Raw genomic sequence first — 56,818 nt, forward strand, 5'->3', positions numbered from 1 at the left:
CGCAGTTCCCGGAAAAAAGCCGCCGCCAAAATTGCCGTTCCACTTGCTGCGATAGATGCCGGCACCATAGGTGGGCGTGCGCCGGAACCACGGTTCGTTGACACGGTAGACATTGGAACGGTTTTCAAAAAGAATTTCGACGTTTCCCGTTCCGTTATGTGCAAATGGTGAAACGTTAAAGGCAATCGTATAAAGTCCCGACATGGGAAAATTGTAGGTTCCCGTGAAACATTGCGTAAAACCAGCGGTGGTCGGATACTGCGCGTTGGGGTAGCTGGTCACGGCCGTGTTGCGCAACCAAATCTGTTGATTGGCATAGGTCGTCGGACCAAAACTGTTGTCGACATAGATCTGAATTCCCGTAAACGAAGCTGCAGCACCCATTTGCGCGGCCATAAAAAGGTTGGCACCCCAGCTTTGGGTATGGCCATCCGACGGATGGGTCGCAATCGGAAATTCAGGGGTGGTGTACAACGAACTGCACTGCGCTGACAGGGTTCCTGAGAATCCCAGCAACAAACAGAACACCAACAAGAGGCGAACGCTTTTCATCTTCAACAAAACTATTACCAAGTGGGAAGTTAGGCAGAATTCGAAGTTTGTCAAAGCTCCCTGTTCCTGCATTCTGGCTAGGTGAGCAATGTCATCCGATTTCGCCTACACCACTTAATTCCCAGAGCGCATCCGCCATTCCGACGATTTCGGTGTGCATTTTGAGTTTGATTCGCCAGTCTTCGGGGATACCGCTGTAGCCATAAAACGCGCCTGCCAATTGGCCGTAAATCGCAGCGGTGGTGTCGGCATCGTCGCCAAGATTCGCGGCCAGCAGGCAACCATCCCGGAAGTTGTCGGATTTGTAAAATGCCCACAAGGCAGCCTCCATGGACCGTACAACGTAACCCGTTCCCGCAATGTCCGGCGGATTGCGCTGCTTGAAGCTGCCTTGGGCCACACGGTCCACGGCATCGTCCAATTCGCCGACTTCCCAAACCTTGCCGAACGGTCGATAGCCCGTTGAGAGAATGGTCTCCTTGTCCAGCCCATGAAGTGCGGCAACAATCAATCCACCATAGTAGCGGTTGGAATCGAGACAGGCGACAGTGCCGTGTGTGGTGAGGCTGCTTTCGGCTGACATCAAGGTCGCTTGGTCGGGTTCCGCTGCATAAAACATCGGAACTGGCGCGAGGCGCATCAAGCAACCGTTGCCTGCAGTGTACGGCTCACGCGAGCCCGCGACGGGATTGTTGGTTTGCTCGAATTGGTGCAAAGCTGTGCAAACCGTATTCCCGATATCAAAACAAGTTCCCGTGCTGCTGAGGTAGCCATGCCGGTACCAATTGGCATAACGGCCCATCTGATCCCGCAAGTTCATCGATTTGTGGGTGATCAAACTATCCGCAAGGCAAAGCGCCATTGAAGTATCGTCTGTCCAATAGCCGGGTCGCAGGCCAAACGGTCCGCCGCCGACCATGTCGCTGATGGGCTCAAATGTGCCGGGCTTGCGGAATTCGAGGGTGGTGCCGACGGCGTCGCCGACTGCCAAGCCCACAAGGCATCCACGGAATCTGTCTTGGGTGGTGATCATGTTACAAATTAACGGGTGGAATGGTTGCTCGCAAATTCGAAGGAAAGAACATTTACCACACGGCCGTTTTTCAGCTTTCGTGTTTATACGGCTACAATTGCGTGGAGTGCATGGCTTCTCTTTGGAGGAAATTCGCATTTGATTTCATAACTTTCATGCTATGATTGCTACCGCATACACCTTTCGCATCTCGATCGACTGTCCGCATTGTCGTGCAGGCGTGCCTGTCAATGCTTTTACAAACGAGGTCCTTTGCAACAATTGTCTGAACGGAATTCCTTTGAGCCAAGAATGGTGGGAGTCCTGCTTGGACAATGATACCATTGAAGAGGCACTCACTTTCGAGCCGGGGAATGGCAACAGCTCGCAGCACCTGGGCGGGATGAACGAAAAAATCGAATCCGGCAATCGACCCCCGCGTTGTCAAAAATGCAAAACCGACTTTCCGGAGGAGCTGATGAGAAAATCCGTGGACCAGGGCCACTTTGCCTGTCCGGGATGTCAGCAACGCATTCGGGTGCGCAAGGCAACGCCGTTGGTGCTATCCTTGATTCCCGAAGCAGGATTGTTGGTGCATGAAGACGAAACAGGTACAGGACTGGGCAAGGACGGGCATACCGCGACCGAGCCGGTACTTTTTGCCTGTCTCGCTTGTGGCGCCGGCCTCAAGGTCGATGGCAGTAGCCGCACGCCGGTCTGCGCGCATTGCAACAGCTCCAATTATCTTCCTGATCCCCTTTGGTTGAGATTACATCCTGCCGCCGTAAGCCATGCATTTTTTGTCACGCGAGGTTCAGAAGCCAAGCCGCTCAAGGTCACGGTGGGTAGCCTGCCCAGCTCCATGGACAGTGAAAAGGCGCTACGCATGCTCAAAGATCATAGTTTGGAGCCCCAAGTCCTCGACAGAATCTATGAACTCTGTGACGACGATGACGATGTGCATGAGGCCTTGGCCAAACATCCGCGCACGGGGACGTTGCTTTTGCTAAAACTGGCCGATTCAGACAGGTATTATCAGGTGCGTGCTGCAGTTGCCCGCCGCCAACCCTTGCCACATGCTGTTTTTGCGGTCTTGGCAACGGATTCTGACAGTGACGTCAAAGAAGCCCTCGTCAAACGCAGCGACCTTTTCAGTTTTTCCCAATCGGCGCTGGAGGATCTGCTGCGTGGAATGGATCTGGATGACCTTGGCAGAACCATCGATTCTCCCGGCTTTCCGGAATGGAAACTTTTTGAGCTCTCCGACAATTGTACACCCGAAGATGCTAGGCGTATTTTGCGGGCGCCGAATGTGAGCCTGCGTGTGCTGAAACGCCTCGGATCCAATCCCGAAAGCCGTCCCCTGATCAAGGAACACAAACAATACAAGGAATTGGGCTGGTGGATGAAACTCTTTTTCTTCGCCGGGAGTTAAGCTTGTCGTAATGTGAATCCCTGAATGCTTTTGAATATGTTACGTCATATCCGTTTGGCTTCCTTGCTCGCTATTTTGCTGGCGAATGTACTTTTGGGCCGAATGCAAGCACAGAACTCACCGACAGCTTTGCACGTCGGCATCACGCAACAGCAAGCGCAGCCACGGCAGCTTGGAATCCCGACAAGGTTGTTTCCCCAGCATGTGATCCAAAATCCGCAGGGATTTTCTCCGCTTTGCCGGATGGAACTCCAAATCGAGCGCCAATCACCAGTCGGAGTTTGGTTTCGCATCGACGGGAACCGTTTGGGTTCCGTCGCAAATCCCGGCCTTGCCTCATTCAGACTCAAGTTTCCCATCGGTAGCCGCTAGCGGATGTTAAGCCAATGCGAATGAGTTGTTAAACTTCTACACCCGACCCAAAAGGGGTGGTATTTCCGGCTGAACGGGCTTAATTTCGCAAAAGAAAAGAAGGATGTGGGCTCCCCTCTCAACTCCCCACCTCCACAGAAGTTTGATGTCACTCCAAAAACGAAATGTAGACCTTGTTGTCTTGTCAGACGTTCACCTTGGCACTCACGGGAGCCGGGCAGATGAGCTTTTGAAATACTTGAGGAGCATTTCACCCAAGCGGGTGATCTTGAATGGCGATATGATCGACATTTGGCAGTTCCGCAAACATTTCTGGCCACAAAACCATACCGCCATCATCCGCCACTTCATGCAATGGCTGCGTGAGGGTGTGCAAATCGACTACATCTGCGGCAACCACGACGAATTGATGCGCCGCTACCTCGGCTTCGAATTGGGCAAGTTCAGCATCGTCAACAATGTTGTGCTGGAACAAAACGGCAAAAAAGTCTGGGTGTTTCACGGTGATGTCTTTGACAAATCCATGAACCACAAATGGGTAGCCAAATGGGGCGGTCGTTGGTATGACCGCAGCATTCGCCTGAACAAAATGCTCAACGCCTTGCTCGCCAAGTTTGGCGGACGTCCCCGGTACATTTCCAAGGCGCTCAAGGATTGGGTCAAGGGATTGGTGAAGAAAAAGCACAATTGGGAGGAAATTGCCGCCAATGCCGCGATCGCCAAAGGCTTTGACATGGTCATGGTCGGCCACATCCACAAACCTGAAATGCGGGAAATCACCACCGACAAAGGCAGCGTGCTGTACCTCAACAGTGGCGATTGGATGGAAAACCTCACGAGTCTGGAATACCACGACGGTCGTTGGACCCTGTTCAAATACCAAGAAGAGGCTTTTGCTGCTGTTCCGGAAGTCGCGCCTGCAATGGAGCCCGACCTCACCGACGAATTGACTTTTGCCTTGATGTTGCAGGAGTTTGGGATGCAGGCAGGCTGACCTCAAGAAATTTGGAAGGAAAAGGGGGAGAAAGAGGGAAGGAAGGAAAGGAAAGAGAGGGGGAAAAAGGGAAAATTTGGTTTAGGTTTGGGGGAAGGAAAAATGGGAGAGGGGAGGGAGAAAAGGAAAAAACGGGGAGGGGGGGGGGAGGAAATAAAAAGAAGGAAAGGGAAAAAAAAAAGGGAAAAAAAAATTTTTTTGGTTTGGAAAAAGGGGTGTGAGAAGGAAGGAGGAGGTTGGTGGGGAAAGGGTCCGGGGAAAAAAAGGGGAAATTGAAAAAGGGGGGGGGGGGGGGGAAAGAGGGGGAAAGAGAAAGAAAAAAAAAAAAGAAGGCGGAAAGAAAAAAGGGCGGGGGGAAAAAAAAAATACGGGGGAAATTTTGGGAAGGGTGGAATTTAAAAAAAAAAAACTTCACCCTTCACTCCTTCGCCTTCCGCGTTTTCCGCCAGTACCCGTCCTTGTAAAAGTCCCTTTCGATCAGGATGCCGTTTTCGTTGTAGATGTTTACCCAGCCTTCGCCGTTTTGGAATCCTCCGACGTCCAGTGGGTTGCCTTCCTTGCTTTGGGAGAATGAGACTTCGACTAATCGGCCATTGTCATACACCATTTCCGTCCATTGGCGGCCGTTGCGGTGGAATACCTTGGCGATGCCGTGTTGTTGATCTTCTTCGAACGGGACTATGCTCTCCAATTTGCCATTCTCGTAGAAGCTGCTGTCGACCCCGACCTTTTTGTCCCGTGACCAATGCGCGATCTTGTGTGGCTGATGGTTTGAATAAAAGGTGCGATAGGTTCCGTCAAGGCTGTCCATAAAATAGTAGCAAGCAAGTTCCAATGAACCATCGGGGAAATAGCTTTGGTAACTTCCATTCAAGCGTCCGTCCACGACAGAAGCACGAGCGCGAAACTTTCCGTCCCGGTAAAAATCCTCGGTTTTGCCTTGCATTTTCCCTTGGATGAATGTGCGCTTGCTCAACAATTGGCCGGTGTCAAAGTAGTAGCGGGCCGGACCATGGCTTACAAAGCCTTCCTTTTTGTCGATGTAACCAAACACGATTTCCGAAACAGTGCGATTGCTGTGATAGCGCAGTAAAATCCGCACATGGTCGCCGTAGAGTTCGCGGTTTTCAGAAATGCGGGTGCCTTTGGCGCGCCAGTCCTTTTGCATGTCCCATTCCAGAGATCCTACCCGGATGGTGTCGCCGTACAGCAGGATCGTGTCTTGGGCTAGGGCGAAATGAATCTGGAATAAGAAAGCTGTGAAAATTAGGCCACGAAGGCACGAAGACACAAAGGTGGTAATAGTGAAATTAGTTTCGCCACGAAGGCACGAAGACACAAAGGATAGGGTTGCTTGCTTGGTTTTGCCACCAAGGCACCAAGGCACCAAGACCAGTGTTCTTGACTTCGTGTCTTTGTGTCTTTGTGGCAAATGAAACAGCCCCATCATCAATCCACCTCAATCCCCAGATGCTCCTCGATGAATTCGCGGACGCAGCCTTGACCGCCGGGAAGGTTCAGAATGATGTCGACCGATTCGCGGTTTTTGGTGGCGGCGTCGGCTGGGCAGGCGGTGAGTCCGGCCTTGGCGATCACCCCGAGGTCATTGGCGTCGTCACCGATGTAGGCGACCTGAGCGTAGCTGAGTTTGGACGCGGCAAGCCATTCCTCCAAAATGATGGTTTTGGCGGTGCGCCCGACAAACCAACGTTTGATGCCAAGGCGCTCTGCGCGGGCCTCGACGGCGACCGAATGTTGACCTCCACTGAGGAAGGCGACTTCGATTCCGCATTTCTGGGCGGTCATAATGCCCCGCCCATCGCGGGCATGGAATTTTTTGATTTCGTCGCCCTTTTCCGTGAGGTAGATGCCGCCATCAGTCAGCACCCCGTCGACGTCCAATACCAGCAGCTTGATGTCTGCAGCCTTGGCGCGGTTGGTCAGGTCGCGCTTTAGGAATCGGTCCACGCTCACCTGAAACGTAGCAGCCAATGTGAGCAATTGCTGCAAATCCGGTTCGGCCGTGCCCTCCATCCATTGCTGCAATTCAGCTGGAGTGCAATTGAGCTTGGGTGCAATGACGTGGCGATCCAGGCCCTTTTGCGCAAACAGAAATTTGAGATTATCGACGAATGGCTGCATGGATCAGATCATTTGGCGACCTACCGCGGCCGCGATCGGATGCAAGCTTTGCATCAATGCCCGGAACTGCGGATGGTCAAGCTGCTGACTTGCATCGCTCTTTGCAACCTTGGGATTCGGATGGGATTCGATGAGCAACCCGTCCACGCCCATGGCGGTGCAGGCGCGTGCGAGGTCGGCCACACCGTAGGCATAGCCCATGGCATGACTTGGATCCAAGATCACGGGCAGATTGGTGTATTCCTTGAGGTAGGCCACCCCGCAAAGGTCGAGGGTGAACCTTGTCTTGGTCTCAAACGTGCGGATGCCGCGTTCGCAGAGCACGACGTTGCTGTTGCCACCGGAGAGCAGGAATTCGGCGGCTTGGACAAATTCTTGCAAGGTGGATCCAAAGCCGCGCTTGAGCAAGACTGGCTTGCCTGCCGTTGCGCAACGCCGCAGGATGCCTTGGTCATACATGGCCTTGGCGCCGATTTGGATCACGTCTGCGAATGCAATCACGTCTTCGACATGGGTCGCATCACGCACCTCGGTGATGACCTTCAGCCCGTATTTTTCGCGCATTTTGTCCAGCAGGCGCAAGCCCTCAATGCCCATTCCCTGGAAACTGTAGGGCGAAGTCCGTGGCTTGTAGGCACCCGCGCGCAGCATTTTCACGCCGAGTTCGACGCAAAGCTGGGCACAGACTTCGATTTGCTCCAAGGATTCAACGCTGCAGGGGCCGGTGATCATCATCGTATTGCCGGTTTTCCCGCCGATGGCGAGGTTGGAATCGATCTGAACCGTACGGGTTTCCGGCATGTATTTGCGGCTCGCAAGCTGGATGTCACTGTCCATGACCCAAGTGGATTCGATCAGGCGGTCATCGATTCCTTCCAATGAATTGTCTTTTGCACCCGTGACGAGCACAAAACGGTCGCCGTCACGAAAATAAAGCGCACGAATTTGTTCTGAAATCTGGGCTGCCTGCGTTTCTGTTGCAGCTGGCGTAAGGTGAACGATCATAATTCTCCGAGAATGAGGTTATTGAAATTGACGGCGCCGACCAATCGGTGATCAGCGGCGATAACCGGCATGAATTGCACGAGAAAAGGAAAGCTTTTGACCTTTTGCAGCATTTCGCTGATGGTGGCGTCGGCTTCGATGAATTTGGGTTGTCGATTTACAAGCGCGAATGGATCAAGGGGAAGGTTGTCACGCAGGTGGCGGATCATTCCCCGTCGCACGTCGGCATTGGTGACCAAGCCCGCGAGACGGCCATCGGCATCGGTGAGCAGGCAGTAGCCCATGGCATGGGTTTCGATGGTCTGCAAAACTTGAAGTGCATCGAGGCCGGCAATGGGCAGGATCGGCAATTCGTCGAGGCCGTGCATGACGTCGCGTACAAGCAGGTGATTGCGGTCTTTTTGGACGAGCAACTTCAAATAGGCGACGGCGACACTGTCGGCATTGACCAAGAAATGAGCCCGAAACGGAGCAGAAAACGCCAAGGTTCCGGAGGACAAACGAAATTTCGGCATTGACGCCGCCGTCGACGTGGATGCGCTTTCCCGGAAAGTCATGCCGGAACCGACGGATTTTCTGAAAATTGGCCGCATCAAATTTGCCCCCGCTTTGTCCAGGCGTGGTGGTCATGAAAAGAATGAAGGCGCATTGGGCGGCGAATACAGTGAATACCGAAGTTGGTGTCGGCGTCACGATGGCCAAGCCCCATTCGCAACCAAGATCGGGCAAATCGAGGACGCGGTCTGCGATCTGCTCAAATTGCAAGGTGACAAACTCGACCTTGTGACGGACGATCATGTCGTAAAATTTCTCGGGTTCGTTGCTGATGATGTGCAGGTCAATGGGCAACTTGCTGATCGCCCTCGTGCGGGCGATGGCATCCTCCACGCCGAGGTCGTCGTTGCAATCGACATGCACAAAGTCCACGCCAATGGCTTCCAACTCGGTCACCAAGGTCTCCAGGGACCTGTCTTTACTGGAATAAATCGATGCTGAAATCTTCATTCGCCGGCAAACTCACCCAAAAACCTGCCCAATTTAGGCATTTTTTTGGGGAAGGACTTAGATTCCAATACTTCGGCGAACAGATCAAATCCAGATTTGCCCGAAGTCAATCTCTACTTTGCATTCGTCGAGATCAAAGGTGAATTGTCCGTCTCGTTGCTCGGACAAAGTCTGATATTCGCCATCTTCCAAACCCATGATGCGGATCCATTCTTCTTCAGGATGCACGATCAGATAATACGGACCACCTTTGACAGCGTATTGGGCAGCTTTCACATGCAAATCCTTGGTGGGCCGACCAAAACCGGCGTTTTCTCAAGGATGGTGAAGTCCTTGGGGGCATCGCAAACTACCAGTAAGTCTGGTTGAAGAACGGTAGACTCATCTACCTTGAAATTCACAGGTAAGTAAGCCTTGCACATTTTGCATTTTTTCAAGCTATCCTTGAAAGCACGCAAAAGTTCAAAATTTAGCTCCTGATGCCTGCTATTGGGCGCCGGAGACATTGCCCAAGCCAATCCGTCGATGAGTTCCCACTGACCTTCCCATTGTTCCCAATCCCGAATCGTATAGCGGGGCAACAAATCTCGCGTTTGCGGTTTTTCAATTTCCATGGCCAAACCAATTCCATAAATATACCGAAATCAGCATTCATAGAAACGCGGAGTCTTCAATTCGGATTGCATCAAATAAAACGTTTCGGAACCCAAGCCATGCCATCTTACAATTCTTGTTTTTGAAACCGCCCTAAAAGGCCTATTTTTGCTAATCCAAATCAAAGGTTGCCTTGTGCAACGGCAAAGCTGGTTTTCATGAATCTGGAGGAAGCGCGGCACTACATTCTCAATTGGCTTGACCGAGGATTATCTGCGGACCTGACCTACCATTCGCCATCTCATACGCGCGATGTGGTCGCCGCGACGATGCGGATCGCACCATTGGAAGGAATTGGCGGCGAAGATTTGGTGCTTTTGGAAACGGCAGCCTTGTACCACGATGCAGGATTTCTTCAGCAATATCATTTGCATGAAGAACAAAGCTGCCTGATTGCACGGGAGGCATTGCCAAGTTTCGGATACTCCTCGGCAGCGATCGATCTGATATGTGAGACCATTATGGCCACCCGCATTCCGCAAAGTCCAAAAACACTTCTGGCAGAGGTGCTCTGTGACGCTGACCTAGACTACCTTGGAAGTGACGATTTCTACCGAATCGGGAACGGTCTATTTCAAGAATTCCTCCATCACGGCGTCATTGGCGACGAAATGGCTTGGAACAGAATGCAGGTGCGTTTTCTCGAAAGCCACGCTTACTTTACAAAAACAGCCCAAGCGGAACGAAATCCTGGCAAACTTGAGCGCCTGAAAGAAGTCAAGGCGTTCGTCGCCGGTTATGCCGATTAACGATTCTCTTGACGCAGCTGCCGAATGATTTCGTTTTGGCGTCGCAGGCGCTGCGCCAAAATCACCAAAATGCCCCTAGCCACTTCGGTTCGGTCTTCGATCAATTCGTAAAAATCGTCTTGGTCAATGCGCAGTAGCAAGCAGTCGGTCGCAGCAACAGCGTCTGCCGATCGCGGCTCGGTTTCCACCAATGCCAATTCGCCGAAGAAGTCATTTTTTCCCAAGGTCGCAAAGATGGTGGCTCCGTCACCGATCCTGATTTCCCCTTCGGCGATCAAATACATACAATCTCCCGTGTCTCCCTTCTGGAAGAGAACATCGCCTTCGGGGACCTGCTCGACGATGACAATCGCGGCGACCTCTGCCAGGGTGTTTTCCGGTGTTTCCGAAAAGAGGGCACTTGCTTTGAGCATCAGCACAATTTCCAATGGAGAGAAGCCATTACCTTCTCCAGTCGTTGCATTCATGTGGTCGGAGTTTAGAATTGACGGAAATTGGCGTGAAAGCCAATGGGAGTATTTGGCGAGAAACGGTGTGGATGCCGCCATGGCATTTTGAACGAGCTCCTTAGACGGTGCGCCGCCGTATTGAAGATAGTGGTCGGTTGCCAATGACAAAGTCCATGCGTCATGCACGCTTGAAGCCTTTTCCATCACCTGAATACAGCTTTGAAGCATTGTCTCGGTAGAGGTCTTGCCATCTGTATTGTCTGAGCGGCCCAGAAAAATCACTTCCAAAAGCGGCAAAACACGTGCTGCCTGGGCACGTGGAAGCAAATGGTCCAAAATTTCCAGGGCATCTGCACGCAGTTCGCGATTCTCAAATTGCAGCCCGTGGCGCACGCGCAACACCGTGCGTGTGTCATGTATAAACGTAAAGCTCATGAGCAACAAATCCGCAAGAGAACGCAATTCAACTTGAATCGCATTTGCAAGCTGCATTCCTTTTTCCGAGGCCAACAGCAATCCGTATTGTTTTAGCCCCGTTTGCAGGTGCCGCTGCAATTCGGCTATCAAATCGGCAACCTTTTTGTCTTTGGGTGCCTTGAAGCCCCTTTTCATCAAGGCATGGATCGCCTCTCGGCGGAGGTGCACATCTTGGCTATGCATCTGGGTCAGCAGGAATTCGGTGCTGACTGCGGATCCCGGCTGTCCCCCGATTTTGCACAACGCGCGCAAAACGGTATGATTTCCTTCGGCCAACTTTGAAATATCGTCGGCATCAAAATTTGCCAAGGCCAATATCGCTGCGGCGCGATGGGCAGGCTTTTTAGCCAGGGCGATCAGCGCTGGCAACAGTGCAGGGTGACCCAACTTTCCTGCTGTCTGGATCGCATCCTGCACGATGATATTCGAATCCGAGCCAAGCAAACTTCCTACGTCACCATGTCTTGCATCCTGCCGTGTTTCGCCGATGATCCAAAGCGCGAGTTTTGAATCCTCCTGCCTTGCTGTTCCGATCAACTGTTGCAACACATCCTCGCCACGATTGCGAATTTGTGAATCGCTGTTGAGAAGCAAGCCGGCAATCGCGCCACCGCGAACGGCGTCGTCTGAATGACGCGTAAACGAATCGATTTTGGACGCGTCCTTTATGGTACTGAGGAGCAACTTGGAGGCGAGTCGCTGCAGCGGCCGATTGCCTCCATCGGCCGCGAGACGTAAGAGCAATTCTTCCGGGATTGTTGCCTCGCGTTTGGCGAGACATTCCAAGACAAATTGTTGCAGTGCCGGCAAGGGCCGTCCAAGGGCCTGGATTAACAGTTGGTTGAAATCCACCAAAGGATTATCCTCCAACATCCTTAGGGCATAGATGGCTTCGGTTTCCTGTCCGCTTTCAAGTTTTGTGAGCAGCAAGGCTGTCATCGGTTTGCCAGCGATCGACACCGACTGACCATCCAAAAATCGCTTGCGCACGCTGTCGCGCAACATGTCCAACCACTCTTGGCTCAGTCGGTGCGCGGTGTACGTCCATAGGAGGCAGACCAAAGCCAAGGCAACAGCGAGAATTTTAAACATCGATTCTTCGGCATAGGTCTCCCCTGCAAAGATTGCTGCCCCGATACAAACCAATCCGAATGGATCGACCAAGCCTTTCATGATCGTATGCCCCCGAAGTCTGGAATGCGAGTTCAGCGGCTGAAACAATGCCAAGAACATCGGATCGACCAACGTGTACTTGCTCACATCGCGCACGAGGTACATCATGGAAAAAAACCACAACATCACCTTCTGATCCCCTGTCATTTCAATCGGCAACAGCAAGACCAAGCAGGGAAGCAACAGCAGAATCGGAAGAAAGAGCAAAATCTTCGAAACGCCGATGCGTTGCAAAAGCTTCCCCGTGAAGAGTAGCTTCAGGGAAAAAGTCACAACCATTGCACTCGTCATGAACAAGCCCAGGAAGGAGGCGAGCTCGTGGCTCGTATGGTACTGATGCTTGACCTTGCCATAAAATGAAAAGTCGACCAAGCCCATCGCGAAACTGCTGAGCAGGGCAAACGCTGCAAGCGCAAAAATGAATTCGCTGCCAAAAAATTTGCGCAGGAACCGATCGGGAGGCGGAGCTTGTTTGTGGTGATGGGAATGATGGGTGTGATGATGCAGTTGTGCAATAGCGGCAGGGTTGCGCAATACCCTTCGCAACATCAAAAACCCCAGCAAGAAGGCGACCACGCTGGCATAGAGCAAGTCTTCGGGGGCAACCGCTTTTGAAAGTAGCGACACTGCCAAGTACCCCAACATTTTGGCAGGAATATCCCCTGAACCGATCAGCCCAAAAAGCCGCTTGCTCTGCCGAATATCAAACACCAAGGAAGTAAGGCCCCAAAACTCGAGGTTGGCAAGCATGTAGACGATGCGATAAGCGATCAACATCGCAAATGCTACCACTGCGTGGTTGAGCATATAGCCGGAGAGTCGCACCATCAAAACAATCACAGGAAGTGCAAGGACAACAGCCGGTAGATATTTCTCAAGTGCGAGCTTGTGTTCAAAATGGGCATAAACACGCGCGACGAGCATCATTGCCACTCCCGCAACGACAAAAGCCAAGGCGAGCATCGCCCCTTCAAACTCATGGATGAAAATTGCACTCGAAGTTGTAAACAGAAATGCAATGCCGGCTCCGAGAAAAAAATTGTGGAGCAGCAACGGAAACACCAATGGTGCTTCGTCGCGTTCCACTCCTAGAAAACGCAGGATACTAGACTGTCTCTGATTGTTTTCTCCCAAAATCAACAGCTTCTTAGATCGAACAAGGGATGAAGTTAAGGCCTTGTCACAAAATACATATCGACTTCGCCTTTATTTTTTGCGCTTACCTTCCCGCGGTAAACAAACCGGAATTGGTCCTTCACCAAATCATGCGTGGACCCCGAAACATTGACTTTTCCCGGTTCCCCGCTAGATTCCATGCGACTTGCCGTGTTCACACAATCGCCCCAAATATCATAGGCAAACTTCTTGATACCCACCACCCCGGCCACCACGGGCCCGGAATTGACCCCGATGCGGACATTCCACCGCAAAAGAGGATCTTGAATGGCTGCATTAAATTCGGTGATGTAGTCGAGCATTTCAAGACCTGCATGGACAGCATTGGCTGCATGTTGTGCGTCGGTCTCCGGCAGGCCTGCCACACACATATAGGAATCCCCGATCGTCTTGATACGGCTCAACCCGTGCTTTTCGCAGATCAGGTCAAAGGCCAAAAAGACCTTGTCCAGCGTGGTGATCAGCGCTTCGGGACTCATGCGCTCGGAAATGCTGGTGAAACCCACAAAGTCCGTGAAAAGAACCGATACTGCATCATAATGCTTGGGCGTAAACACCCCTTTCTCCTTCAGCTCTGCCGCCACAGCGGCAGGAAGGATATTCAACAAAAGTGCCTCCGACTTCTCTCGCTCCGCCTCAATCACTTTCTGATTGAGTGTAATGATGAGGTTCTGCTTGGCTATTCGGCGATTTTTGGACCTCAACTGGAGGAGAATCACAAAAATGATCAACAAAACCATCCCCAATCCCGCCAAAAACAGGTACAAGTTGCGGCTTCGGGCCTTTTCTTGAGACAATTTGAGGCTTTCCTCTGACAATTTGAGCTTCTCGTTGTCAAGTTCCAGTTGCGAATTGGCCTTTTCAATTTCAAGTTGGGCATTTGCCTGGCGCACACTGTCAGCGCGCAATGTTTCGTAGTCCAAAAGCAATTTTTGCCGTTCCTTTTCCTGGTTGAGGTTGGTGATTTCTGTGTTTTGCTGCTCGAGCCGGCGTTGCCGGCGCACCAATTCGAGTTCTGTCTTGGCTTTGTTGGCGATCAGTTGCTGATTTTCCGACTCCTTGGCCAGTGTTTTACTCTTTTCTTCTGCTGCCTCCCGCTCGGCACGCAGCTTGGCATTCTCAGACTCCTTGATGTCTTCGTTGATGTAAAAGAGCTTCAATTCCTTTTCCATCCGCTCCAGGATAAACTGCTGTTGCAGGATGTCGTCGTTTTTGCGCCGTTCAATCGCCGACAAACTGTCTTCCAGCTTCAAATGCCGCTTGTAATCCGCCAAGGCGAGTTCGTATTCATGCAAGGATTCATAAATCGTAGACCGGGTATTGTAAGCGCTTTGCAAGACATCAGGATAACCTTTTCCCCGGGCAATCTCAATGGCTTTGTTGCTCATAACCAGCGCCTCGTAGGTCTGGTTGTTTTGGTAATGTACCAAAGCAAGGTAGTCGAGCACTTGCGCTTGCGCACTGTAGGATCCAGCTTTTTGGTATCTATCGGCGGACTTGTTGAGGAATTCGATTGCTGATTTGTAATCGTGTTGAATTTGACTCATGATGCCCATACTCTGGAGCAATTGGGCTTGGAGAAGGTCGTTTTTGAGTCGCTGTGCATCCCGCAAGGCCTCCGAAAAGAACTTCATCGCAGCGTCGTTGCGGCCTGCATACTTGGCCGAATGCCCTAAGTTATTCATCGCAGTCGTGCGATAACCCTCGTCGTGAATGCTGTCTGCGAGGTGGTAAATGGCCGAATCGATGGCAAATGCTTTGTCGTAGCGGTGGCTATCATGGGCAAGCAATGCCTGTTGCTGCATGATCCAAAGCAAATCCTTCCATTTGCCTTGTCGACGCGCAACGACCGCCGCCGATTGATAATGTTGATTGGCGATCTCTTCTATGCCCGCATTTTGCGCAGCGAAGGCGAGGTGTTTGTCGATTTCATATTGGTTTCCAAGCCTGTGGGCGGCGGCTAGCGTATCGGCTTCCAAAAATGTCGACATGGCCTTCACGAAAATCCGGTTTTGCAGGTAAAGTTGACCCAACTGCATCACGTTGTCCAACATCGCTGCGAAACGCCCTTTTTCGCGGAGGTAGTTGCCAAACTGCAAACGGGTGCGCAGCACCTGACCCGATTCTCCGCGTCGAAGGTATTCTGAAATCAGCCTTTCAAAACCAAGATCCGCCCCGCGGTCATAATTGATCAGCCGCGAAATGTAAACTGCTTGCTCGGCCATGTTGGTGGCCCGTTCGCCTTCGGTTTTGGAGGATTCCTGAAGTAGAAACAGCACGTCATTGGTGTCCCGACGACCTTCGAGCAGGTCGTACACCTTAGTGCTGGGTTGCGCGAATGCCTTCTCCCAAGGAAGAATCCCGCAAAGCACAAAAATCAAGATTCGCAGTGCTTTCATGGTAACTCAAAGGATGAAGTTGACGCCCAGAATGAAAAACCGCCTCTCCTGTGGAATGTAATGCAACTGCCGCGTGGAGATGAAGTTGGTGGAAATCCCTCTCGAAACGGAGTTCGTCAGGTTTTTTACCCGCAAATAAAGGTAGATGCGCTTGGCGAATGTGCGTCCCAATGCAGCATCGAGGTTGTAGAATCCGCCGACAGATTGGGAAACAACCCCGTCATTGAGTTTGGCAAAATAGTAGTTTTCGATGCGGCCTACATATCTCCCAAAAATCGACAGGCGAAACCATTTCTCCTTTTGAAAGTGAATGGCCGCATTGCCCTGAAATCCGGGCACCGAACGGTAGGCCTCCAAAGTGTCGATTCCCTCAATGGCTTCGCGACCGATATTCAGCTGCGCATAAAGATCTGCCTTGAGCCACCCGAAATCAAGGTAAGCTCCCATTTGTGCGGCCTGCAAGACAGCGCTCGATGCGGTATTGCGGTAACCAATCGACAGGTTGGGATTGGGGCCCTGACCTGTGCTGTCCGTCGGGAAATTTTGGTCAAAGAAAATGCTATTGGAGAGTCGATACATGAAATAGTCCATTTCCAACTGCAGCCATTTAGCTGGTTTGACGACCAATCCGGCCTCTCCGTTCAGAATCGTTTCGGAGACCAGATCAGCCTCTTCGCGCTTGTAGTTGGGCTGCAATTCCATGGGCGCAGCTCTATAGCGGTAATTGTTGAAGCGGTAAAAGGTGCCTGCAGCGCGGTATGCACGGGAGACAACCGCCCGGATGCGAATGCCCTCGGTCAATTTTCCGAATCCACCCAATCGCCAACTGAGCTGTGGCTGATTGGCCTGTTGCTTGTCGTAGCGAATGCCAGCCAAAAAATTCAACCGTTTGGTATGGAAATTCGCCTGCGAAAAGACGCCAAAATCGTTGTACACATATTGGTTGAACACCGATTTTGGCCCCAAGTTCGTCGTCGTTGAGGTTGCATTCTCGACAACATCTCCCCCTGCGATGCTGTCAAAAACCACGCTACCTTCGTCAAAAGGCCGGATGAGATAACTTTGAAAAGCATCGCCTTTGCGACGGGCATAGTTGCCCCCCACCAAAACACTCCAATTTTTGGCTTTGAAATTGGCAAGTTGTTCTGCAAGCAGATCCTGCGAGGCGGCGTAGATAAAATTGCGCCCATTGCTGATCGGATGATCCACACCCAAATAGGCCGAATTGTTGTCGATGCGGTAGTCGAGGTAGGAAATGTTGGTATGAACCCAAAATTTGCCGAGGGTCTTGTCAAACTGCAATTGCAGGTTGGAGACATTGTCGGCGATGCTGGTGTATGGATCAGAATAGGAAACCTCAAGCGGCTGCTGCGCGAGTGACGCATGGTCTTTGCGGTACATTTTGAACCCCATCAACCGGAATCCCCCAAACTGCAACGACGCCCCAAGCAGGCGGCTTTGATGGCCATAGTCAGTCAATCTCGGCAAATTCGAATTGGGATCAGGCGACCAATTGGTGTTGCCACGGACCAAACTGGTATCCACGCCCAACAAGGAATCGCCAAAGTTCAGGTTCCGGTCTTTCATCTGCCGACTTGATCCGAATATCTGATATTGCAAAACCCTGCGGCTGCTGCCGACCTTGCCACCGAGTAGCAGATGAAATTCGTCCATATTGGGTGAGCCCAGCCCGATGCTTGCACGCGCCTCGACGGGTCGCTCGACCTCGGCAATGACGATGTTGATGACCCCCGCCAAGGCGTCATTGCCATATACCGTTGTGGCTGGCCCGAGGACAATCTCGATGCGCTCGGCCTGCTTGATGGGCAAATTACCACCCAAAGGCTGGCCTGGAGCCGCAGAAGGAAGGATGGGGACGCCATTGATCAGGATTTTTGTGTAGAGATTGCCCATCATGCCGCGCATCAGGAAGGCCTCACCCAGCAAGGCATTGGCAGGCTCAGAAATCTGGAATCCGGGAACGGTACGGAGTACATCCAAAAGCGTGCTCCATCCATTTTGCTGAATCTGCTCTTTGGTAATGATATAGGTTTTGATCGCGATCTCATCCGAATTTTCCGCGATACGGTTGGCGCCCAAGACGATCTTCTCGTTGGTCGGCCGAAAGCTTGTGTCTAAATCCTTGGCATCCAAGGTAAACAGCCGCAACGGCTGGTCGGCATCAGGAATTTGGGCTTGGGCAACGCCTGCGGAAAATACAAGGCAAAGGAGCATCCTGCCCAATTTCCTGATGCCTGCAGGGACCTGCCAATACAACTTCGAGGGGTTCTTGGATCCTATCATGCAACGCGCGTTCAAAAGTTGACAACTGCAATTTATGCATTCGGAGAAGATAGAATGTCTGGTCGGTCAATGCATTGGATGACTTTTTATCCAAAAACTTGCTGCCAATTGTGTGATTTTGAATGGTATTTCGATCCAAATGGACAAACTTCCCCGATCCATCGAGGGCACCATTGCCCCAAATGGTTTGAAACAGCCTTGTCGAAACTGTTGGCAGCACACCTCCAACGAGATCAACAAGTCAATTTGGACATTTACTTGGCGGGCGTCAACGCCTCAAAGGGAATTTTAGGCCCAAGGGAACAGGACGATGACGCATTTGTCATCAAACCAAAAACAAAGCGACCGCCTCGCTAGCCGTTACAAAACCCGTAACAAAGCTTTCATATCCTCTACGCTCGTTCCAGGGAAATTGGAGATACGCATTTGGCGATCGGCGAATTTTCCATAGCCGGAGCCGAGGACAAATCCCTGTCTTTCGACGTCCTTCATCTTGGCCTTGACATCGGGATATTTTGTATCGACGACCGCCACGGTGTTGCTGCACACCCTTGCATCCTTCACGGCAAAGTCCAGCATGGGATGATGCGCGACGAAGTCAGACAGCAGGCGAAACTTCTCCTCATGTGCATGCAAAAGCGCATCCATCGCGGGCGCCATGTCTGCGCACACCTGCGCGAGCAGGTAAATTCCCAAGACATTGGGCGTCGCGGGGGTTTGCCTTTTGAGGCTCATCTCCTGCAACTTGCTCCAGCGGTGGTAGGTTCCGACGAATTGACCTTTGCGCTCGAGTTCCAAACCGCGCTCCAACATTCTTGGGCTCAAGATCAACACGCCGAGTCCGGCGGGGAGTCCGAATCCTTTTTGGACCGAAAAGTAAAGGCCGTCGAGCTGCGAAATATCGACCCGCCAAGTCGGCAGGGCAGAAACGGCATCCACCACCAAGAGCTTGTCCGGGTAGCGATGCCGTAGTTTGTAAAGGTCTTCGGGCGGCGTCATGACGCCGGTACTGCTTTCATTCGCGATGGCAGCGATCAATTCGGCGGAGTCTGGCACGACCACCTGATCCATGTCAAAGCCTTCGAAATCACCCACCTGATGAATACCAACCTGCTTTCCGCAACGTTTGGCGATCTCAGCAAAGCTTTGCGAGAAGTTGCCATTGACGAGGTGGAAGGATTCTCGCTCGACACAATTTAATGCCATGCGCTCCCAAATCTCGGTCGCGGATGAAAACAGAAAAATGTGATAGTCTTCCGGTACTTCCAAAACGGCTCTCAGCCCGGACTCCATCTTGGCGTAGATGTCGGTGAATTGTGATCCACGGTGGGAAATGGAGAGAATACCGTCCCTGACAGCATTTTGAAGGTGCTGCGGAACAGTGGGATAAATTTGGGAAGGCCCTGCGGTGAAGTAGATCATTGCAGGGCAAATATAGCTCCTTGGCGTGTCGATATTCAACCACGCAGCAAGATTAAAAGAGTCTGAAAGAGCCGAATCAGTCCCGGAGATAGAGGTTCATTGAGTCATCACCACCCACCAAAATGTACTTCACACTTGCATAAGGGTAAAATTTCTCTTTGTTGCCGGATTCACCTTTGATCAACAACGAAAAACCCGAATCCATTGCGGTGAGGGATACGATTGTGGCTTTTGCGTAGTTATTTTTGGTCCCGATAATTCGTTCGCTCGAAATCATCTGTGTGTTCCAAACGACGAGCTCCGTGCAATTACCAATTGGATTGCGGCTCAAAAACCCGGTAGCATCAGTCTTGGACATCTGCGAAAACCCGGCGATGGACAACAACATAAAACAGAAGAATACAATTTGCTTTTTCATTGTTTTTTGGATTGAGATTCGAAAGTACAAAAAACATTGATCAATACAAAACCCTGAATTTGATTGTGTTCTCGATTCCGCGCAGGGCTTTGATCACCTCGGTATCGTATTTTTTGTTGATGTCCGTGATCACATAGCCGATGGTCTCGTTGGTCTTGAGGTATTGGCCTTCGATATTGCAACCGTGGGCGGACAAAACCTGGTTGATTTGCGCCAATATGCCGGGAACGTTGCGGTGGATGTGCAACAGGCGATGCACATTGGCCATGAGCGGAAGTTGCAGGTGCGGGAAATTGACCGACATGAATGAATTGCCGGTGTTGATGTAGTTGATGAGCTTGTCGGGCACATAGGCCGCGATGTCCATCTGCGCTTCGGTGGTGCTGCCGCCCACGTGCGGCGTCAAAATCACATTCGGAATTCCTTGCAATTCGGTTTCGAAGGGGTCGTCGTTGCTTGCAGGTTCCTTGGGGAATACGTCCACGCCGGCTCCACGGAGCTTGCCTGATTTGAGGGCCTTGGCCAAGGCCTTGACATCGACAACAAAGCCGCGGCTCAGGTTGAGCAAAATGGCGCCATCTTTCATCATGGCAATTTCCTTTTCGCCAAAAAAGTCCCGGTTGCTCATATCGCCATCGACATGCAGCGACACGATATCGGCGGTTTTGAGCAAGGCACGCAGGTTGGTCATGCGCTGCGCGTTGCCAAGGGCAAGTTTGTCGACCTTGTCAAAAAAGATCACCTTCATGCCCAGACCTTCGGCGAGCACACTCAATTGCGATCCGATATTGCCATAGCCGACGATGCCGAGGGTTTTTCCGCGAATCTCATTGCTGTTGTTGGCGCTTTTGTCCCAGATGCCGCGGTGCGTGAGACGGTCTTTCTCGGGAATGCCGCGCATGAGCAGGATGATCTCGCCGATGACGAGTTCGACGACGCTGCGCGTATTGCTGTAAGGCGCATTGAAGACGGCGACACCGCGCTCCAAGCTCGCTTCCAAGTCGATTTGGTTGGTGCCGATGCAAAAGGCACCGATTGCGGCGAGCCGGTCGGCAGCGGCCAAGACCTTTTTGGTGACCCGGGTTTTGGACCGGATGCCCAAAATGCTCACGCCTTTGATCGCTTCGCAAAGCTCATCCTCGCTCAAGGCCTTGGTCAGGCGCTCGACTTGATAGCCTTCGCTGCGCATCGCCTCCTCTGCTTGCGCGTGGATGTTCTCGAGCAGCAGCACCCGGATGCGGTTTTTGGGATAGCTGATCTCCATCGGGAGATTGTTGTGGTAGAGGAATTCGTCGAGGCTCGGCGTGACATGATCGGCGTTGGAACTTGCACTTTCGCGGTCAATATTTTCCGTGAAGGCAAAAAACTTGACCTTCTCTCCACCAAACTTCATCTGATAGTCGGTGTAGCCATCTCCAACGACGAAAATTTCGCCTTTGAGGCCTAACGCTTCGAGTTGTTTAACCTTACCGCCGGATTGGGACAACACATTCGCCTTGTCAAAGCCGTTGATGTTGCCCTTTTTGTCAAAGGTGAATGTATTTCCGAAGACACGATCCGCCGGAATGCCAAAATCAGCCACGATCGGTACGATAAACTCTTTGAATCCGGCTGAAATCACGTAAATCTTGTCGCGATTGGCGGTAAAAAAGGTCTGATTCCGGGAAATGGACTTGGAAACCTTCTTTCTAAGTCTGCGAATGAGCTTTTCCAGATGCTCCGAATTGGCTTCGATGATCGACAGACGCTTGCGGAGGCCATCCGTGAAGGAAATTTTGCCCTCGATGCCCAAGTCCGTGATTTCGCGAATTTCTTGAATTGCCTTTTCGCGGTTTTTGCTACCCTTGAGGGAGATTTCCGCCAATTCTTCCAATGCCTCGACTTGCACAAAGGTGCTGTCAAAGTCGAATACATAATACTGCTGCTCTGCCATTGATCCCTTTCAAAAATTTAAGGGCGCAATTTAGCAAAAGGTCTGTCGGAATGGTCAACCAAGTCCGAGATTCAAGTGAGGCTATGAAATCCGAAAGAAAGCGTGGCTGTCAACCTCCAAAATCAGGATCGATCGGTGCAGGCTTGATCACCTTTTTGTAGACATGCAATTTCAGCCGCGGACCGATGTTATAGTGTTTTCTTGAGAATGCCCAAGCGATGATGCTGCCCAACAGCACCACCGGCCCGAAGATCACCACGGCCAACGCGCCCAAAGCAGCGAGCGTCCACTCCCACCAAGTCGAGAGCTTGCCGGTGAGCATTGCCCGACCAAACAGCCATCCCAAAATCCCTAGCCCGCAGGCTACCAAGAACAAAATAAATCCGGCAAAGAGCGTTTCCCCCTCAAGGCGGGTGTTGAGTTCGGTGACGGAGGAGATGGGGACCGCTGTTTCCCCGATGACCACCGTGGAATCTTGAATACTTTTGATTTTGCCGTGGACCATTTTTGACCCCTTTCCTTGTCGAATCGCGAGTTTGTCTCCGACGCCCACGGAAGTCATCGTTTTGTAATGCTCTCCTTGGGTCCGCACCTCAAGGTAGGTCGTGCTGCTCTCTGGCTGGGACTGACCTAAAAGCAAGGAAAATAGCGAAAGTGAAAAAATGAAGGTCAAGCCGACCAATTGAAGCCTTTTCATGAACATCTATTGAGAGTTGAAGGGATTGTCGATCATTTTAGCGCACCTGTTTATTTTGAAAAACGGGTTCCCAATTTCCATTGGTAACCGAGATGGTAAAATTTGGTACTCACCGCAAGCAACACAATTCCCACGATCAATCCCGTAGGCATTGCCAGCGTGGCTGGTATCGATACAAGGACCAATAAAAGTGCGGTGACAAAAAGCAGTGCCGGATTCATGTAAAATGCAAACACACATGCGAGCAAAAACCAAAACGCCAGAATCGCGGCTACGGAAGCAATCAACGTGATTTTGCCCGCCTTGTGGAGGTCCTTGCGTTGTACGCCGATGCGATCGATGTACTTGAGATCCACAAAATCACCCGAAATAATCAACGCACTGTCCATCACAACATCGAGCCTTTGATCGCGGTAAGTGCGCGGGTCATGCCGATAGTTGACGGTAAGCGCACTGCCGACGGGCACTTCGATGGTATCGCGCGCCGACTGCAAGAGCAATGTGCCTGTTGCAGATTCAGGTTCTGTTTGGGCAAACAATCCGTTGGCAGAGGTCCAAAACCAAGCCGCAAAGAAAACGAGCCGAATGAACAACCATCTTTTCATGGAAAATCCAGATACATTGATTCACAAAGGTAAACAGGAAATGAAAGGAGTGGTCCTCCCTTTTATTTGCACTATTTTTCTGCCTTGGGTGCAATCCGAAGTTTCCATGCTTTTCCTAAATCGTAGCGCTTGCTGCCAGTTGCCATTCGAATCAAACCGATCAGGATCAAAATGGGCAACAGAACAAATGTGACCAGGAGTAAAAGTACGAGTGCCACCCTGCCGCCACTTCCTGAGCCGCCACGCCATTCGCGCATCCCCAATAAGAATAGAACAAGAAAAATGGGGAGTGCGATCAAGCTTCGTACCGTCATTCCAACGCCTTGGGGTCTTTTTTTTCCTTTCTTGACCACCAAAACCTCCAAACTGTCCACGGGCAATTGCTGTCCGGCGATGGTAATCGAGCCCTCTTGCACGGATTCGAGTCTTCCTTTCTTTTGGACTTCGCCGCCCTTGAGTTGGTAATCCAAGCGCTGCCCGACCTTTATTTCGCGCTGATCGTCACCTTGTTGCGTCTCGATGAATAGCGCAGAACTCTCTGGCTCTGTTTGTCCAACGGCATTCAAATGCCAAACCAAAAGGCAAAAAATGCCGACAATCTTTGGGGAGATCCTTTTCATGGGCTGAAAATGCGCATTTTTTCATCAATTGAGTGATAACTTCATACCCAAAATCATGAAATTACCATGCGTGCCGTCATCCAACGAGTGAAACATGCCAACGTCAAGGTTGCAGGGACTACCATCGGCGAAATTGGCCATGGTTTGCTGGTTTTGTTGGGCATTACCCATGACGATGGCTTCAGTGACAACGATTGGATGCTCAAAAAGCTGCTTCAGTTGCGGATTTTCAACGATGCGGATGGAAAAATGAACCTTTCGGTGACGGATGTTGCGGGGAGCATCCTTGTTGTCTCGCAGTTTACGTTGTACGCCGATGCCAAGAAGGGCAACCGTCCGAGTTATATCCGCTCGGCACCGCCTGCCATTTCGATTCCATTGTATGACAATTTCGTCGCCGACCTCCAAGCACGGTTTACCGGCAAGGTAGCTACAGGAGAATTTGGCGCCATGATGGATGTCGAATTGCTCAATGACGGCCCGGTGACGATCATCCTGGACTCACGCCAACAAGATTTTTAGGCATATATGTTTCGCCGACGCACCATATTGAGCCATTTACTTGACCAAGAATATTCTTGGCTCAGGATCATGTTGCTTGCCTTGGGATTACGGCTTACTCTGCTGGGGCTCCTTGCCGACGACCCCTTGGTGGGAGACAGCCTGCAATACCAGCTTGTCGCAGAGAGGCTCGTTCACCAGGGGGAAATTGACACCTATTGGCCGCCCGGCATGCCCTTGTATCTGTCAGGGATCATGAAAGTTTTTGGCGAATCAACGATTTGGCTTCGTTTGGCCATGTTGCCTTGGTTTATTTGGCTCTGCCATCGGTTCTACGCATTGGCCTACCGCCTGCACAGTCGACCTGCTGCAAATCTTGGTTTGCTTCTGCTTGCTGTCTTCCCTGCCATGATCCACCAATCGGTTGAGCCGCTCAGTTATCTTCCCGCAGCAGCCTTGTTGTTGGCACTTTTTGACTTGATGCAACGTTACTTGGATCAGCGACGCCGAGGGCAACTCCTGCGAATGGGCATCTGTTTGGGACTGCTGATCCTTTTCCGACCATCTGCCATGCTTTTCCTTTTCGGTTTGCCCGCCTTGATTTTGATTCGACGGAAAAAATTCCTTCCGGGGCTTACCTTGACTGTTGTGACCTTGCTGGTTGTCGGCAGTTGGGTTTTTGTTGCGAGCCGCGACGCTGGTCGTTGGATACCTGTCAATGAGGCCAATGCACGGAATCTCTACCTTGGCAACAATGCATGGACGCCAGAATACAAAACTTGGTACTATGGTAGTCATTGGACGGGAGATCCGGCCCTGCCGTTGGGGTTCAGGCAACAATTGGACACACTGGATCATCTTCCCGCAAAGGAGCGCGGCAGGGCTTTTACCCGAATGGCGATCCAGGAGATGAAGCAAAATCCAGCCAGATTCTTCTGGCGAACGGGATCGCGCATCCGCACCTTGCTGGCGTTTGACAGCTTTGCGGGAACACGGTTGATCAAGGCAGGAAATGAATCGCCCTACTTGGGCTATGCCGTTTTGGCGATGGACGGCCTGATCTACACCACGATTCTGCTCTGCAGCCTGGCCTTTTTGTTTTCCGCTGCCCGCCGGGAAATGCCGGGTCGCGACATTGCCTTGGTCTCCGGATTCCTGTTCATTTATGCATTGCCCTACTTGTTTTCTTTTTCCCATCCGACCTACCACCTCCCTATGGTGCCGCTGATGCTGCTTTTTGGCAGTATTTGGGGGCAAGTTTTTTTGCATGGCGGCCTCAAAATTCCGGCATTGCGACGTACTTGGCTCACTTGGCTGATCCTCCTTCTGGCATTGGGGATACAGATCGAATGGGTCATTCGGATGGTTTGAACCGATTCCCTTCACCCAAAATCAATAAAAATGACATTGCACGAAGCACAGGAAACCGTGGACCTTTGGATCAAAGAATACGGCGTGCGCTATTTCTCGGAACTCACCAACATGGCGATGTTGACAGAGGAGGTCGGCGAAGTCGCACGCATCATCGCCCGACAATACGGCGACCAAAGCTTCAAGCCCAGCGACCGCGACAAGCAGCTCGACGACGAACTTGCAGACGTGCTATTCGTCTTGATTTGCCTCGCCAACCAAACCGGCATTGATTTGGAGGCAGCATTTCGACGGAACCTTGAGAAAAAAACGGCGCGTGACAGCCATCGACACAAGGACAACGAAAAGCTGCACTAGCCACGTTGCTTTCAACTGTGGTGGAAAAATCCCTGGATTGACCAACATTCGTGGAAAATCCGGACTCCTGTTTCTGTATTTTTGCCGCTTCAAAAGTTCACTCTTTCAAAAAACAACATAAGAAAATGACAATCTTCAACATCTACAGCGGTCAATTGGGCGAGCAACAATTTGCGGTCATTGCCCAGAGCATCGGTTCTACCAAGGATCAGGCTGTCATCGGTTCCAGTTTGATCGTGCCCATCTTGGTGAGCGCCATGGCGCGCAATACGCGTAGCGAAGCCGGTGCAAATGCCCTTGCCAATGAGCTGGACCGCGACCACGACGGCAGCATCCTCACGAAGATCGCGGCACTTTATGCCAATCCCGCGATTGGCCATGGCGATGTGCAGCTTGCTTCAATCTTGGGCAACCACCGCGCCGAGGCAGAACAATTGGTCAGCAAAGAAAGCGGATTGAGTGCCTCTGCGACCACCAAGCTTTTCCTGATCACGACCCCCTTGGTTTTGGGGATGATCGGTATGAAGAAACGTCAAGACAAAATCAATGCTGCGCTTCTTTCCAAAATGCTGAATGACTACGCAGCCATTCACGAGCGTGAGGAAAGCGGCGAAGAAGAGCCACAGGCTGAAGCTTCAGGCATGGGTGGCTTCCTCAACAATATCCCGGGCTTGTCGGGCATTACAAGCAAGCTCGGACCGGTTACCGGCTTGCTCAAAAGCGGAAACTTCTCTGGCATCGGCAAGATGATCACCGGTCTTTTGGACAAGAACCAGGACGGTAGCGTCATGGATGACATCCAGGGCATGGCCGGCGGATTTTTGAGCGGAAAAAAATAGTCTGCTTTCTTGGGCAGCGATGAAGTACGCACCGCAAGGAATTCCATTCTTGCGGTGCGTTTTTTGATCTCCGCATATTGCTTTGTATCCTACATTTGCAACTTCAACCCATTTCGAAGCTATGATCGAAATCCAACCGATTGGCGAATTTTACGAAGTCGATGCAGCCGGCAACCTGATCAATCCATGCTCCATGGACAATATCCCTTTGCCGCAACGCGCCTTGATCAGGGAGTTGGGTATCCAATACAGGATGCATCTGGGCAACAGCTTGCTCGGCCTCTACCTTCGGGGATCGGTTCCGGCGGGCAAGGCCATTCCAGGGGTTTCGGACCTGGATGTTTTGGGGCTGCTGAAATGGCATCCACATCAGCCATTCATTCGCTGGGAAAGGCCAAGTTTTGCGGACGAAGCTGACGATGCATTGCGCAATCATTACCAAAATCTCACCAACATCGACCATGCCATTGCTCACCACGATCCGACCTTCCCTGGCAGAAATCTCAGCGTAAAAATGGTGCTCAAAACCCAATCACTGTGTGTTTGGGGGCAAGATGTCATTCCCGGCATTCCAGACTTCAAAGTTGGCAAAGACCTCTGCATGAATCAAAAATGGGTCGCTCCCATCCTGGATACCTGGAATGACTTGGAAAACGAATGGCCTTCACAGGCCTCCAAAATCGATTTCATCCGCACCTGTTGCAAAACATTGATTCGTTCCGGGTTTGAGTTGATCATGATGGCTGAGGGTAAGTACACCCAAGATCTCTACCCTTGCTACAAGGCATTTTCCAAACATTTTCCAGCCAAGGCGGAATTCATGCGACAGGTTTTGCTCCTGTTCTTGAATCCTGTGGCCATGCAGCACCAAGCCGACAGGATTTTCAATGCCATCGGTCCATGGTTGCGCAACGAAATTGACGTCAAGTCCTAGAATTCCCTTCTGTTCAAGCATTTAGTCGTTGACTTTTGGGCATTCGACGAAATTTTGAATGACTTTTCTCCTTTCCATCCGAATGTTGCATCAGGATTGAAGCTACGCACCTGCTGATCAAGCAGTGGTCTTGCCAAGGTCACTGTAGGTAGATGCTCATACATAGTTGGATTGTTGGATAGATGACCGGATCCCGTTTGGATCCGGTTTTTTTGTGGCCTTTCCTGGGCATGGCAGCATGGATACTTTCCACTCCGCTGCGGTAATCCCCACATTTCCACAATTTTGTCTAAATTGCATTCAGTATCGGTAATCCAAATACTTCAAGCTTCACTTGAAAACGGCAGGTATCTCAAGCTTCATTTTTGCTGCATTCGCAATGTCGGTCTGTCTTTCCGGCTGCGGATCGGATGCCTTGTCGGGCAACAGCAGTGGGGACCAAACCACAAATGGCGCAAATAACCTGCAAGCGGAGACCAAAATGCACGGTTGTCAATTGCCCATTGGTCAAGCCAACCTCGTCATTGATGGCATACCGGTAGATGTTTGGACGCCGTCGGAAAAATATGCCGGGGACGTGCTGGTGTTACATCCCTGGAATGTTTCGAGAAAGGAATGGTGTGTCAAGGCCATGTTGTGCACCAAGGCTGCCGACCGCGGTTTCAGATTGATCATGCCTGAGATGGGTAAGTCCATCTATTCACAAGCTGTCTATCCTGAGACGCGAGAAGACTGGAAAGAATTTCCGACGATGACTTGGGTCAAAGAAACTTTGATTCCAGAATTGCGTGAGCAGCACTGCCTGTTGAAAACCGATGGACAGAACTTTGTCCTTGGCGCATCTGCAGGTGCAAGGGGGGCACTTTTGCTTGCCGAAGAACTACCGTCTTTGTTTGTTGCAGTTGCAGGACTTTCGGGAGATTATAACCCATCCGAACTAAAGGGTGACAACGTTTACCGCGGCTTTTTGGGTGATTTTGAGCAATTTCCGCAGCGCTGGGAGCTCGCAGAAAATGTTGTCGAAGGCTGCGGAGACATCCGCGCATCGGTCTATTTGGGACATGGAAAAGCTGATGACATGGTTTCCTACCAACAAACGCTGCATCTCTATGATCAGTTGAAAGCCAGCAATCCTGAATTGAACATCCGGCTCAATCTTCCGGCCGAGGCGGGCGGGGATTTTGTGTTTTGGGGATCGGAAGTGGGTCATGTCTTCGATTTTTTTGAAAGCATGCAAGCCACGGGTCCTGAAGGTTCCCTTCAATAAGTCGACCTTCAAAAGCCACTTTAGCCTGTACATACAAACATCCTCTTTGCCAATTCTTGTTACGTTTGAGCACATCCCCATTTTCCACGAGCGAATGGGTAAATGCCTTGTTTGCAAATGTCTGGCAGCTGCAAGGCGCTCCGATCTGGAAGATTTCCTTAATTTGGTCCTCAGCTTGCAGGCAAAATCTGCCCTGCGCTTTTGAAATATGTATTCCAATTCATCTCCGTTCCGCATGTTTCGTTTTACTGCCCTCGTTTTGTTGATGTTTTCCGGTTGGTTGTCAGCCCAAGGTGTGAGTGAGCAGTTGCCCACGCCATTCGAGAAAAATGGTCCCAATACATCAGCGACCTACGCCGAAATGATGACCTTTTACAAGGATTTGGCCGCAAAATCCCCGATGGTCAAAATATTTGATGTCGAAAACGGGACCGACGTGGGTCGGCCGCTGCAATTGGTCGTGATCTCGGCAAGCAAGATTTTCAATCCAGTGCCGTTGCGTCAAGCCGACACACGCATCGTCATGATCATGAACGGCATCCACCCTGGCGAGCCGGACGGCATCGACGCGAGCATGATCCTCGCCCGCGACCTTGTTTTGGACAAAATCTATGCGCCCTTGTTGGAGCACATCGTCATCTGCATCATCCCCGCCTACAACATCGACGGCATGATGGTGCGCAACAGCGTGAGCCGCACCAACCAAAACGGCCCGGAGGCCTACGGTTTTCGTGGAAATGGTCAAAACCTTGACCTCAACCGCGATTGTATCAAACAGGATTCAAAAAATGCCCGTGCATTTGCCAAGCTTTATACCGAATGGCGACCCGATGTCTTCATCGACACCCATACCAGCAACGGGGCCGATTATCAGTACATCATGACCTATATCGCTACCATGAAAGACAAGCTCGATCCGGGTTTGGCTGCCTACATGGAAACAACGCTCAATCCTGAGATGACGGCAAAAATGAAGGATGCCAACTACGAAATGTGTCCTTATGTGCAGACGAAGGATTGGGAAGTGCTGCCTGACTCGGGCATCAGCGCCTTCAACGATGCGCCGCGGTACACGACAGGCTACGCCTCGCTGTTTGGCGCGATCGCCTATACCACCGAGGCGCACATGCTCAAGAAATTCGAGGATCGGGTTTACGGCACCTATCAGTTCATCATGCAACTGCTCAAAATCGTGAACCGCGACCGCAAAATCATCGGCCGCCTGCGCAAGGAAGCGATCGAAGCCATCAAGAAGCAATCCGAATACACCCTTCGCTGGAAATTGGATCCCAAAACCAGTCAGAAGCTGAGCTTCAAGGGTTTTACGGCCACCATTTCGCCCAGCACCGTCACCGGATTTCCGCGCATTGCCTATGACGAGACCTTGCCCTTCACCAAAGACATCCCCTTCTACAATAAATACGTCCCCGAAATCACCGTCACGAAACCTATTGCCTACATCATTCCGCAGGCGTGGGATGCCGTGATCGAACGGCTCAAACTCAGCGGTGTGGTGATGCAGCGCCTCAGCGAAGACGTCACGGTGGAGGCGGCCATGTACAAAATCAGCAAGTACAAGTCTGCCGAAAGTCCCTACGAAGGGCATTTCCCCTTGAGCGGGATCGAAGTGAAAAAGGAAACCCAACAAGTGCAGTATTGGGCAGGTGACTATGTCGCCTTCACGGATCAGGAAGCCAACCGCTTTTTGGTCGAAACGTTGGAGCCACAAGGCGTGGACAGCTACCTCTCCTGGAATTTCTTTGATCCGATCCTTTCCCGCAAGGAGTACTTCAGCCCCTATGTGTTTGATTCGGAAGCGCAGCGCCTGCTCGATGCCGAACCCAAACTCAAACTGGAACTTCAGGAGAAAATCAAGTCAGACACCGCTTTCGCCAAGAGCGACTGGGCGCAGATGGATTTTGTCTATCAGCATTCGAAGCACATGGAGCCCGGTTACCTGCGGTATCCGGTGGCAAGGATTGAGAAGAGCACGAAGCTGCCTTTGCCGGGGCACCGTGGGTTGCGGATGCTGTTCGGCCGAGAATTTGCAGAATCGAGGCAGGTGGGCTGATCAAGCAGCCAGAACTCGTTGCGGTCGATTTTTTCGATTTCTTGGACGATGAAGTCGATCAATTCGCGGATATAGGGCTCGGAGAAGTCGAATCGGATGCCTGCGGCGGCATAGACTTCAGGAATTGGCCTTGTATATCCCAACGAAAGCGCATGCATGTAGTCATCCAATCCCTTTTTGGGATCCTTGCGGTAGTTGCGCCATACTGCAATTGCGCCGAGCTGGGCGAGACCGTATTCGATGTAGTAAAAGGGCACATCGTAAACATGGCCCTGCTTCTGCCACAGCGATTGAAGGATGTTTTCGTCGCCAGCCCAGGAAATATAGTCGCCGTGGAAGCGGAGGAAAATATCGGTCCAAGCTTTGTCGCGCTCTGCGACGGTGTGGCCGGGATGGTCATAGACCCAAAATTGAAAGGCATCGATGGCAGCGATCCAAGGAAGCAGCGTCAAGGGCCGCATCAATTGCTCCCTGCGCGCGCGGCGCAACGATTCGGAGTCGGAATAAAACTCACCCAGGAAATCGAGTGTGATCAACTCCATGCTCATCGAGGCCAATTCGGCGAGCTCGGAAGGCATGTGTTTGAACTCGGCGATGTTGATGTGTTGCGTTGCGAATGAATGCTGCGCATGGCCGGCCTCATGCAACATCGTCGTGAGGTCGCTTTGCGTACCGACGGCATTCATGAAAATAAACGGCACGCCGGTCTCGGGCAGCGAATAGTTGTAACCTCCGGGGGCTTTGCCCAATCGTGACTCGAGGTCGAGGTGGCCCATGCTTTGCATCACCCGCAGGTTGTCGGCCATCTGCGGACGCAGGCGGTCGAGAATCCGAATCGACCCTTCGATCAATTCCGATGCGTTTTGGAAGGGATGCAGCGCGTCCTTTCCGAATTCATCGACGTTCAAGTCCCAATGGCGCAAGTCGGGCAGGCCCAAATTTTGTTGGCGCACCCGGCTGCGGGCCACCAATTGGGGTTTGACAACCTTCTCGATGGAATCGTGGAATGCGTAGCAGTCCTTGCGGGTGTAGTCAAACCGACCCAAGGCCTCAAACTTGAAGTCGGCAAACGAATCAAAGCCCGCATTTTTGGCGACCTGCGTCCGCAATTCGAGCAAGTCGCTGAAGAGGTTGTTGAGGCGGTCGCGTTCGGCAATCCTTGCGCCGGTGATTTTGCGCCAGATTTCTTCCCGTCGACTGCGATCCCTTACCTCGAGCAATGCGGCAGCCTTTTGCAGGGTGAGCTTCTGTCCGTCCTCTTCGATGAAAAAGCTGCTGGCGATTTCGTCGAATTCGCGGCTGCGTTTCCTGATTTCTGTGCTGAGCGGGACGTTGGCCTCGCGGAAGAGCTCGATGCGCTTGATCACGCTGCGCGTGAGCACGAGGTATTTTTGCGGATCGAGTTGATGAAACGCTGGCGAATCGTAGAGTTTCTTTAGCAATTCATTCGCCTGAATCGACAATTGCGGCAAAATCTCGGAACTGAACTGATCGTAAAGCTTGCGGATGGGTTCGCTCGTCGTGTCGCAAGTCATGTGAATAAACCGCCACGCCTTGTCCTCATCGACGACAAAACCGAGTTCGGATGACATTTCCAGCCATCGCTCCACATCGGCCACGGTGTCGAGCGGCATTTCGGCCAATTGCTGGAAATAGGGTGCGAGGTGCTCCCAATCGGTGACTTTGAAATCGACCGCAACAAAGCTGCGGGTTTTCTTCTGAGGGGGTTGAACAGTGATTGCCATTGCGCTTGTAACAATCGGGCAAAAGTACTTAAATTGAGCCAGATTCACAATCAACGCCAACCTGCTTGCCAATTCCCATGACGATCATGGTCAATGACATAGCAGCGGCGTCCAACAGGAGTCTCAAACCAGAATGGATCGCTTAAAATCACTGTATTTCTGCTTGTCCCCTTCCGAGAAGAAGGCGATTCGCAATTACCTCGAAGCCTTTCACCAAAAGGGAGAAAACAAGTCCCTGGAATTCCTCAAGCTGCTCGACCATCAGCCCGACATCAACCATGAATCCGCCTCTCAAAAGCTGTATGCCGATCCGCGTTCCAAGGCATTCATCATGATGAAAACCCGGCTCTCCGATCGTTTGACGGAGTTCCTCACCTTGTCATTCAATCCTGAGGCCGGCAAACGGGACCGCAATGCCTCCTACCATCAAGACCTGATCGAATACCGCAAATGCATGCTTTATGCCGCCTCTTTGCAGGAGCGGCAACTTTACGCCATTGCCTTGGAGTGGCTCGAAAAAGCCCGCGAGTTGGCCGTCAAGTGCAATACGCCCGAATTGGAGGTAGATACCTTGATTCGCATGCGCGGATTGGACCGCAGTGGAAACGACAAATTCGAGGAATTGAGCATTCAAATTCAGCGGGCGCTCAAGCAGCAAGAATGTGACATCAATGCCACGGGTTTGATGCGCAAATTCATGACACTCAACGGTGGTCAAATCGGGGGAGACGAAGCCAGAATTGCCTTTCTCGAAGCCCACCTTCCCGCACTCGAGGAATCCCTGCGTCAAGTTTACAGCGTGCGGGCCGACTATTTCGTGCAAATGATGAGAGTCCATCTCTGTTATCTCACGCGGCGGCTCGATGAGGGTCGGGATTTCGCGAAGAAGGGATTGGAAATTCTCACGCACCACGAAGGGATCCGCAGTCCGTTGCGCATGGCAGACAGTTTGTTCCAGCTTGGCAGACTGGAATTACAGGGTCAGGCCTTTGCCGATGCGTGGACGTCATTTGAGAAGGCGCGTGCGTTCCAGACCGAAGAATCTCGTGCCTATCTGAGCACTTCCATTTTCATGCTTTATTGTTTGATCCATTTGCAGGATCTGCCCAAGGCGAATCAACTGATCGCCGATATCCAAACGGGACCCGCTTTGAAGGCCGCTGGCAAAAATGCATTGATACAAGGCTTGTTTACCTATCTCCGTGCCTGTGTCAAATTCGGGCAGGGTGCGTTGAAGGATGCTTGGATGCTTGTTCAGGATTGTCAGGAGTTTGGGTTGGACAAGGAAGCTTGGCTGACGGCGATTCGGCTCTTTGAAATCATGATCTTGGTGGATAAAAACGAGCCCGACATTGCCTCACAGAAGCTGGAAAGCCTCCGCAAGCACATGAGCAGGTACACGCCCGATGCACGCATGAAGGCTTGTTTCAAAATGTTGATGGCCCAAGAGCGTACAGGTTTTGCCTTTGGTCAGATTCAAGATGAAGCCAATCAACTGGAAAATTTGCGAACCAATCTTTATTGGGATCCGATCGGGCAAGAGGTCATTCGCTTCGACGAATGGTACCGCGCTCGGCGCGCCCGCAAATCTAAGTAAACCTTCAAACGCCCAAACGCGTCCGGATTTCTGCTTCCAATTCAGCAAGGTCGGCGACCTGCGGCACGCGATGGTGCTGACAAACAATGTCCACATTCCCTTTGCGCCAGAATCCTTCCGGGCAGCAGACAATCAACTTCCCTGATCGCGCATGCAAGCCCAACTCCAGCAGGGAAACCGGACTTTTGGTTGCCGGATCCAAATACATCACAATCAATTCGGCGCGCTCCATGCCCTGCAGTTCCCAAAGTACTTGTTCACGGAATGCGGGTTCATCGGCGGCTTGCCGCCAATTGCTGTCCCAATCCAATCGGCGCGGATTGAGCAAGATCAATTCGGTGTTTTGGAGATTTTCAGAAAGGGCGTCTTGCCAGGGCGCGGCAAGTCCCATTTCGATGCTGCCGGCCAAAAAGACAGCGATGCCTTCGCTGGGAACGGCTTCCGGTGGTCGGATAATTCTCATTGTGTAAATTTAACACAATTGGCGAATTCTCCTTCATTTCCTTTGGATTCCGATTCGGCAGCGAAGGTCATTCTCCCTCACCCAAAATGCGGTAGCTCAACGCCAAGCCCTTGACCACGCTTTCAAAATCATCGCCTGAACGCAGTTTCTCAGCGCCGAATCTGGCCGCAAGCCTTTCACGAACGGGACGCACAAGCGAGGTTCCACCCGTCAAAAAGACGACATCCACCTGATCGGCCACGACGCCTTGCTTCTCTAAAAATGCCCCCAAATACCCGTCAATGCGGTCGAGGTCCTCTTGGATGATCTCCTCGGAAAATGCTTGCAGGCTGATCTTCTCCTTGAACCGAATGCCCTCCATGTTCACCTGAAACACCGCCGAATTTTGCGTCGAAAGCGCAATTTTGGTCGCTTCGATCTGCTGGAAAACTTGGTAGGTGAGGTTTTTTTCGACCAAGGTCTTCAGGTTTTGCAGTTCGGGGCGCTTGCCTGTGAAGTGGTAGTAGTCGTCGATGTCGTTGCGAATCTTGACCGAGTCAAAGAAGTTCATCTTGTCCCAGTAGCAGATGTTGTGGAAGAATGTGATCGGCAACGGCAGCCATTTGCCGGGTTGGCTTTGGAAATTGAGCCCGCGGCCAAAGTGCGGCGTGCCCCGCTCCCACATGATCGCCGAGTCAAAAGAATCCCCGCCGATGTAAATGCCGCCTTTCGCGCGCATATCTGCCGAACGGTCACGCAGGAGCGCACGCGCCGGGTTCAGGCGCATGAGGCTGAAGTCGGATGTGCCCCCGCCAAAGTCGGCGACGAGCACTTGTGTCTCCCCGGCCAAGCTGCCTTCGTAGGTAAACGCCGCTCCGATCGGCTCAAACTGAAAGAAATATTTTTCGAAGCCCGCGATTTGGACGGCTTTGGCGAGCCTTGCCTGTGCGAGGGCGTCGCGCTCAGGGTCTTCGTCAAAGATCACCGGCCTCCCGATGACAGCGGTCGTTACCGATTCACCGACCCAAGCATCAGCCTCGGCTTTGAGTGCGGTGAGCAGCAGGGCGACCAAATCCTCGGCGGTATAACGTTTCGAGCCGATTTTAGTGTCACGGAAGCGGTTGTTGGGCAGGATGCGCTTGACCGACTTCATGAACCGCCCCCGCATTTCGCTGGCAATATACCCCTCGATCGCGGCGCGGCCGACAAGGGATTCGCCGCCGGACTCAGGAAAAAACAGGACCGAAGGAATGCTCAGAACCTTGACAATCTCATGCCGCTCCACATCCAGAACGGCCAACGCCGAGTTGCTCGTGCCAAAGTCGATGCCGTAGATGTAGCGGGCCATGGGCGAATTTTGGGTCAAAAGGACGGCAAAGATAGGGTTGTTTGGAGGGGAAACAAGATTCGGATTCAGATGTGGCCAAGGCAACCAAGCGAGAACACCTATTCCTCACATTCCTCCACAGGCTCCTCGTAGCAATTTTGCCAGACCTCGTAGGTGCATTTGCGGCAAAATTGGACTTGGCCGGTCTCGGTGTTGCGTTCCTTGAGGAATTCATAGACTTCGATGTCTTGCAATTGCTCCTTGACGATGGCTTTGGCGAGCAATTGACCGGGGAGAACGAGGGCGATCCAGAGGAGCGTCGCCGTGGCCAAGTGCATTTTGGGGGCCGGTTTGGTCTGGAGAATCGTTTCCACGCGGTGGCGCAGGCGGCTGCCCTTGAAAAATTGGAGCGGCGCAAAGGCTTCGCCCGTCTTCATGCGCAGGAGCAGGCCCGCATAATGCTTGCGCCCACCCGTATGTGCGACCGCGTAGGCATCGGCGGCATATTCGCTGAGGAGCTCGAGTTCCTTGGAGATGAAATAAAACACGGGATTGACCCACCAAATCAGCTGCAACACGGCAAGGAAGATCTTTTCCCAGGAATTTGCCTGACGGATGTGGCTGTATTCATGGAGCAAAACGGCTTGCTGATCCAAGGCGGGCATTTGATCGAGGGATTCGCTCCAGAAAATGTATTTGCCGCCCAATCGAAGGGAGGCTGCCGACAAGCCGGGCATGTCGCGCACGATGCGCACTTGTTTGCCGTCGATGTCAAGCCATTCCGCTGCGTGGCGGCGCGTTTGCACCATCAACCGGCCGAGCTGCACGAAAATGCGCAAGGTGAGCAGGAAGCCGAATCCGGTGAGCAGGGCAAGCAGCACCATTTGGTGGCGCAGCAGGAAGTCGTAGACCAAACTTGTTTGGTAGAGGATCACGTCGCCGGCATGCGGCTTGGCGCAATGGCAAAAATCCTGCACGCTTGTCGCACCGACCGGCACCGGACTGATGAAGGTCTTGCCTTCGGAGGCCTTGGCATCTTGCTGAACGGTGATGTGGCGGTAATTGGTCTGGGTAAATGGCGGCGTCAGTGGCAAGACCAGACTCACGGTGAGCACGAGCCAAAGGACGATGCGGCGGGACAAAAACGAAGGCCGGAATTGACGCAGGAGCAAATAGGCACCGATGCCCATCCAAGAGAGCAAAATCGTAGAGAAGATATAGCTCAACAAGCTCATTCGGCCTCGTCGATCATTTTGCGGATGGCATCCAATTCCTTGCTGGAAATGTCCTCGTTGTCCACCAAGGTCGAAACCATGGAGGTGACATTGCCCGAGAACACATTTTGCAGCACGGATTTCATGAGATTTTTCTGGTATTCCTCGCGCTTGACCAATGGAAAATACTGGTGAGAGCGGCCAAACGCCTCGTGGGATACGAAACCTTTCTCCTCAAGGATGCGCACCACCGTCGAAATCGTATTGTAGGCGGGTTTGGGTTCGTGGGGCCATTCATCGACCACGGCCTTGACAAACGCCTTTTCGCGGTCCCAAAGCTGGTTCATCACCTGCAATTCCAACCCTGTCAATAGCTTCTTGCTCATGTGTTTCCGTCGTGAACTACAAATATAGTTTGTTTGGGGATGGTTGGCAAGGGGGAGGTGGTCAGCACATTTGATTTCTAGGACAATTGCCGTCCAATCCATTATTAACCAGCAGTTTGTTCGTCCTTTACTCCCCGTTCCCGCTTGTTTTTGGCCTTTTGCTGTTTGAAGTATTCTGAAAGTTGTTTTTCATCATCCGCCGTCAACCGATGGGTTTGGCTGCCGATAAATTCGACTTCAAGTTCAAGTACTTTCTTTTTCATTTTCATTCCTCTTTAAAATATTTACCAATCAAAAATTTACAAATTATTCCCATTCGCTGCGTGATTTCGTCCGACGACGTGTTTGATTGACATTTCCCTCCGAAAACGCTTCCTGACCCCACGGTTGAATTCGGTACAGCCATTCTCTCGCGTCAACATTGCGTCCTTTGCTAACCTTGGCGTTCTTTGCGTTTTCCTCGATTGCTCTTAAACGCAAAGCTCGCAAAGGGTTCGCAAAGAACGCCGAGCATTGGTTCAAACCGATTAAATTCACCAACCAACTTTTAGAAAATGAAAAACGGAGTCTGCATCAAGTGTAAAAGTACGAAAGTCAACAAGGTGAAAACCCAAGACCGTGGGCAGGAAAGCTTTTTCGGTTCCTCGGAGTTACATGTCGTCCATGAGGTGTATGATCCAACTAGAATTTTCTTTTCAGACCGGTCTGTCCACTATGTTTTGGAGGCTTGGGCTTGCTTCGAATGCGGATATGTAGAATCCTATATGCGGCTGCCCTAATCGCCTTTCTTAGCTTGAAACGGGAATAGACGACTGCAAAAGTCGCCTAACCCCAATTTTGCTGGACAGAACTTACTCCACCACTTCACCTTCAAATGCCAGGATGACATTCTTGGGATCCGTGTTGGCGGTAATGGTGACCGTTTTGCTGAACGTTCCAACGGTCTTTGCGCCATATTCGGCTTCGATATAGCCGGATTCACCCGGCTTGACGGGGTCTTTGGTGTAATCCGTGGCCGTACAGCTGCAGGCAGGTTTGACGGTTTCCAAAATAAGATCTGCAGTTCCGGTGTTGGTGAAGGTGAACCGGTGCCTGACAGGCACATCCTTTTGGACTTGGCCAAATTTGAAGGAGGTTTCGGCGAAGGCGATCGAGGTCACAGCGGGAGCAGCCTCATCCGAGACGGTGGTCACGGGAATTGGGTCAGTGATTTTTGCGCCAGCCGTTTCCTGTTGGCAGGATGCGAGCAAAGCGGCGGGAAGGAGCAAGGCAAGAAGAAACTGTTTCATTTTCATAAGACGAAGTGTTTTTTAACCTGCAACAAATCTAAAACTAAATTCATAGTTGTGCAACTATTGTTTTAGTTTATTAACAATTGCCTTGGCCCATTCGCAACAAAACATCCCCCGGCTGGTTTTTCAGTTTCTATCTTTGCTCTCATGAAAACCAGGACGGAAAATACTCCCGCTGAAAAACTCGCACGCCTCATCATCGTGGGTGACCGCGTGCTGATCAAACCGAAAGCCGAAACCGAACGCACGAAAACTGGATTGTTTTTGCCGCCGGGAGTCGAAGAAAAAGAGGAAATTGGCTGGGGATGGATCATGAAAATCGGTCCGGGCTACCCGATACCAGTGCCGACCGACGATAGCCTCGAGCCCTGGAAAGAGGCAGACGAACGGATCAAATATGTGCCGCTGCAAACCAAGGTTGGGGATTTGGCCATCTTCTTAAAGCGCGCTGCCTTTGAAGTCATCTACGAAGACGAAAAATATTTCATCGTGCCACAGGGTTCGATCTTGATGCTCGAACGCGACGAGGATTTGATCAATTAACCATCCCATGAAAACAACAATTCATATTGCCACGAGTCTCGACGGTTTTGTCGCCGACGCTGCCAACAGCGTACATTGGCTGGAAAGCCTTTCCTCCGATATTGGTGTTTTTGAACGCATTTTGCCGTTTATGCAGGCTGTCGATGGCGTCGTCTTGGGCCGCAAAACCTACGAAGCCGCATTGGAATACGGGGAATGGCCCTACCGCAAAAAACAATGTTTGGTCGTGACGAGTTCGACGGCGCAACCTACCACGCCGGACACGTATTTCATTCGCCCGGAAGAAGTGATGGACAAGGCGAATGCATTGGGCATCCAACACCTGTGGGTGGTCGGCGGCGGGCAATTGAATGGCTACATGGTCGAGCAAGGCTGGATTGACGAATTGATCGTCACCGTTTCGCCGATCGTCTTGGGCAATGGTCAACCGTTGATGGCTTCGCTGGGAAAACATACGCTCTTGCAATTGTTTGATCTCTATCCGCTGCCGGATGGTTTCATCGAGCTGAGTTATAGACTTCAACGCACCTAAGGCGCATTCCTCCAACAATACTTGGAATGGAATCTCCCCTTTGCATTCGTTTTGCAAGAAAAACCATTCCTCGCTAACTTTCCGCTCATTCTCAAGGCGATGCCCAAAAATTGATGCGCAAAATCTTACTGACACTCTTGTTATGCCTGCCCTTCGCCACAGCTTGGACACAGGTTCCGGAATATGACTATTTCCCAGCAAGCCATTGCCAGGCGCTTGGCATCCGCACAGTAACGGTCTATCAGTCCAATGTGGACTCTGCAAGTGCGCGTTCCACAACTGGAAAGTCCATTCGCTTGGCAAAAAACATCGATCGTCAAATCACCTTTGATGCTGAGGGAAGACGGGTCAAGCTCGTGAAGTTCATTCGCGGAGGTGCGATGGTCCAGCAAGAAATCAATTTCCAATACGCTGCGTACGGGCTGCTCGAATCTGAAACGCTACGCCTGTATCATACCAACAACGCAGATTCGACAAAGCTCATCCAAAGCCGTGAAAAGGTGTACTACCATGACAATTTCGGCATACTGAACGCAACGGCAAACTATCTCCTATCAGGAACGAAGCGCACTCTGGTCGACAGCACAACGATTGAATTGGATTCCGAGGCGCGCATTTCCAAGGAATCCGTTTTTGTTCCCGAATCCAAACAAAAGCCGCAACTGGTAAAGTCCTACGCCTACCAAGACAACAAGATCGTCGTCACGACACTGATCGAAGGTCAAGTCAGCAACCGTGATGAACATCTGCTTCGGGACCAGTGGTTTTCCGTTCAGGAGTTAAACTTTGCCGCAAATGAACCTACGCCACGTTTGGAGACACAAAACAAATATGACGCAAACAACCGATTGGTTGAGATTCGCTACCTCCCGGATTGGAAACACTTTGTTCCTGCAGAAACCGTGGTCCTGCGCAAAAACACCTTTGACAAACAGGGGCGGCTCACCGAGGCACGACTCGAATACGCAGACGGAAAAGCGACCTTGGAGCTGTATGATTACAGCAACGAAACCGATGAATGAGCCTGTCAACGGCAAAATCACCAGCGAAAGGCATTGATTTTAGCTTATTTTCTTAACTTGGTGCAATGCGAAACTTCATTTGCTTGATCATCCTGCTTGCCGGTCTGGACCTGCAAGCGCAAGTATTTCTGCCTGGCAAGCTCATCACATCCGATGGCGACACCCTTGTTGGGCTTGTTGCTGAACAAGGAGGCATCACTTGGTCGTACAAAGAATCCAAAAATGCCGCGGTACATATCTATACGCGTCGTCAAATTGTGGGCTTTCAACGCAAGGATGAGGTCTATGAGGAGCACGTGATCGAGGTGCTGCGCGGGAAGTTTCCTGAGCGCGTCAAGGACTTTGTCCTCGTCGTCGAGGAAGGGCAAGTGCGTTTGCTGCGGTATGACGGTGTCGGCATTTTCGGAAGCGACCACACCTGCTACTTTCTTCACGAAAAAGAAATGGCAAGCCCTTTGCGGGTAAATGTGGACGCTGCCAACTTCCGCGTACAAATGCGGCAATACTTTGGCGACTATGCCGAGTTGGCCGAGAAAATCAAATCCAAGGAGCTCGGCTACGACAAGATCCAGGAAATCGTGCAGATTTACAATGCTTGGTACAAGCTGCAGCCGCATGATGACGAATTCAAGCCCACTGAAAAGGAGCCTGCTGCCGAAAAGCCCGTCAAGGAAAAGAAACCCAAGAAGGAAAAAGAAGACAAGGAAGACGCCTCTTCCGAGGACTGATCGGCACTTCGCATTCTGACCAATTCTTGAATCACCTTGGCTTCCCCACCGAAAAAGCCCTCGCGCGTCCGTAGACTGCTTGCCCGCTCCCTTTACATTTTGGGCGTACTTTTGGTGCTCGGCATCGCTGGCGAATTGACAGCGCGCTTCATGGGTTTCCGTCCATGGACGGAAACCATCCAAACCATCTCCATCCAACCGGCAGGCAGCTTTTACCAAGCAGATTCTACATTGGGTTACCGTGGGAAACCTGGAAAATTCGACCTTTCGATCAACAACAAACTTCCCTTTTCCGTCACGCATGACTCCACTGGATGGCGCATTAGCAGCCCACACTCGATGCCCGACAGCCTTCCCGAAATCTGGATTCTCGGCTGCAGCTTCACGCATGGGTACGGAGTGAATGACATGGAAACCTATCCCGCGCAACTGCAAGAATTGATGCCCGGCTACCGCGTGCGCAATTTCGGAATGGATGGCTATGGTACATTTCAAAACTGGATGACCCTGAGACACGAGCTTGCCAAGGGACAAAAACCCGCATTGGTCGTTCTCGCCTACGGCGCGTTCCATGATCAGCGCAACACCGCCAACCGTTACTGGCGCAAAGCGCTCCACGGTCAGCAAATCGCAGAAGGTCTGCGCTACCCCTACATCCGCCTCGACGAAAACGATTCGCTCCATGTACACTACGCACAACTCCAATACCATCCGCTACCGTTACAACGCCATCTCGCCCTTCCTTCCTTGATCGAGGAACGCTGGAACCGCAACGAAGACAAGGGCTTGCGCAGCAAGTACGTCACCGAAATTCTCATCCGGCGCATTGCGGAGGCAAGTCATCAGGCAGGTGCACATTTTGTGCTTGCAGGCATCTACCGCCATGAAGAAACCACCAGCATGCTGCGCATCTTTCACCTTGATCGCCTTCACACGGTCGATATCAGTGAAAATTTGGAAAGGCCCCTCCTTCGGATCTCGCTCGACAATGGTCATCCCAACCCGATCGCCCATCAGCTGATGGCCGTTTCACTGAAGAAATATCTGGAACAGAAGGTACTTAAGTAAGCGCTGCGGCGGATTCATTTTGCTTGGAAAGGCTTGAAGCCTTGTATGTGCGGGTCAATGCATCTATTTTCGCCTTTCTAGAAAATTCAATGCTCCCATCATGGCCCTTAACTTGAGAGATGCCAGTCTTTACTTCAACCGCGAACTAAGCTGGCTCAAATTCAACGAACGCGTTCTCGAAGAGGCCGCAGACCTAAACCACCCTTTGTTGGAGCGCCTGAAGTTCCTTTCCATCTTCAGCTCCAACCTCGATGAATTTTTCATGATTCGTGTGGCCGGGCTCAAAGAGCAATTGGCTGCAGGCATACATGAGCTGCCAGAAGACGGGCTCGCTCCCCGCGAAACCCTAACGCAAATCTCCAACAAAGTCCATGAAGACGTCGCCAAGCATGGCTTATTGCTTAACGAGGATGTCATGCCACTCCTTCGCAAAAAGGGGATTCGCATTCGGTACTACAATACGCTTACGAATGAACAAAAGGCAGACCTCGAGGTTTACTTCAAGGAAAAGGTATTTCCCGTCCTGACACCGCTTGCCGTCGACCCCTCTCACCCGTTTCCACAATTGCGCAACCTCGGCCTGAATCTGTTGGTCGAATTGCGTGACCCTGCGATGAAAAAGGAACGGAAAATTGCGGTTTTGCCCTGCCGAGCCTTCTGAACAGGTTTATTCCACTGGCTGGGAAAAACAAGGCGGATTGTTTGCTCCTCGAAGATTTAGTGGCGCCACACCTCGACATGTTGTTTCCCAACATGCTCATTCTGAGTGCCAATTGCTTCCGAATCACCCGCAACGCCGACATGGACCTCTCGGAGGCTGAGGCCGATGACCTGCTCAAGCTCATCGAAAGGGAGTTGCGCAAAAGAAGAATGGGAACGTTGATCCGGCTTGAGGTATCGGATAAAATGCCCGTTGAAAACCGGAAATTTTTGCAGGAAATGACCGGGCTCCAAGAAAGGGCCATCTATGATATCACCGGTCCATTGGACATCGCCTCCTTCATCCACTTTTTGGATTTGCCGTTTCCCGATCTCAAGGATCCAGCCTTTACACCGAGCCTGCATCCGAGGATCACAAAATCAGCCTCCATCTTTGACGCGATCCGCAAGCAAGACGTGTTGCTCCAACACCCTTATGACAGTTTCAACCATGTGATCGACCTTGCACAGGAGGCTGCGCGCGACCCACAGGTACTCGCGATCAAGGTCACGCTCTACCGCACGAGCGGGAAAAGTGCCATCGTACAGGCACTCAAGGAAGCCACGGCCAAAGGCAAGCAGGTCACTGCCCTCATCGAACTCAAGGCCCGATTCGACGAGGAAACCAATATCGTCTGGGCCAAGGAACTCGAGCACGTCGGCGTCAACGTCATCTACGGACTTCTCGGCCTCAAAACGCACTGCAAACTTCTGATGATCGTGCGGCAGGAAGAGGGGCAGATTCGCCGTTACGTACACATGAGTACCGGCAATTACAACGCCCGGACTTCCCGCATCTACACCGACATCGGCCTGATGACCGCCGATGAGTCCATCGGAAAGGACGTCTCTGAATTGTTCAATCTGTTAACGGGTTACAGCGGTCAGCGGGAATGGCGGAAATTGTTTGTGGCGCCGATCAACCTGCGCGACAACTTGGTCAAGCTCATACAGCTCTGCATTACCAACCATTCTCCTGAGCATCCGAGCCATATTCAGATGGTCATGAATCAACTTGTGGATCCGCAGATGATTCAGACCTTGTACCGTGCATCCATCAAAGGTGTGAAGGTCGATTTGGTCGTGCGCGGGGTTTGCTGTTTACGACCAGGGGTACCCGGAATTTCAGAAAACATCACGGTACGCAGCATCGTCGGCAGATTTTTGGAGCATTGCCGCATCTTCCACTTCAAGTACAACGGCGAACAGAAAATCTACATGGGTAGCGCCGACTTGATGCAACGCAACCTCAACCGCCGTGTCGAGATCACGTTCCCACTCGAGGATCCGGAACAAAAGGAGCGTGTGCTGGAAATCCTCGAGGTGATGTTCAAGGACAATGTAAAGGCCCGGCTTTTGCAGCAGGATGGCAGCTTCATCCGCGCGCAGCCGCGCCGCAATGAGAAGTTGATGAACTCCCAGGCATATTTCTTACAGCAAGCTGCTGACCGTCAGCGGCAAATCGACACGATCAATAAGCAGGACTAATATTCTGTCTGCACAGCTTGTGCGAGTATCCGCTTACAATTTCTTCTTGAAATACGATTTAAGTCGCGCCAAGCTGAGCGGCAGCCAAGGTCCTGGTTCGGAAAGTGAACCCTTCCAGGCTTTCCCTCGCCGTAAGTAAAACTTGGCGAAGGTTCCTTGGGTGATTCCCCATTTTTCCAGGAACTGCCTTGGGCCGTCATTTTTTTTGACCTTGCCCGTGCTTTTGGTCTGGAAATGGTAAACACGGCTTTGGGCCACACCCTTGAAATACCGCACACCCGCCTGCCAGAGTTTCATGGAAAAATCAGGATCGGACGACATCCCGGGACTGAATTCGACGGAGTAGCCACCGACCTCGTCCCAAAGGGCCTTCGGCACCACATTGGGCGGCCACGTGGCACCTGACCAATCTTGTTTTTGCCAGCTTGAGAAGGATGCCAGCAAATCCGCTTCGCGGTAGTCGGCAGTCGTGCGCCCGAAATCAAATGGCGCCAAGGCGCAGGGGTTATGGGTATCGGTCGGCTCGATCATCGTACCGGAAACAAACCAACGGTCATGGCCGATCGATTCGATTTCTTGGACGAGCGCAGCATCCCAACCTGGCAAAACGGCCATGTCGTCGTTGAGGAAGCAGATGTAGGGCGTGTACGCAAGCTTGGCGGCAGCATTGAGCGCATGGCAGACGCCCACGTTTTCCGTGGAATAGGTATGGTCGAGCCCTTGGGCGCGCACCCATGCGAGGGTTCCGTCACTGCCTTCGTTCACATGGACGATCAACTGATGGGCGTAGGTGGAATGCCGCCGGATGGAATCCACACATAGCTGCAAGTAGGCGAGATTGTTCCACGTGGGAATCAAAATGCTGAACTTGGCATCGCCTTGGAGCGTCACGCTATGGGATTCGATTTTCATCAGCCTGCAATTTAGGCGGCGACCTTTGATGTTGCAATCTTTCTGCACCACGTCCAAAAGCGAAATGCCTTTCTTAACTTCCCGCTGAAATGTCGGCATCGCCCTCCATCCCCAAGATTGCCATCGTGGTCGCGCAGCGTCACCCGCGTGTGATGTATGCGCTGGAAACGATTTTTGGAGCGTTTTTGGGGATGGAATACAGGATTTTGCTTCTGGATGAGGTGGCTGAGGACTCTTCGAATGGGTTTTTCATTTGTTCCTATCTTCCGAATGCAACGCCGGGAATTCCGGCGTTTCCTTGCAACGGGTTGTTGTACGAAGATCATATTCGGCCGCTGAACGAAATCATCCCTTGGGAAGTACCGTCCTCCGGAAAATTGCTCAAGGAGGACCTGATTGCCCGCATTTTCTTTGTGCTGAGCCAATATGCACTCCTGCAGCCCGGCAAACCCCTCGAATTGGATTCCCACGGCCGCTATCCGGATTCCACCGGCCAACTGACCGTCCACCAATGGCTGGACGAAATCAGTGAGGCGCTTCAACCGTTGCTTTCGACGCCCCTTCCAAAGCCTGTTTTTGACTTCGAAATCACCATTGACATCGATCAGCCCTGGAAATACCTGCACAAACCAAGGTTAGTGCAGTGGGGTGGCTTATTGAAGGACCTTGCAAAGGGCGGAAATACCACCGAACGCTGGGCTGTACTCACGGGTAAGCAAGCGGATCCGTTTTCTGTACTGGAATTGGTAAAAGACATTTGCCCGATCGCAAAAACCAAGGTCTTTTTCCTCTCCGGCGGTCAGCATCCCAACGACAGCCGCTACGACTTCGGGATGGATCCCTACCAAACCCTCATCCGCGAATGGAAATCGGCAGGCTTTGAAATTGGTATTCACCCCAGTTACATGAGCTCGGTCGACCCGGAAAAAATGCGTTCGGAGAAGGAAAATCTGGAAAAGATCGTGGGGCCGGTTTCCATTTCCCGCCAACATTACCTGCGCTACAAAACTCCGGAGACCTTTCGGCAACTGCTCGAATTGGGCATACAGCGCGATTACAGTCTGTGCCAAAGCACGCGATCAGGCGCACCGACGGGTGTGGCGTTGCCCTATCGCTGGTTTGACCTCGAACACAACACCGCCACCTCACTTGTCCTTGTTCCGGCCATGGTGATGGACAGGAGCCTGCTGCAATACCAAGGGTTGCAACCGTCGCAGGCCCAAACGGCCATTGCCGAGGCGATCAGCCAAATCAAAGCCGTAGGCGGAAAATTTGTGATTATCTTGCACAATGAAACGTTTAGCGAGTCCGGCGAATGGAAAGGCTGGCTTTCTGTGATTCGCAAGACAGTTGAATTGCTCCAACAATGAAGGCCATCCTGAAACAGCACAACGAGGTCGACCGCAAACAGTGGATCGAATTCCTGTTGCTGTCACCACAAGGAGCGGTCTATGCGCATCCAGCCTATATGGATGTCGTCGCGCCGGGTTGGCAGGCCATTGAAGTTTGGCAAGACCATACACTTGTCGCCATCATGCCTTTGCTGGTCAAGTCCAAGGCGGGAATGACTTACGCGCTGCAACCCGCCTTCTGCCAATATTGGGGGATATTTTTCGGTCCGGACAAGGATTCGGGCAACTACAAACATTTCAGCACCCGCAAAAAGATTGTCAAGGCTGCTTTGGAAGCGATACCTTCCAGCATTCGTTGGTTTCTGAATGGATTCGCCCCCGAATTTGATTATCCGCATCCTTTTCATTGGGCTGGTTATTCGCTCAAAACGCGGTACACTTACCGGCTAAACTTGGGCATCGGTGCCGCGGCTTTGGAAAAGGCCTATGATGGCGATACACGCTACGACATCCGGAAGGCGGCATCCAATGGGTTGGATGTGAAGACGTGTGACGATGGCGCAGAACTTCTCAGGCTGATCGAGGCCAATCATACATCCGGGAAATTCTTGCTCAAGCCCGATGAGATCACCAAGCTCAAAGCACTGATTCCTGTTTTATTCAAAGAAAAACTGGGCTTCCTGCTGGAAGTGCATAACGCGCAAGGTCAAGTGATTGCCTCCGGGTTGTTTGGCAACTTTGCCGGCAAAACTGCCTATCTCATGTCTGCGCAATCGCCCGAAGGGACTTCACAGGGTGCCATGACACTGCTCCTCGATTTCGCCATCAAAAAGTCTGCAACCTCTTCCCGGGTTTTTGACTTCGAAGGCAGTATGATCGAGGGCATAGAAGGCTTTTTCAGGGGTTTTGGCGGTGCGCCGGTCCCCTATCTGACGATTGAGAAAAATCAACTACCTTTGTTTGTAAGATGGATAAGAAAGTTACGATAGTCGGCCAAGACAATTCCATTTTCAACCAGTTTCTGTATGAGTTGCGGGAGCAATCGATTCAGGGTGACCGTATGCGGTTTCGGAAGAATCTCTTGCGTTGCTCACAGATTCTTGCTTACGAACTGAGCAAGCACATGACCTTCGAGAAGAAGGCGGTCACGACGCCTTTGGGCGAATTGGAAATGCAATTGCCTTCAGATCAGCCGATTCTCATTTCCATTTTGCGGGCTGGCGTGCCAATGCACCAAGGCTTCCTCGATTATTTTGACAATGCCGACAACGGTTTCATCAGCGCGTTCCGTCAGAAAACCAAGGGCAATGACTTTGTGATCAAGGTCGAATATGCGGCTTTGCCCAATGTGGATGAGCGAACCGTTATTTTGATCGATCCGATGATCGCGAGTGGGCGCAGCATCGTGTTGTGCGCGCAGGCGATCACGCCCGCACACGGTGTGCCCGACAAGCTGTTTCTTGCGGGTTTGATCGCAAGTGAAGAGGGTCTCGACTATGTGCGTCGTCACCTTCCCAATGCGCATATCTTCGTGGGCGCAGTGGACAATGAGTTGACTGCCAAGGCTTACATCGTTCCTGGTCTCGGAGATGCCGGAGACTTGGCCTACGGTTCCAAAACAAGCGGCTGATTTCTGATGCAAATCATCAAACAAGCGACGCTTCTAAGTGTTGTATTGTCTTATTGACCTAAAAATCCCTGATGGCAGAGTTTCTTCAATGGCTGAGTGTGATCGGAATGTCTACCCTCAAGGTGATTCCGGCGTTGGTGATGGCGATGGCCTACGGAATGAAGCACTGGGAAATTTTCGTCGGGCTGTTTTCGGGAAGCATGATCGGAGTGGGCTTCTTCACCTTTTTCGGTCTGCGCATCATCAAGTGGCGCAAGGAAAGGCGTCGTCGTCTCGGCATCGTCAAACCGCTCAATTACCGCAAAGCCCGGAAATACAAGCGGATGTGGATTCGATTTGGCCTTCCGGGGATCGCCTTGCTGACCCCGATCTTCTTCGGTCCGGCGATCGGAGCGGTGATCGCGATCATCTTTGAACGGAGCCAAATGCGCATCTTCCTGTATATGGGCGTGAGCATCGCCGTTTGGAGTGCCATTTTTGCTTTGTTGGGACACCAAGTGCTTGAATTGATTCATTGATGACCAGGCCAAAACACATCTTTTTTGACCTCGATCATACCCTTTGGGACTACGAAACCAATTCGATAGAGACGATCCGTGATTTGCTGGTAGACTTTCAGGCACAGATGGGAAGGGAAATCACATTCGACGAATTTTACCCTATCTATTATGCCCACAACCACGATCTCTGGGTACGGTACCGCAAAAATGAAATTGACAACCTGACACTGCGCTATCAACGTTGGCGGATGGCCTTTGCTGATTTCGGGATTGAGGGCGCTGCTTGGATGGACCGTATGGGAGAAGCCTTTTTGGAGGAATGCCCACGCAAAACTGCGCTGATGCCCAATGCCGTTGAACTTCTCGACTTGGTCAGCACGCAGTTTCCGCTGCACATTATCACCAACGGCTTTGCCGAGATACAGGATATCAAGCTCGATTGTTCTGGTCTGCGCCACTATTTTGATGTGATTGTGACCCCGGATGTGGTGGGTGAGAAAAAGCCGCATCCGAAAATTTTTCACGAAGCCCTCCAAGCTGCCAACTGCTCCCCGGAGCATGCACTTTATATCGGCGACAGCTATACCGAAGACATGCTAGGCGGCAGCGCCGTCGGTATGCAGGTGGTTTATTTCAACCCCAAAGCCAAGGAAAACCCCGATGGTTTCCGGGAAGTGCAGGATTTGATCGAATTGACCGATCATCTTTCTTTCGGATAATCCGGCTCCACGGCAAGCCTTGGAACGAATCCTTCGCTGGAACTTTTCCCTTACACTTGAAAGCGATACCCCACCCGGTGGACCGTCAAAATATGCGTTGGTTCCGCAGGGTTTTCTTCGATTTTCTTGCGCAAGTGCGTGACGTGGGTGTCGATCGTGCGCATGGACAGGAGGTAATCGTGTCCCCAAACATCGGCGAGGATTTGCTCGCGCGTGAGGATTTTCCCTTCGTTGAGGATCAGGTAGCGCAACAACTCGCTTTCCATGCGGGTGAGCTCGGTTTCCTCGCCATTGCGGCGCACCACTTGGGCTTGGAAGTCGATTTCGACTTTGCCCACGTGGAACAATTTGGTGTTTTCGGAAGGCTTGCCGCTACGTCTGAGCAAGGCTTCGATACGGGCGCAAAGCTCCAGAATATCAAAGGGTTTGGTGATGTAGTCATCGGCTCCTGCCTTCAGGCCGATCACCTTGTCCATCTGCTGTCCGCGCGAAGTGAGCATGATCACGGGAACCACCTTGCCCATTGCGCGTAGGCGTTTGCAGACCTCCATGCCACTCATCTGTGGCAACATCAGATCGAGCAAGATCAAATCAGGACTTGACTTTTCGACGATTTCCAGTGCCAATAGGCCATTTTCAGCCTCCAGGACTTCATAACCTTCGTATTCGAGGTTTTCCCGCAGCAAGAAGCGGATGGCATTTTCGTCCTCGACGATCAGGATCTTGCGTTTGATGCTTTTCATTGTACCAATTCTTGGATGCAAGGTAGGCAAATCGAGAATGTCGCGCCCTCTCCAACTGCACTTTTCAGTTCGAGGGCACCGTCGTGGTCCTTGATAATGGCGCGTGCGATGCTCAGCCCAATACCGTGTCCTTTGACGTTGTGCTCCTCAAGATTGCCGATTCTCACAAATTTTTCAAAGATGAGCTTTTGATCCCGCGGTGCTATACCCGGTCCAAAGTCCTGAAGATAAATGCGTAACTGATTTCGTTTCATTTCGGCGCCGAGCACCAACCTTTCGTCGCCTTGCCCGTATTTGCGCGCATTGTCAATGAGGATGGAAAGTGCTTGTTCGATCGCTTTGGGATCAACACTGACTTTTGAATTGTCGAGCTTTTTCAGATCCAATTCAAGTGGCGGCCCGACCTGCCGTTTGGCAAATGCCGAAAGGAGTTCCCAGAGTTCCTGCACGTAAATCGGTCTACGGTTGTACTTTTTGCGGCCCGTTTCCAACTGCGAAAAGTCCAACAGGTTGTGAATCAAATAGTCCAACCGTTCTGCCTCCTCGTTGATGATACCCAAGACGCGCTGCATAGATTCGGGATCTTTGAGTCGATTGAGTCGCAAGCTGTCGGTTGCCAATCTGATGGTTGCAAGTGGCGTCTTGATCTCATGGGAAACGTTGGCGACAAATTCGGTTTTGAGCCTTGAAACCCGGAAAAGCTGCATTGCTGCACGCACCAACAGCAACAGAACCACCATCAAAATCGCAAATAGGGCCAAAATCAGGTAGAGATTCCGGAGGTAGATGGACTGTGTGACTTCTTCGACATTGGCCTCGCGAAAAGAAACGCCAAGGCGCAAATCGCCCAACCAAGGTCCAAAATTAGCCAAGGGCGCTTGGTGCTCAAACTGCGGCAAGCCGTAGGCGACGGAGTGGTAGATCAACTGTCCGCCTTGCCCGCGCAGGACCCCAAACTGCAAAAATCGCTTTTCCAGACCTTCTTCCGGCTCCTCATCCGGCCAAAACCGGAGGTGAAAAAAGTCCCGAAGATATACTTTCTGAAAATAGACGGGATCGGTTTGCCGGAAAACCAAACAAAGCAGGTTGCCCTTTTCGTCAAAAATCGGAGCGCCGATCAGGGTATTGCTGCTGAAATCTTTGTTGTACACCAACACCAAGTTGCTGTCAAGGGCACTGCTCCAGATCGTATTGGCCATGTTGTCGATGGCTCCATAAGGCTCTGCCATTTTGTCGAGCTCTTTGCGGATAAATTCAGTGAGGTCGGTTTGGTCGCGCCAACTGCCGAGGCTGCGGTCACCCAAGCGGTATCGGCTTGGACTTTTGTATTCGTAGGAGCGGAATCGGCTTTGGTCCCGCGCCGGAAAAGCTACCACCCAAGCATTGCAAAGTTGCTGAGAAGCAGAGGCCAACAAAAAGGATTTGCGCATTTGGTTGAGATTGCGCTCACGGAAGTCCTCTGCCTTCAAACTGCGCTTCAACCGCAACATGCCGTCGTCCATTTGACGGAGGTAGTCCTGTTGGAGCTGCCTTGCGGCCGAGTTGGCGATCTGTTGCAGGCTGCCGTGCAGGCCGGCCGCAATTTGCATACGCAGCCCTTGCAGGCTCGACAATTGCCATATCATCAGCGCCAGCACCAAGACAAAGGTGAGGCCCGCCAACAACAATATTGTCCTTCGGGTACGCATTCTTGAAAAAATCAGCCATTCTTGCAGGAAGTGCAAGCAATCGCACCGCAATCACCGAAATATTTCGTAACATTTTGCCATGATAAGACCGCAAGGCGTCGACAAGGTTAGAAAAGGATGGAGCAAGACTACTTTGCTTGCAGTTATCGGCATCATGATCTTGAGCCTACAAGCCTGTTTGCGGCCCGTAGAAGGCGATTTTCCCAATCGCGGCCAAGGTTTGGCAGATGACGAATTGCTTTGGGTTTTGCGCATTCCGATTTCGAAGGAAGAAGCCGATCTCACGACGGTTTCGATGCGCGACTCCATCAGCTTCAGCAACTACAATCAGCCGTTTTTCGCCAATGGAATCCAACAACTTGTGAAGGGGATCCTGAATGGTGAAATCAAAGCCTACGACGAGTATCCTGGCCAAACAGAGCTCAAAAACGCCCGGGAAAGGCTGATCCAAATGGGTGGAACCGGTCAAAATATCGATCCTTTGCTGCGCGTAGCTGAATTGTACGTCGTGGTCAACATTGCCCAGGGCTATTACAATGGCCGCCCGGAATTTCTGCGATTGATTTGGCGCGACCCTTCTGGCAGAGAGGCAGACCGTGGTTTTGCTGGCATTCGATTGGACAACGAGGCAAGCGGTCAGTTCCTGCTGGGCAGCAACTTCCTCAGCGAATTTGCCAAAATAAAAAACTACTATGCCATGCCCATCTATCTGCGCACCAATTTCAGGGAATATGCGATCCGGTCGATCGAGGAGGCAAGGTTTGTGCAGTCAATGGTCTATGCCGGGAAGTGGAATGAAATTGGATGGGAAGACGAAGGAATCAACATCAGCGGGGAACATCGCGTGACGCTCTCGCCGGAGACCGTGATACCCCTTGCAGGCTTTTACCGCTTCAATATTAAAACGGAAGGCGACAGCAACACCTTCGCGGAATTGTACCTCACGGCAGAAAACGACTATCTTGTCGCGGATTGGAGCAACCGCTTTCGCATCGAAAAGATATTACCTTACGGCCCGATGCAATTTTTCAGTACTTCAGGTGAATTGTATTGGTTTGAGCTCAGACCCGACAGCAATTTGGCGCTGTTTGTGATCCAAGGCAAAGACACGCTCGGGAGTTATCAAAACCCCGTGTATTGATTTACAATGGTTTAAGAGGCAAATTGCTACTTCTCTTCGTCGGGCTTCAGGTTTTTGGGATCAGCGTCTTCGCCTTTTTCACCTTTTGCTCCAAGGCCCCCTTTTCCCTTGCTCGGTGCCGGGATAGGGTAAACTTCGACATCTTTCAAATCCCATTTTGCCCGGATTTCAATGGTTCCGGTTTGATGGTAAACCTTCTCTGGTAAACGATAGGGTTCGAGACTTCCAGGTGTCAGGACGCCGTTTCCATCAAAGTCTTCGATGAGGTCCATGCTGTATTTCCCGGGCTTCAAGAAGATAAACTTAAACGCCGTGGGCGATACGAATCGTTGCTCATAGATCTCTGCCGCAGCCGAGCCGGCATCGGCCCCTTTGGCACCGCCACGCGACTTCTCATCATCCGATGCCTTGCTGTCCAATAACCGTCCTGAGCCCGCTCCACCCCTGAAAATCGTCATAAACTTCAAATCCGGGCGCGTCGAATCAGGAAGAACTTTTCCCGAGATGGTACCAAATTCGTCTGGTTCCGGGAACCGTACCTTCATCTTGATCAACGTATCCAAAGGTGCACCATCCGGCCCCGGAAAAGCCTTCAAAAACTCCAGACGATAAGTCAGCTTGTCGTTGAGTATAGTGGTCGGTCTGACAATCAGATGAAATCCAACCGTCTCTATCTCAACATTTTGTACTTTTCCGCCTGTATCCAGCAACTGCACCATCGAGGTATCAACGACAGCTGGGAGTTTACAAAGCGCCTGTATCATAAACTCCTGTCCGCGAGGCAGGTTGATCGGTTTTTCAAACCATTTACCCTTGTCCTCCTTCACCGCGCTTTGTTGGGTCAGCCGCACAACGGTATCCCGTCGCTGACCAAGGCTATCCATTAAATTCACAAAGCTCACATTCAAATCACTGGTACGTGGCACTGGTGAGTGAAGGTATAGATGTCGCATGTCTTTGTAGCGAAACCTGCTACTCGTAACTACAGTGGAATTGCCACCCAATGTATCTGAGACGCGAACAGAAAGGCTGTCTTGCAAATAAGTCGGCCGAATCGGTTCTGCAAACTCCACGTGAATCGTAAAATCATTGGACCATTTTACAGACTTCACCTTGGGCCCTTCGACATCCTGATAAAAACTCACCAATGTAACCCGCAATGGAATGCTGTCTTCTGGATTCAATTCAATCAATGGATTCTCCGCCAAAGCAAGCTTTTCCGTGAGGCCGGAAAATTGAAAGTCGTTGTCTACATCCTGAACCCCGTAAATTTTATAACGCCCCGGTGCCAGAAACTGAAAATCAAAGCGACCATCACCATCCGTAACCGTAACGTAATCAGGACGTTGGTCGAGAATGTTGTTGCCATCCAGTTTATCCGCAGGGAACAGCATGACCTTAATTTCCTTTTCTCCCAATCCGGTCCACATGTCATTGACCATTCCGGAAAACTTCAATGAATCCAAAACGTCGCCCGTACTTACCGCATAGGTATAGGCCTTGTTCATTTTGTTGCCTTCGTTAAAATCCAAGATCCCGGTCCCAAGTGTAATCACGTAGGTGGTACTATCCTTTAGCGGCGCATTGAACTTGATCCTCAGGGTTTTGTTCTTAACGATGATCTCAGGATCCTCCGCCGGAACAGGGGAAATAAAGACCTCCTTGCGATAGTTCCCTGGCTTGATAAACTCATCGAAGTAAAAAGTCACCTCGTCGGAAGAAAAATTCAGAGTCCCTGGATACGGTACTGCTCCATACACTTCAGGACCTTTGGAATCCTTTTCACCGCCGCTGGGTCGACCAATATTGGCACAAGAACAAACAATGGCAGCCACTGCTACCACGACCAATCTGGAAAATATGCGAGACAATTTTGGCATTTCAGGAACGCAAGTAAAACAACAAAATTATTCCCGCAATACCGGTGCCAATCAACAGTGCCGGGCCAATGTATTTTGAAATCACCCTCGGACTATCACCCCGCAGCGCGGGGTACTTCGATTTTCGAAGACTCGGCAACAATTTAGAATCGACAGTATCCTTGAAGGAAATTAGAATGCCGACTTCCGCAGTGTCACGAAAATTCAAAACAGTTTCAATGTTGCGGACAAACTTTCGGTTACCAACAGGCTGAAAAATAATCGTCGGTTCCTCGATCGACAAACTCCGGTTTACAGAAGCGTCGAGCAAGATTTCCTGCCTGAGCTTTTCGGTGGCAAACCCGTTTAACGAATCGATTTTATAGTCTGATTTGGCAATTTGGTGTAAGACAAGTTCCTCAAAAGCTAACTGATTGGAAACCTGAGAATTACAAAATTTAGGTAAAAATGAAGTCGTTAAACTGCTAATAATCAGGAATATAGGTCGGCTTATTTTAAGCCATTTTAAACGACGATCGAACTTTCTCTGGTGTGATTCCCTCACTTTGACCAATCTGTTTTCATATTGCCTAAAAACGGCCAAAATTGATGTGCCCTACTTTTGGATCACATAAATGAGGCTGCTACAACGCTCTTTGTTAAAAAGCGCGACGCACCAAGACCGAAAGCCATTCCAAATGCCGCGAAGCATGAAGCCACCGGTATTGCGCTCACTTAACATCGATACATAAAAAGAGTCAAACGGCATTCGCTTGGTGCGGATCAATTTCAGGCCGTGCCGTTGCAAAAGCGTACGCATCGCATCTGGACAAAAATGATACAGGTGTCGGGGGACGTCATAAGCTGCCCAAGCCTCTTTGTATCGTTTGGCATCCATCGATGCATAGTTGGGAACAGCAATCAACAATCTGCCATCCACTTTGAGCAATGCTTTAAGCTGCGCCATGTATGCATCCAATTGATGGACGTGTTCCAAGACATGCCACATGGTGATGGCATCAAAACTTTCCTTTTGCAAATGAAACAGCTCTTCGACTGGTCTGGCTTCAACGTTAAAATCAGCCTTTGCAACTTGTCTTGCATCTGGATCCGGCTCAAGACCCAAACAGTCCCAGCCTGCAGATTTCATGGTGGCCAAAAATGCACCGGCACCACTTCCGACATCCAAATGTTTTCCGCTACCCTTAGACGTTACGTTTTCAACTAGACGTCGTTTGCTTTTGAGTGTAAACTTCCG

At 51.4% G+C, this 56,818-nt stretch carries 56 protein-coding genes and 1 pseudogene (2 of these 57 cut by a window edge); 26 read left to right on the top strand and 31 right to left on the bottom strand.

Annotation, left to right across the window (positions count from 1 at the left end):
• Positions 1 to 552: the beginning of a T9SS type A sorting domain-containing protein gene (locus IPN95_14640; GenBank protein MBK9450611.1), read on the bottom strand. 600 nt of this gene lie to the left of the window's left edge; only the first 552 of its 1,152 coding nucleotides appear in the window; its start codon is at positions 550 to 552; the stop codon falls past the left edge of the window.
• Positions 553 to 643: 91 nt separating this feature from the next.
• Entirely contained in the window at positions 644 to 1,585 is a 942-nt protein-coding gene (locus IPN95_14645; GenBank protein ID MBK9450612.1) for an ADP-ribosylglycohydrolase family protein, read from the bottom strand.
• A gap of 160 nt (positions 1,586 to 1,745) precedes the next feature.
• Between IPN95_14645 and IPN95_14650 the strand changes: the two genes are divergently transcribed.
• The 4 genes from IPN95_14650 (at position 1,746) to IPN95_14665 (ending at position 4,586) form a co-directional block, all read left to right on the top strand.
• The gene (locus tag IPN95_14650) at positions 1,746 to 2,999 is read left to right on the top strand and encodes a hypothetical protein (GenBank protein MBK9450613.1); all 1,254 of its coding nucleotides are present in this window, start codon (positions 1,746 to 1,748) and stop codon (positions 2,997 to 2,999) included.
• Between the two features lie 36 nt (positions 3,000 to 3,035).
• The gene (locus IPN95_14655) at positions 3,036 to 3,371 is read left to right on the top strand and encodes a hypothetical protein (protein MBK9450614.1); all 336 of its coding nucleotides are present in this window, start codon (positions 3,036 to 3,038) and stop codon (positions 3,369 to 3,371) included.
• A 145-nt stretch (positions 3,372 to 3,516) separates the two neighbouring features.
• The gene (locus IPN95_14660) at positions 3,517 to 4,365 is read left to right on the top strand and encodes a UDP-2,3-diacylglucosamine diphosphatase (GenBank protein ID MBK9450615.1); all 849 of its coding nucleotides are present in this window, start codon (positions 3,517 to 3,519) and stop codon (positions 4,363 to 4,365) included.
• Between the two features lie 11 nt (positions 4,366 to 4,376).
• A complete protein-coding gene (locus IPN95_14665; GenBank protein ID MBK9450616.1) occupies positions 4,377 to 4,586 on the top strand; it encodes a hypothetical protein in 210 nt (69 codons plus the stop codon).
• Positions 4,587 to 4,783: 197 nt separating this feature from the next.
• Here IPN95_14665 and IPN95_14670 read toward each other — a convergent pair whose 3' ends face one another.
• From IPN95_14670 to IPN95_14700, 7 genes are all read right to left on the bottom strand, one after another.
• The gene (locus tag IPN95_14670; GenBank protein MBK9450617.1) at positions 4,784 to 5,533 is read right to left on the bottom strand and encodes a toxin-antitoxin system YwqK family antitoxin; all 750 of its coding nucleotides are present in this window, start codon (positions 5,531 to 5,533) and stop codon (positions 4,784 to 4,786) included.
• 281 nt (positions 5,534 to 5,814) lie between these two features.
• Entirely contained in the window at positions 5,815 to 6,507 is a 693-nt protein-coding gene (locus tag IPN95_14675; GenBank protein MBK9450618.1) for a helix-turn-helix domain-containing protein, read from the bottom strand.
• 3 nt (positions 6,508 to 6,510) lie between these two features.
• Positions 6,511 to 7,512 carry a 3-deoxy-7-phosphoheptulonate synthase gene (aroF, locus tag IPN95_14680; protein ID MBK9450619.1) on the bottom strand — a complete coding sequence of 334 codons (1,002 nt, stop codon included), beginning with the start codon at positions 7,510 to 7,512 and terminating at the stop codon, positions 6,511 to 6,513.
• On the bottom strand, positions 7,509 to 7,721 hold the full coding sequence (locus IPN95_14685; protein MBK9450620.1) for a hypothetical protein: 213 nt from the start codon (positions 7,719 to 7,721) through the stop codon (positions 7,509 to 7,511). Before IPN95_14685 ends, aroF begins: the two co-directional genes overlap by 4 nt.
• Positions 7,702 to 8,517, bottom strand: a complete 816-nt coding sequence (locus IPN95_14690) for a hypothetical protein (GenBank protein ID MBK9450621.1) — start codon at positions 8,515 to 8,517, stop codon at positions 7,702 to 7,704. The genes IPN95_14685 and IPN95_14690 overlap by 20 nt, the downstream gene beginning before the upstream one ends.
• 84 nt (positions 8,518 to 8,601) lie before the next feature.
• Positions 8,602 to 8,793, bottom strand: coding sequence for a Uma2 family endonuclease (locus tag IPN95_14695; GenBank protein MBK9450622.1), 192 nt, complete (start codon positions 8,791 to 8,793; stop codon positions 8,602 to 8,604).
• Positions 8,790 to 9,131 (bottom strand): Uma2 family endonuclease, encoded by a 342-nt coding sequence (locus IPN95_14700; protein ID MBK9450623.1) that lies wholly within the window; start codon positions 9,129 to 9,131, stop codon positions 8,790 to 8,792. Before IPN95_14700 ends, IPN95_14695 begins: the two co-directional genes overlap by 4 nt.
• Positions 9,132 to 9,329: 198 nt before the next feature.
• Here IPN95_14700 and IPN95_14705 point away from each other — a divergent pair, with 198 nt between their 5' ends.
• A complete protein-coding gene (locus tag IPN95_14705; protein MBK9450624.1) occupies positions 9,330 to 9,920 on the top strand; it encodes an HD domain-containing protein in 591 nt (196 codons plus the stop codon).
• Here the strand turns inward: IPN95_14705 and IPN95_14710 are convergent.
• The 9 genes from IPN95_14710 to IPN95_14750 form a co-directional block, all read right to left on the bottom strand.
• Complete coding sequence (locus tag IPN95_14710) at positions 9,917 to 13,105, bottom strand: cyclic nucleotide-binding domain-containing protein (GenBank protein ID MBK9450625.1); 3,189 nt, start codon at positions 13,103 to 13,105, stop codon at positions 9,917 to 9,919. The genes IPN95_14705 and IPN95_14710 overlap by 4 nt on opposite strands.
• An 83-nt stretch (positions 13,106 to 13,188) precedes the next feature.
• Positions 13,189 to 15,594, bottom strand: a complete 2,406-nt coding sequence (locus IPN95_14715; protein ID MBK9450626.1) for a tetratricopeptide repeat protein — start codon at positions 15,592 to 15,594, stop codon at positions 13,189 to 13,191.
• Between the two features lie 6 nt (positions 15,595 to 15,600).
• Positions 15,601 to 17,898: a TonB-dependent receptor plug domain-containing protein gene (locus tag IPN95_14720; protein ID MBK9450627.1), complete on the bottom strand. Its 2,298-nt coding sequence runs from the start codon at positions 17,896 to 17,898 to the stop codon at positions 15,601 to 15,603.
• Positions 17,899 to 18,258: 360 nt separating this feature from the next.
• A complete protein-coding gene (locus IPN95_14725; GenBank protein ID MBK9450628.1) occupies positions 18,259 to 19,359 on the bottom strand; it encodes an aminotransferase class V-fold PLP-dependent enzyme in 1,101 nt (366 codons plus the stop codon).
• 37 nt (positions 19,360 to 19,396) lie between these two features.
• Complete coding sequence (locus IPN95_14730) at positions 19,397 to 19,738, bottom strand: hypothetical protein (protein MBK9450629.1); 342 nt, start codon at positions 19,736 to 19,738, stop codon at positions 19,397 to 19,399.
• 40 nt (positions 19,739 to 19,778) lie between these two features.
• Positions 19,779 to 21,671 (bottom strand): phosphoglycerate dehydrogenase, encoded by a 1,893-nt coding sequence (gene serA / locus IPN95_14735; protein ID MBK9450630.1) that lies wholly within the window; start codon positions 21,669 to 21,671, stop codon positions 19,779 to 19,781.
• A gap of 109 nt (positions 21,672 to 21,780) precedes the next feature.
• Positions 21,781 to 22,368: a hypothetical protein gene (locus tag IPN95_14740; GenBank protein ID MBK9450631.1), complete on the bottom strand. Its 588-nt coding sequence runs from the start codon at positions 22,366 to 22,368 to the stop codon at positions 21,781 to 21,783.
• Positions 22,369 to 22,418: 50 nt separating this feature from the next.
• Positions 22,419 to 22,973: a hypothetical protein gene (locus IPN95_14745; GenBank protein ID MBK9450632.1), complete on the bottom strand. Its 555-nt coding sequence runs from the start codon at positions 22,971 to 22,973 to the stop codon at positions 22,419 to 22,421.
• Positions 22,974 to 23,044: 71 nt separating this feature from the next.
• On the bottom strand, positions 23,045 to 23,593 hold the full coding sequence (locus tag IPN95_14750) for a hypothetical protein (GenBank protein ID MBK9450633.1): 549 nt from the start codon (positions 23,591 to 23,593) through the stop codon (positions 23,045 to 23,047).
• A 66-nt stretch (positions 23,594 to 23,659) separates the two neighbouring features.
• On the opposite strand from IPN95_14750, the gene IPN95_14755 reads away from it, so the two are divergent.
• From IPN95_14755 to IPN95_14785, 7 genes are all read left to right on the top strand, one after another.
• Positions 23,660 to 24,115: a D-tyrosyl-tRNA(Tyr) deacylase gene (locus IPN95_14755; protein MBK9450634.1), complete on the top strand. Its 456-nt coding sequence runs from the start codon at positions 23,660 to 23,662 to the stop codon at positions 24,113 to 24,115.
• Positions 24,116 to 24,142: 27 nt separating this feature from the next.
• Positions 24,143 to 25,465, top strand: a complete 1,323-nt coding sequence (locus IPN95_14760) for a glycosyltransferase family 39 protein (GenBank protein ID MBK9450635.1) — start codon at positions 24,143 to 24,145, stop codon at positions 25,463 to 25,465.
• 30 nt (positions 25,466 to 25,495) lie between these two features.
• The gene (locus IPN95_14765; protein ID MBK9450636.1) at positions 25,496 to 25,822 is read left to right on the top strand and encodes a nucleotide pyrophosphohydrolase; all 327 of its coding nucleotides are present in this window, start codon (positions 25,496 to 25,498) and stop codon (positions 25,820 to 25,822) included.
• A 125-nt stretch (positions 25,823 to 25,947) separates the two neighbouring features.
• A complete protein-coding gene (locus IPN95_14770) occupies positions 25,948 to 26,661 on the top strand; it encodes a DUF937 domain-containing protein (GenBank protein MBK9450637.1) in 714 nt (237 codons plus the stop codon).
• A 121-nt stretch (positions 26,662 to 26,782) separates the two neighbouring features.
• Entirely contained in the window at positions 26,783 to 27,595 is an 813-nt protein-coding gene (locus tag IPN95_14775) for a hypothetical protein (protein MBK9450638.1), read from the top strand.
• Between the two features lie 379 nt (positions 27,596 to 27,974).
• Positions 27,975 to 28,862, top strand: a complete 888-nt coding sequence (locus IPN95_14780; protein ID MBK9450639.1) for a hypothetical protein — start codon at positions 27,975 to 27,977, stop codon at positions 28,860 to 28,862.
• A 235-nt stretch (positions 28,863 to 29,097) separates the two neighbouring features.
• Positions 29,098 to 30,933, top strand: coding sequence for a hypothetical protein (locus tag IPN95_14785; protein ID MBK9450640.1), 1,836 nt, complete (start codon positions 29,098 to 29,100; stop codon positions 30,931 to 30,933).
• Here the strand turns inward: IPN95_14785 and IPN95_14790 are convergent.
• Positions 30,816 to 32,678, bottom strand: coding sequence for a M3 family oligoendopeptidase (locus IPN95_14790; GenBank protein ID MBK9450641.1), 1,863 nt, complete (start codon positions 32,676 to 32,678; stop codon positions 30,816 to 30,818). The genes IPN95_14785 and IPN95_14790 overlap by 118 nt on opposite strands.
• Positions 32,679 to 32,811: 133 nt before the next feature.
• On the opposite strand from IPN95_14790, the gene IPN95_14795 reads away from it, so the two are divergent.
• Complete coding sequence (locus IPN95_14795; GenBank protein ID MBK9450642.1) at positions 32,812 to 34,275, top strand: hypothetical protein; 1,464 nt, start codon at positions 32,812 to 32,814, stop codon at positions 34,273 to 34,275.
• 4 nt (positions 34,276 to 34,279) lie between these two features.
• Here the strand turns inward: IPN95_14795 and IPN95_14800 are convergent, their stop codons facing one another.
• The 5 genes from IPN95_14800 to IPN95_14820 form a co-directional block, all read right to left on the bottom strand.
• Positions 34,280 to 34,738 (bottom strand): nucleoside 2-deoxyribosyltransferase domain-containing protein, encoded by a 459-nt coding sequence (locus tag IPN95_14800; protein ID MBK9450643.1) that lies wholly within the window; start codon positions 34,736 to 34,738, stop codon positions 34,280 to 34,282.
• A 67-nt stretch (positions 34,739 to 34,805) separates the two neighbouring features.
• Positions 34,806 to 36,065: an Hsp70 family protein gene (locus IPN95_14805; GenBank protein ID MBK9450644.1), complete on the bottom strand. Its 1,260-nt coding sequence runs from the start codon at positions 36,063 to 36,065 to the stop codon at positions 34,806 to 34,808.
• Between the two features lie 98 nt (positions 36,066 to 36,163).
• Entirely contained in the window at positions 36,164 to 37,279 is a 1,116-nt protein-coding gene (locus IPN95_14810; GenBank protein MBK9450645.1) for a M56 family metallopeptidase, read from the bottom strand.
• The gene (locus IPN95_14815) at positions 37,276 to 37,644 is read right to left on the bottom strand and encodes a BlaI/MecI/CopY family transcriptional regulator (GenBank protein ID MBK9450646.1); all 369 of its coding nucleotides are present in this window, start codon (positions 37,642 to 37,644) and stop codon (positions 37,276 to 37,278) included. The genes IPN95_14810 and IPN95_14815 overlap by 4 nt, the downstream gene beginning before the upstream one ends.
• A 104-nt stretch (positions 37,645 to 37,748) precedes the next feature.
• A complete protein-coding gene (locus tag IPN95_14820; GenBank protein MBK9450647.1) occupies positions 37,749 to 37,907 on the bottom strand; it encodes a hypothetical protein in 159 nt (52 codons plus the stop codon).
• Positions 37,908 to 38,198: 291 nt separating this feature from the next.
• On the opposite strand from IPN95_14820, the gene IPN95_14825 reads away from it, so the two are divergent.
• On the top strand, positions 38,199 to 38,423 hold the full coding sequence (locus IPN95_14825; GenBank protein ID MBK9450648.1) for a hypothetical protein: 225 nt from the start codon (positions 38,199 to 38,201) through the stop codon (positions 38,421 to 38,423).
• Between the two features lie 72 nt (positions 38,424 to 38,495).
• On the opposite strand, the gene IPN95_14830 is transcribed toward IPN95_14825, so the two are convergent.
• Positions 38,496 to 38,933, bottom strand: coding sequence for a DUF1573 domain-containing protein (locus IPN95_14830; protein ID MBK9450649.1), 438 nt, complete (start codon positions 38,931 to 38,933; stop codon positions 38,496 to 38,498).
• 150 nt (positions 38,934 to 39,083) lie between these two features.
• Between IPN95_14830 and IPN95_14835 the strand changes: the two genes are divergently transcribed.
• The 6 genes and pseudogenes from IPN95_14835 to ppk1 all read left to right on the top strand — a co-directional run bounded on the left by IPN95_14835 (position 39,084) and on the right by ppk1 (position 45,016).
• Positions 39,084 to 39,479, top strand: coding sequence for a co-chaperone GroES (locus IPN95_14835; protein ID MBK9450650.1), 396 nt, complete (start codon positions 39,084 to 39,086; stop codon positions 39,477 to 39,479).
• Positions 39,480 to 39,486: 7 nt separating this feature from the next.
• Positions 39,487 to 40,011: a dihydrofolate reductase family protein gene (locus tag IPN95_14840; protein MBK9450651.1), complete on the top strand. Its 525-nt coding sequence runs from the start codon at positions 39,487 to 39,489 to the stop codon at positions 40,009 to 40,011.
• Positions 40,012 to 40,124: 113 nt separating this feature from the next.
• Entirely contained in the window at positions 40,125 to 41,033 is a 909-nt protein-coding gene (locus IPN95_14845) for a hypothetical protein (protein ID MBK9450652.1), read from the top strand.
• Positions 41,034 to 41,098: 65 nt separating this feature from the next.
• Complete coding sequence (locus IPN95_14850; protein MBK9450653.1) at positions 41,099 to 41,761, top strand: hypothetical protein; 663 nt, start codon at positions 41,099 to 41,101, stop codon at positions 41,759 to 41,761.
• 99 nt (positions 41,762 to 41,860) lie between these two features.
• On the top strand, positions 41,861 to 42,829 hold the full coding sequence (locus tag IPN95_14855) for an SGNH/GDSL hydrolase family protein (protein MBK9450654.1): 969 nt from the start codon (positions 41,861 to 41,863) through the stop codon (positions 42,827 to 42,829).
• A gap of 100 nt (positions 42,830 to 42,929) precedes the next feature.
• Positions 42,930 to 45,016, top strand: a pseudogene (ppk1, locus tag IPN95_14860) (polyphosphate kinase 1).
• 33 nt (positions 45,017 to 45,049) lie between these two features.
• Here the strand turns inward: ppk1 and IPN95_14865 are convergent.
• Positions 45,050 to 45,928 (bottom strand): glycosyltransferase, encoded by an 879-nt coding sequence (locus IPN95_14865; GenBank protein ID MBK9450655.1) that lies wholly within the window; start codon positions 45,926 to 45,928, stop codon positions 45,050 to 45,052.
• Positions 45,929 to 46,017: 89 nt separating this feature from the next.
• On the opposite strand from IPN95_14865, the gene IPN95_14870 reads away from it, so the two are divergent.
• The 5 genes from IPN95_14870 to IPN95_14890 all read left to right on the top strand — a co-directional run bounded on the left by IPN95_14870 (position 46,018) and on the right by IPN95_14890 (position 50,129).
• Positions 46,018 to 47,298 (top strand): polysaccharide deacetylase family protein, encoded by a 1,281-nt coding sequence (locus IPN95_14870; GenBank protein ID MBK9450656.1) that lies wholly within the window; start codon positions 46,018 to 46,020, stop codon positions 47,296 to 47,298.
• Complete coding sequence (locus IPN95_14875; protein ID MBK9450657.1) at positions 47,295 to 48,269, top strand: hypothetical protein; 975 nt, start codon at positions 47,295 to 47,297, stop codon at positions 48,267 to 48,269. Before IPN95_14870 ends, IPN95_14875 begins: the two co-directional genes overlap by 4 nt.
• A complete protein-coding gene (upp, locus tag IPN95_14880; protein ID MBK9450658.1) occupies positions 48,248 to 48,910 on the top strand; it encodes a uracil phosphoribosyltransferase in 663 nt (220 codons plus the stop codon). Before IPN95_14875 ends, upp begins: the two co-directional genes overlap by 22 nt.
• Before the next feature lie 71 nt (positions 48,911 to 48,981).
• Positions 48,982 to 49,428, top strand: coding sequence for a small multi-drug export protein (locus IPN95_14885; protein MBK9450659.1), 447 nt, complete (start codon positions 48,982 to 48,984; stop codon positions 49,426 to 49,428).
• Complete coding sequence (locus tag IPN95_14890; GenBank protein MBK9450660.1) at positions 49,428 to 50,129, top strand: noncanonical pyrimidine nucleotidase, YjjG family; 702 nt, start codon at positions 49,428 to 49,430, stop codon at positions 50,127 to 50,129. The genes IPN95_14885 and IPN95_14890 overlap by 1 nt, the downstream gene beginning before the upstream one ends.
• 50 nt (positions 50,130 to 50,179) lie before the next feature.
• Here the strand turns inward: IPN95_14890 and IPN95_14895 are convergent, their stop codons facing one another.
• Positions 50,180 to 50,863, bottom strand: coding sequence for a response regulator transcription factor (locus IPN95_14895; protein MBK9450661.1), 684 nt, complete (start codon positions 50,861 to 50,863; stop codon positions 50,180 to 50,182).
• A 5-nt stretch (positions 50,864 to 50,868) separates the two neighbouring features.
• Positions 50,869 to 52,560: a HAMP domain-containing histidine kinase gene (locus tag IPN95_14900; GenBank protein MBK9450662.1), complete on the bottom strand. Its 1,692-nt coding sequence runs from the start codon at positions 52,558 to 52,560 to the stop codon at positions 50,869 to 50,871.
• Positions 52,561 to 52,639: 79 nt separating this feature from the next.
• Here IPN95_14900 and IPN95_14905 point away from each other — a divergent pair, with 79 nt between their 5' ends.
• A complete protein-coding gene (locus IPN95_14905; GenBank protein MBK9450663.1) occupies positions 52,640 to 53,701 on the top strand; it encodes a hypothetical protein in 1,062 nt (353 codons plus the stop codon).
• A gap of 26 nt (positions 53,702 to 53,727) precedes the next feature.
• Here IPN95_14905 and IPN95_14910 read toward each other — a convergent pair whose 3' ends face one another.
• The 3 genes in view from IPN95_14910 to IPN95_14920 are tightly spaced (at most 51 nt apart) and all read right to left on the bottom strand, a layout consistent with a single transcriptional unit that may run on beyond the window.
• Positions 53,728 to 55,551 carry an Ig-like domain-containing protein gene (locus tag IPN95_14910; GenBank protein MBK9450664.1) on the bottom strand — a complete coding sequence of 608 codons (1,824 nt, stop codon included), beginning with the start codon at positions 55,549 to 55,551 and terminating at the stop codon, positions 53,728 to 53,730.
• 31 nt (positions 55,552 to 55,582) lie between these two features.
• Positions 55,583 to 56,125 carry a hypothetical protein gene (locus IPN95_14915; protein ID MBK9450665.1) on the bottom strand — a complete coding sequence of 181 codons (543 nt, stop codon included), beginning with the start codon at positions 56,123 to 56,125 and terminating at the stop codon, positions 55,583 to 55,585.
• Between the two features lie 51 nt (positions 56,126 to 56,176).
• Positions 56,177 to 56,818 carry the 3' portion of a class I SAM-dependent methyltransferase gene (locus IPN95_14920; protein MBK9450666.1) on the bottom strand. It continues 240 nt past the right edge of the window, so the window shows 642 of its 882 coding nt (coding positions 241-882); its start codon lies beyond the right edge, outside the window — the gene reads right to left on this strand; it ends in the stop codon at positions 56,177 to 56,179.

It is taken from the genome of Bacteroidota bacterium (assembly GCA_016718825.1).
Lineage (GTDB): Bacteria > Bacteroidota > Bacteroidia > J057 > JADKCL01 > JADKCL01.

What these genes read in the sequence shown, in the direction of transcription:
- IPN95_14645 (MBK9450612.1), bottom strand. Translation starts at nt 1,585, where the DNA reads ATGATCACCACCCAAGACAGATTCCGTGGATGCCTTGTGGGCTTGGCA.
- IPN95_14650 (MBK9450613.1), top strand. Translation starts at nt 1,746, where the DNA reads ATGATTGCTACCGCATACACCTTTCGCATCTCGATCGACTGTCCGCAT.
- IPN95_14655 (MBK9450614.1), top strand. Translation starts at nt 3,036, where the DNA reads ATGTTACGTCATATCCGTTTGGCTTCCTTGCTCGCTATTTTGCTGGCG.
- IPN95_14660 (MBK9450615.1), top strand. Translation starts at nt 3,517, where the DNA reads ATGTCACTCCAAAAACGAAATGTAGACCTTGTTGTCTTGTCAGACGTT.
- IPN95_14670 (MBK9450617.1), bottom strand. Translation starts at nt 5,533, where the DNA reads ATGCAAAAGGACTGGCGCGCCAAAGGCACCCGCATTTCTGAAAACCGC.
- IPN95_14675 (MBK9450618.1), bottom strand. Translation starts at nt 6,507, where the DNA reads ATGCAGCCATTCGTCGATAATCTCAAATTTCTGTTTGCGCAAAAGGGC.
- aroF (MBK9450619.1), bottom strand. Translation starts at nt 7,512, where the DNA reads ATGATCGTTCACCTTACGCCAGCTGCAACAGAAACGCAGGCAGCCCAG.
- IPN95_14685 (MBK9450620.1), bottom strand. Translation starts at nt 7,721, where the DNA reads ATGATCCGCCACCTGCGTGACAACCTTCCCCTTGATCCATTCGCGCTT.
- IPN95_14690 (MBK9450621.1), bottom strand. Translation starts at nt 8,517, where the DNA reads ATGAAGATTTCAGCATCGATTTATTCCAGTAAAGACAGGTCCCTGGAG.
- IPN95_14700 (MBK9450623.1), bottom strand. Translation starts at nt 9,131, where the DNA reads ATGGAAATTGAAAAACCGCAAACGCGAGATTTGTTGCCCCGCTATACG.
- IPN95_14705 (MBK9450624.1), top strand. Translation starts at nt 9,330, where the DNA reads ATGAATCTGGAGGAAGCGCGGCACTACATTCTCAATTGGCTTGACCGA.
- IPN95_14715 (MBK9450626.1), bottom strand. Translation starts at nt 15,594, where the DNA reads ATGAAAGCACTGCGAATCTTGATTTTTGTGCTTTGCGGGATTCTTCCT.
- IPN95_14720 (MBK9450627.1), bottom strand. Translation starts at nt 17,898, where the DNA reads ATGATAGGATCCAAGAACCCCTCGAAGTTGTATTGGCAGGTCCCTGCA.
- IPN95_14730 (MBK9450629.1), bottom strand. Translation starts at nt 19,738, where the DNA reads ATGAAAAAGCAAATTGTATTCTTCTGTTTTATGTTGTTGTCCATCGCC.
- serA (MBK9450630.1), bottom strand. Translation starts at nt 21,671, where the DNA reads ATGGCAGAGCAGCAGTATTATGTATTCGACTTTGACAGCACCTTTGTG.
- IPN95_14740 (MBK9450631.1), bottom strand. Translation starts at nt 22,368, where the DNA reads ATGAAAAGGCTTCAATTGGTCGGCTTGACCTTCATTTTTTCACTTTCG.
- IPN95_14745 (MBK9450632.1), bottom strand. Translation starts at nt 22,973, where the DNA reads ATGAAAAGATGGTTGTTCATTCGGCTCGTTTTCTTTGCGGCTTGGTTT.
- IPN95_14750 (MBK9450633.1), bottom strand. Translation starts at nt 23,593, where the DNA reads ATGAAAAGGATCTCCCCAAAGATTGTCGGCATTTTTTGCCTTTTGGTT.
- IPN95_14755 (MBK9450634.1), top strand. Translation starts at nt 23,660, where the DNA reads ATGCGTGCCGTCATCCAACGAGTGAAACATGCCAACGTCAAGGTTGCA.
- IPN95_14765 (MBK9450636.1), top strand. Translation starts at nt 25,496, where the DNA reads ATGACATTGCACGAAGCACAGGAAACCGTGGACCTTTGGATCAAAGAA.
- IPN95_14770 (MBK9450637.1), top strand. Translation starts at nt 25,948, where the DNA reads ATGACAATCTTCAACATCTACAGCGGTCAATTGGGCGAGCAACAATTT.
- IPN95_14775 (MBK9450638.1), top strand. Translation starts at nt 26,783, where the DNA reads ATGATCGAAATCCAACCGATTGGCGAATTTTACGAAGTCGATGCAGCC.
- IPN95_14780 (MBK9450639.1), top strand. Translation starts at nt 27,975, where the DNA reads ATGTCGGTCTGTCTTTCCGGCTGCGGATCGGATGCCTTGTCGGGCAAC.
- IPN95_14785 (MBK9450640.1), top strand. Translation starts at nt 29,098, where the DNA reads ATGTTTCGTTTTACTGCCCTCGTTTTGTTGATGTTTTCCGGTTGGTTG.
- IPN95_14790 (MBK9450641.1), bottom strand. Translation starts at nt 32,678, where the DNA reads ATGGCAATCACTGTTCAACCCCCTCAGAAGAAAACCCGCAGCTTTGTT.
- IPN95_14795 (MBK9450642.1), top strand. Translation starts at nt 32,812, where the DNA reads ATGGATCGCTTAAAATCACTGTATTTCTGCTTGTCCCCTTCCGAGAAG.
- IPN95_14800 (MBK9450643.1), bottom strand. Translation starts at nt 34,738, where the DNA reads ATGAGAATTATCCGACCACCGGAAGCCGTTCCCAGCGAAGGCATCGCT.
- IPN95_14805 (MBK9450644.1), bottom strand. Translation starts at nt 36,065, where the DNA reads ATGGCCCGCTACATCTACGGCATCGACTTTGGCACGAGCAACTCGGCG.
- IPN95_14810 (MBK9450645.1), bottom strand. Translation starts at nt 37,279, where the DNA reads ATGAGCTTGTTGAGCTATATCTTCTCTACGATTTTGCTCTCTTGGATG.
- IPN95_14815 (MBK9450646.1), bottom strand. Translation starts at nt 37,644, where the DNA reads ATGAGCAAGAAGCTATTGACAGGGTTGGAATTGCAGGTGATGAACCAG.
- IPN95_14820 (MBK9450647.1), bottom strand. Translation starts at nt 37,907, where the DNA reads ATGAAAAAGAAAGTACTTGAACTTGAAGTCGAATTTATCGGCAGCCAA.
- IPN95_14825 (MBK9450648.1), top strand. Translation starts at nt 38,199, where the DNA reads ATGAAAAACGGAGTCTGCATCAAGTGTAAAAGTACGAAAGTCAACAAG.
- IPN95_14830 (MBK9450649.1), bottom strand. Translation starts at nt 38,933, where the DNA reads ATGAAACAGTTTCTTCTTGCCTTGCTCCTTCCCGCCGCTTTGCTCGCA.
- IPN95_14835 (MBK9450650.1), top strand. Translation starts at nt 39,084, where the DNA reads ATGAAAACCAGGACGGAAAATACTCCCGCTGAAAAACTCGCACGCCTC.
- IPN95_14840 (MBK9450651.1), top strand. Translation starts at nt 39,487, where the DNA reads ATGAAAACAACAATTCATATTGCCACGAGTCTCGACGGTTTTGTCGCC.
- IPN95_14845 (MBK9450652.1), top strand. Translation starts at nt 40,125, where the DNA reads ATGCGCAAAATCTTACTGACACTCTTGTTATGCCTGCCCTTCGCCACA.
- IPN95_14850 (MBK9450653.1), top strand. Translation starts at nt 41,099, where the DNA reads ATGCGAAACTTCATTTGCTTGATCATCCTGCTTGCCGGTCTGGACCTG.
- IPN95_14865 (MBK9450655.1), bottom strand. Translation starts at nt 45,928, where the DNA reads ATGAAAATCGAATCCCATAGCGTGACGCTCCAAGGCGATGCCAAGTTC.
- IPN95_14870 (MBK9450656.1), top strand. Translation starts at nt 46,018, where the DNA reads ATGTCGGCATCGCCCTCCATCCCCAAGATTGCCATCGTGGTCGCGCAG.
- IPN95_14875 (MBK9450657.1), top strand. Translation starts at nt 47,295, where the DNA reads ATGAAGGCCATCCTGAAACAGCACAACGAGGTCGACCGCAAACAGTGG.
- upp (MBK9450658.1), top strand. Translation starts at nt 48,248, where the DNA reads ATGGATAAGAAAGTTACGATAGTCGGCCAAGACAATTCCATTTTCAAC.
- IPN95_14885 (MBK9450659.1), top strand. Translation starts at nt 48,982, where the DNA reads ATGGCAGAGTTTCTTCAATGGCTGAGTGTGATCGGAATGTCTACCCTC.
- IPN95_14890 (MBK9450660.1), top strand. Translation starts at nt 49,428, where the DNA reads ATGACCAGGCCAAAACACATCTTTTTTGACCTCGATCATACCCTTTGG.
- IPN95_14900 (MBK9450662.1), bottom strand. Translation starts at nt 52,560, where the DNA reads ATGCGTACCCGAAGGACAATATTGTTGTTGGCGGGCCTCACCTTTGTC.
- IPN95_14905 (MBK9450663.1), top strand. Translation starts at nt 52,640, where the DNA reads ATGATAAGACCGCAAGGCGTCGACAAGGTTAGAAAAGGATGGAGCAAG.